53 protein-coding genes and 1 tRNA gene (1 of these 54 running past the window's edge) are annotated in these 57,671 nt (G+C 55.4%); 45 read left to right on the top strand and 9 right to left on the bottom strand.

Going from position 1 to position 57,671, the window contains the following annotated elements:
* Positions 1 to 1,001, bottom strand: partial view of a permease gene (locus HGAS_RS06975; protein ID WP_019127102.1) — the 5' portion only. The gene continues 13 nt to the left of window position 1, outside the view; 1,001 of the gene's 1,014 nt are visible here — the first part of the coding sequence; it begins with the start codon at positions 999 to 1,001; its stop codon lies beyond the left edge, outside the window.
* A 320-nt stretch (positions 1,002 to 1,321) separates the two neighbouring features.
* Here HGAS_RS06975 and ileS point away from each other — a divergent pair, with 320 nt between their 5' ends.
* Positions 1,322 to 4,597, top strand: coding sequence for an isoleucine--tRNA ligase (ileS, locus tag HGAS_RS06970; RefSeq protein ID WP_019127101.1), 3,276 nt, complete (start codon positions 1,322 to 1,324; stop codon positions 4,595 to 4,597).
* Positions 4,598 to 4,712: 115 nt separating this feature from the next.
* Here the strand turns inward: ileS and HGAS_RS06965 are convergent, their stop codons facing one another.
* Positions 4,713 to 4,961 (bottom strand): hypothetical protein, encoded by a 249-nt coding sequence (locus HGAS_RS06965; RefSeq protein WP_019127100.1) that lies wholly within the window; start codon positions 4,959 to 4,961, stop codon positions 4,713 to 4,715.
* Between the two features lie 153 nt (positions 4,962 to 5,114).
* Here HGAS_RS06965 and HGAS_RS08555 point away from each other — a divergent pair, with 153 nt between their 5' ends.
* From HGAS_RS08555 to HGAS_RS06940, 5 genes are read left to right on the top strand one after another with little or no spacing between them, the layout of a single operon-like run.
* On the top strand, positions 5,115 to 6,119 hold the full coding sequence (locus HGAS_RS08555; RefSeq protein ID WP_019127099.1) for a LacI family DNA-binding transcriptional regulator: 1,005 nt from the start codon (positions 5,115 to 5,117) through the stop codon (positions 6,117 to 6,119).
* Positions 6,120 to 6,146: 27 nt separating this feature from the next.
* On the top strand, positions 6,147 to 7,472 hold the full coding sequence (locus HGAS_RS06955) for an ABC transporter substrate-binding protein (RefSeq protein WP_019127098.1): 1,326 nt from the start codon (positions 6,147 to 6,149) through the stop codon (positions 7,470 to 7,472).
* 3 nt (positions 7,473 to 7,475) lie between these two features.
* Entirely contained in the window at positions 7,476 to 8,369 is an 894-nt protein-coding gene (locus HGAS_RS06950; protein ID WP_233993737.1) for a carbohydrate ABC transporter permease, read from the top strand.
* Positions 8,366 to 9,253, top strand: a complete 888-nt coding sequence (locus HGAS_RS06945) for a carbohydrate ABC transporter permease (RefSeq protein ID WP_019127096.1) — start codon at positions 8,366 to 8,368, stop codon at positions 9,251 to 9,253. Before HGAS_RS06950 ends, HGAS_RS06945 begins: the two co-directional genes overlap by 4 nt.
* An 8-nt stretch (positions 9,254 to 9,261) precedes the next feature.
* Entirely contained in the window at positions 9,262 to 10,749 is a 1,488-nt protein-coding gene (locus tag HGAS_RS06940; protein ID WP_019127095.1) for an arylsulfatase, read from the top strand.
* Positions 10,750 to 10,794: 45 nt separating this feature from the next.
* On the opposite strand, the gene HGAS_RS06935 is transcribed toward HGAS_RS06940, so the two are convergent.
* The gene (locus tag HGAS_RS06935; protein WP_019127094.1) at positions 10,795 to 11,358 is read right to left on the bottom strand and encodes a hypothetical protein; all 564 of its coding nucleotides are present in this window, start codon (positions 11,356 to 11,358) and stop codon (positions 10,795 to 10,797) included.
* Positions 11,359 to 11,651: 293 nt separating this feature from the next.
* Here HGAS_RS06935 and HGAS_RS06930 point away from each other — a divergent pair, with 293 nt between their 5' ends.
* The 37 genes from HGAS_RS06930 (at position 11,652) to aspA (ending at position 49,210) form a co-directional block, all read left to right on the top strand.
* Positions 11,652 to 13,352: a bifunctional folylpolyglutamate synthase/dihydrofolate synthase gene (locus tag HGAS_RS06930; RefSeq protein WP_019127093.1), complete on the top strand. Its 1,701-nt coding sequence runs from the start codon at positions 11,652 to 11,654 to the stop codon at positions 13,350 to 13,352.
* A gap of 91 nt (positions 13,353 to 13,443) precedes the next feature.
* The gene (locus tag HGAS_RS08550) at positions 13,444 to 14,349 is read left to right on the top strand and encodes a dihydroxyacetone kinase subunit DhaK (protein WP_081581516.1); all 906 of its coding nucleotides are present in this window, start codon (positions 13,444 to 13,446) and stop codon (positions 14,347 to 14,349) included.
* Complete coding sequence (gene dhaL, locus HGAS_RS06920; protein ID WP_019127091.1) at positions 14,349 to 14,990, top strand: dihydroxyacetone kinase subunit DhaL; 642 nt, start codon at positions 14,349 to 14,351, stop codon at positions 14,988 to 14,990. The genes HGAS_RS08550 and dhaL overlap by 1 nt, the downstream gene beginning before the upstream one ends.
* Before the next feature lie 9 nt (positions 14,991 to 14,999).
* Positions 15,000 to 15,752 (top strand): dihydroxyacetone kinase phosphoryl donor subunit DhaM, encoded by a 753-nt coding sequence (gene dhaM, locus HGAS_RS06915; RefSeq protein WP_019127090.1) that lies wholly within the window; start codon positions 15,000 to 15,002, stop codon positions 15,750 to 15,752.
* A 45-nt stretch (positions 15,753 to 15,797) separates the two neighbouring features.
* Positions 15,798 to 19,334 carry a chromosome segregation protein SMC gene (gene smc, locus HGAS_RS06910; RefSeq protein WP_019127089.1) on the top strand — a complete coding sequence of 1,179 codons (3,537 nt, stop codon included), beginning with the start codon at positions 15,798 to 15,800 and terminating at the stop codon, positions 19,332 to 19,334.
* A 56-nt stretch (positions 19,335 to 19,390) separates the two neighbouring features.
* Positions 19,391 to 19,747 (top strand): hypothetical protein, encoded by a 357-nt coding sequence (locus HGAS_RS06905; protein WP_019127088.1) that lies wholly within the window; start codon positions 19,391 to 19,393, stop codon positions 19,745 to 19,747.
* A gap of 28 nt (positions 19,748 to 19,775) precedes the next feature.
* Entirely contained in the window at positions 19,776 to 21,047 is a 1,272-nt protein-coding gene (gene ftsY, locus HGAS_RS06900; RefSeq protein WP_019127087.1) for a signal recognition particle-docking protein FtsY, read from the top strand.
* Between the two features lie 58 nt (positions 21,048 to 21,105).
* Positions 21,106 to 22,710 (top strand): signal recognition particle protein, encoded by a 1,605-nt coding sequence (gene ffh, locus HGAS_RS06895; RefSeq protein ID WP_019127086.1) that lies wholly within the window; start codon positions 21,106 to 21,108, stop codon positions 22,708 to 22,710.
* Positions 22,710 to 23,816, top strand: coding sequence for an amidohydrolase family protein (locus HGAS_RS08545; RefSeq protein ID WP_019127085.1), 1,107 nt, complete (start codon positions 22,710 to 22,712; stop codon positions 23,814 to 23,816). Before ffh ends, HGAS_RS08545 begins: the two co-directional genes overlap by 1 nt.
* 201 nt (positions 23,817 to 24,017) lie before the next feature.
* Positions 24,018 to 24,503, top strand: a complete 486-nt coding sequence (rpsP, locus tag HGAS_RS06885; protein ID WP_019127084.1) for a 30S ribosomal protein S16 — start codon at positions 24,018 to 24,020, stop codon at positions 24,501 to 24,503.
* A 2-nt stretch (positions 24,504 to 24,505) separates the two neighbouring features.
* Entirely contained in the window at positions 24,506 to 24,745 is a 240-nt protein-coding gene (locus tag HGAS_RS06880) for an RNA-binding protein (protein WP_019127083.1), read from the top strand.
* 75 nt (positions 24,746 to 24,820) lie between these two features.
* On the top strand, positions 24,821 to 25,327 hold the full coding sequence (gene rimM, locus HGAS_RS06875) for a ribosome maturation factor RimM (RefSeq protein WP_019127082.1): 507 nt from the start codon (positions 24,821 to 24,823) through the stop codon (positions 25,325 to 25,327).
* A gap of 14 nt (positions 25,328 to 25,341) precedes the next feature.
* Positions 25,342 to 26,667 carry a tRNA (guanosine(37)-N1)-methyltransferase TrmD gene (gene trmD / locus HGAS_RS06870; protein WP_019127081.1) on the top strand — a complete coding sequence of 442 codons (1,326 nt, stop codon included), beginning with the start codon at positions 25,342 to 25,344 and terminating at the stop codon, positions 26,665 to 26,667.
* 198 nt (positions 26,668 to 26,865) lie between these two features.
* On the top strand, positions 26,866 to 27,222 hold the full coding sequence (gene rplS, locus HGAS_RS06865) for a 50S ribosomal protein L19 (protein WP_019127080.1): 357 nt from the start codon (positions 26,866 to 26,868) through the stop codon (positions 27,220 to 27,222).
* A 130-nt stretch (positions 27,223 to 27,352) separates the two neighbouring features.
* Positions 27,353 to 28,069 carry a signal peptidase I gene (gene lepB, locus HGAS_RS06860; protein WP_019127079.1) on the top strand — a complete coding sequence of 239 codons (717 nt, stop codon included), beginning with the start codon at positions 27,353 to 27,355 and terminating at the stop codon, positions 28,067 to 28,069.
* On the top strand, positions 28,066 to 28,791 hold the full coding sequence (locus HGAS_RS06855) for a ribonuclease HII (RefSeq protein WP_019127078.1): 726 nt from the start codon (positions 28,066 to 28,068) through the stop codon (positions 28,789 to 28,791). Before lepB ends, HGAS_RS06855 begins: the two co-directional genes overlap by 4 nt.
* A gap of 48 nt (positions 28,792 to 28,839) precedes the next feature.
* Positions 28,840 to 29,139, top strand: coding sequence for a DUF2469 domain-containing protein (locus tag HGAS_RS06850; RefSeq protein WP_009748064.1), 300 nt, complete (start codon positions 28,840 to 28,842; stop codon positions 29,137 to 29,139).
* A 194-nt stretch (positions 29,140 to 29,333) separates the two neighbouring features.
* Positions 29,334 to 29,735 (top strand): YraN family protein, encoded by a 402-nt coding sequence (locus HGAS_RS06845; protein ID WP_019127077.1) that lies wholly within the window; start codon positions 29,334 to 29,336, stop codon positions 29,733 to 29,735.
* A complete protein-coding gene (locus HGAS_RS06840; protein ID WP_019127076.1) occupies positions 29,714 to 31,297 on the top strand; it encodes a YifB family Mg chelatase-like AAA ATPase in 1,584 nt (527 codons plus the stop codon). Before HGAS_RS06845 ends, HGAS_RS06840 begins: the two co-directional genes overlap by 22 nt.
* Positions 31,284 to 32,441 (top strand): DNA-processing protein DprA, encoded by a 1,158-nt coding sequence (dprA, locus tag HGAS_RS06835; RefSeq protein ID WP_019127075.1) that lies wholly within the window; start codon positions 31,284 to 31,286, stop codon positions 32,439 to 32,441. The genes HGAS_RS06840 and dprA overlap by 14 nt, the downstream gene beginning before the upstream one ends.
* 10 nt (positions 32,442 to 32,451) lie before the next feature.
* Positions 32,452 to 33,363, top strand: coding sequence for a tyrosine recombinase XerC (locus tag HGAS_RS06830; protein ID WP_026066704.1), 912 nt, complete (start codon positions 32,452 to 32,454; stop codon positions 33,361 to 33,363).
* A gap of 894 nt (positions 33,364 to 34,257) precedes the next feature.
* Positions 34,258 to 35,094, top strand: a complete 837-nt coding sequence (rpsB, locus tag HGAS_RS06820; RefSeq protein WP_009748071.1) for a 30S ribosomal protein S2 — start codon at positions 34,258 to 34,260, stop codon at positions 35,092 to 35,094.
* Positions 35,095 to 35,114: 20 nt separating this feature from the next.
* The gene (tsf, locus tag HGAS_RS06815) at positions 35,115 to 35,942 is read left to right on the top strand and encodes a translation elongation factor Ts (RefSeq protein WP_009748072.1); all 828 of its coding nucleotides are present in this window, start codon (positions 35,115 to 35,117) and stop codon (positions 35,940 to 35,942) included.
* A gap of 80 nt (positions 35,943 to 36,022) precedes the next feature.
* Positions 36,023 to 36,742, top strand: a complete 720-nt coding sequence (gene pyrH, locus HGAS_RS06810; RefSeq protein WP_009748073.1) for a UMP kinase — start codon at positions 36,023 to 36,025, stop codon at positions 36,740 to 36,742.
* A gap of 13 nt (positions 36,743 to 36,755) precedes the next feature.
* Positions 36,756 to 37,313, top strand: coding sequence for a ribosome recycling factor (gene frr, locus HGAS_RS06805; RefSeq protein WP_009748074.1), 558 nt, complete (start codon positions 36,756 to 36,758; stop codon positions 37,311 to 37,313).
* Positions 37,313 to 38,209, top strand: coding sequence for a phosphatidate cytidylyltransferase (locus HGAS_RS06800; RefSeq protein WP_019127072.1), 897 nt, complete (start codon positions 37,313 to 37,315; stop codon positions 38,207 to 38,209). The genes frr and HGAS_RS06800 overlap by 1 nt, the downstream gene beginning before the upstream one ends.
* Before the next feature lie 71 nt (positions 38,210 to 38,280).
* Positions 38,281 to 39,519: a 23S rRNA (adenine(2503)-C(2))-methyltransferase RlmN gene (gene rlmN / locus HGAS_RS06795; RefSeq protein WP_019127071.1), complete on the top strand. Its 1,239-nt coding sequence runs from the start codon at positions 38,281 to 38,283 to the stop codon at positions 39,517 to 39,519.
* On the top strand, positions 39,519 to 40,070 hold the full coding sequence (locus HGAS_RS06790) for a DivIVA domain-containing protein (RefSeq protein WP_019127070.1): 552 nt from the start codon (positions 39,519 to 39,521) through the stop codon (positions 40,068 to 40,070). The genes rlmN and HGAS_RS06790 overlap by 1 nt, the downstream gene beginning before the upstream one ends.
* A 3-nt stretch (positions 40,071 to 40,073) precedes the next feature.
* Entirely contained in the window at positions 40,074 to 41,267 is a 1,194-nt protein-coding gene (dxr, locus tag HGAS_RS06785) for a 1-deoxy-D-xylulose-5-phosphate reductoisomerase (protein WP_019127069.1), read from the top strand.
* Positions 41,268 to 41,288: 21 nt separating this feature from the next.
* Positions 41,289 to 42,518, top strand: a complete 1,230-nt coding sequence (locus tag HGAS_RS06780) for a M50 family metallopeptidase (protein ID WP_019127068.1) — start codon at positions 41,289 to 41,291, stop codon at positions 42,516 to 42,518.
* 112 nt (positions 42,519 to 42,630) lie between these two features.
* Positions 42,631 to 43,767: a flavodoxin-dependent (E)-4-hydroxy-3-methylbut-2-enyl-diphosphate synthase gene (gene ispG / locus HGAS_RS06775; protein ID WP_019127067.1), complete on the top strand. Its 1,137-nt coding sequence runs from the start codon at positions 42,631 to 42,633 to the stop codon at positions 43,765 to 43,767.
* Positions 43,768 to 43,846: 79 nt separating this feature from the next.
* Positions 43,847 to 44,356 (top strand): hypothetical protein, encoded by a 510-nt coding sequence (locus HGAS_RS06770; RefSeq protein WP_009748081.1) that lies wholly within the window; start codon positions 43,847 to 43,849, stop codon positions 44,354 to 44,356.
* Positions 44,357 to 44,422: 66 nt separating this feature from the next.
* The gene (locus HGAS_RS06765) at positions 44,423 to 46,234 is read left to right on the top strand and encodes a proline--tRNA ligase (RefSeq protein WP_019127066.1); all 1,812 of its coding nucleotides are present in this window, start codon (positions 44,423 to 44,425) and stop codon (positions 46,232 to 46,234) included.
* Positions 46,235 to 46,726, top strand: a complete 492-nt coding sequence (def, locus tag HGAS_RS06760) for a peptide deformylase (protein ID WP_009748083.1) — start codon at positions 46,235 to 46,237, stop codon at positions 46,724 to 46,726. It abuts the gene before it with no gap.
* 148 nt (positions 46,727 to 46,874) lie between these two features.
* Positions 46,875 to 47,375: a DUF3145 domain-containing protein gene (locus tag HGAS_RS06755; protein ID WP_009748084.1), complete on the top strand. Its 501-nt coding sequence runs from the start codon at positions 46,875 to 46,877 to the stop codon at positions 47,373 to 47,375.
* A 6-nt stretch (positions 47,376 to 47,381) separates the two neighbouring features.
* The gene (locus tag HGAS_RS06750; protein ID WP_019127065.1) at positions 47,382 to 47,732 is read left to right on the top strand and encodes an acyl carrier protein; all 351 of its coding nucleotides are present in this window, start codon (positions 47,382 to 47,384) and stop codon (positions 47,730 to 47,732) included.
* Between the two features lie 65 nt (positions 47,733 to 47,797).
* Positions 47,798 to 49,210 (top strand): aspartate ammonia-lyase, encoded by a 1,413-nt coding sequence (gene aspA, locus HGAS_RS06745; protein WP_019127064.1) that lies wholly within the window; start codon positions 47,798 to 47,800, stop codon positions 49,208 to 49,210.
* Positions 49,211 to 49,286: 76 nt separating this feature from the next.
* Here aspA and HGAS_RS08540 read toward each other — a convergent pair whose 3' ends face one another.
* From HGAS_RS08540 to aceE, 6 genes are all read right to left on the bottom strand, one after another.
* Entirely contained in the window at positions 49,287 to 49,571 is a 285-nt protein-coding gene (locus HGAS_RS08540) for a hypothetical protein (protein ID WP_019127063.1), read from the bottom strand.
* Between the two features lie 8 nt (positions 49,572 to 49,579).
* Positions 49,580 to 50,362, bottom strand: a complete 783-nt coding sequence (locus HGAS_RS06735; protein ID WP_019127062.1) for a hypothetical protein — start codon at positions 50,360 to 50,362, stop codon at positions 49,580 to 49,582.
* Positions 50,359 to 51,282, bottom strand: a complete 924-nt coding sequence (locus HGAS_RS06730) for a hypothetical protein (protein ID WP_019127061.1) — start codon at positions 51,280 to 51,282, stop codon at positions 50,359 to 50,361. The genes HGAS_RS06735 and HGAS_RS06730 overlap by 4 nt, the downstream gene beginning before the upstream one ends.
* A gap of 46 nt (positions 51,283 to 51,328) precedes the next feature.
* Positions 51,329 to 51,628, bottom strand: a complete 300-nt coding sequence (locus HGAS_RS06725) for a hypothetical protein (RefSeq protein WP_019127060.1) — start codon at positions 51,626 to 51,628, stop codon at positions 51,329 to 51,331.
* 822 nt (positions 51,629 to 52,450) lie between these two features.
* A complete protein-coding gene (locus HGAS_RS06720; RefSeq protein ID WP_019127059.1) occupies positions 52,451 to 53,356 on the bottom strand; it encodes a hypothetical protein in 906 nt (301 codons plus the stop codon).
* Positions 53,357 to 53,829: 473 nt separating this feature from the next.
* Positions 53,830 to 56,562: a pyruvate dehydrogenase (acetyl-transferring), homodimeric type gene (aceE, locus tag HGAS_RS06715; protein WP_019127058.1), complete on the bottom strand. Its 2,733-nt coding sequence runs from the start codon at positions 56,560 to 56,562 to the stop codon at positions 53,830 to 53,832.
* Positions 56,563 to 56,841: 279 nt separating this feature from the next.
* Between aceE and HGAS_RS06710 the strand changes: the two genes are divergently transcribed.
* Together HGAS_RS06710 and HGAS_RS06705 are read left to right on the top strand one after the other, a co-directional pair.
* A complete protein-coding gene (locus tag HGAS_RS06710) occupies positions 56,842 to 57,240 on the top strand; it encodes a DUF3052 domain-containing protein (RefSeq protein ID WP_009748093.1) in 399 nt (132 codons plus the stop codon).
* Positions 57,241 to 57,382: 142 nt separating this feature from the next.
* Positions 57,383 to 57,456, top strand: a tRNA-Val gene (locus HGAS_RS06705).
* Positions 57,457 to 57,671 lie beyond the last annotated feature (215 nt).

Below are 57,671 nucleotides of genomic sequence, written 5' to 3'. Positions count from 1 at the left end.
CCCAAACCCCACCAGGTCAAGACAAAACCTGCCAGTGCAACAACAGCGGTGATGGTTGCGCAGATGCGAAGAGTAAATCGCGTCGAGAAAACCGCTGACAACATGAAGACGTTCTTCACATCAAGCATGGGGCCCATGAGCATGAAGGTCATGAGCGCTCCTGGGGGAAGCAGACTTGTCATGCTCCGCGCGACGATCGCATCTGATGATGAACACTGAGAAAGAATGAAAGCCATCAGCATCGCTACGGCAATGGAGACATATGAGGAAGTATGTCCCGTCATAAACCCAGCAGGGAGAAGCCCCTGGATGAAGCTGGAAAGCGCGGCACCAATGAGCATATAGGGCACGACGCGTAGGAAGGCCGAGGCCGACGCGGAAGAAAATGAAGAAAAGCGTCCTCGCGTAGTCTGTGCTGCGTGAACGCCGCATCCATCCGAACAATCACAGGAGTCATCCGACTCGCTCTGGCGCAAAACGGTTTTTAGGGATGGCATACGGATGCTGAGCAAAGTAGCAATTAACGTGGTGCAGATGACGGCTGCCGCCACGCGGAGCGATACCGCTTTCAGTGACGGGCCAAAGGCGTACCACGTTGAAAACAAGACAAGCGGGTTGATGGATGGCGCCGCAAAAAGAATGATGAAAACAGTGCGCGGAGGAACGCCTCTGCGCAGCAGGGTGCGTACAAGAGGAACGGTTGAACAATCGCAGACGGGAAGAAGCGCGGAATAGAAGAAAGCAACGACACAACCCGCAACGCGGCCTCGTGGGAAGAGGCGTGCAAGTTGGCGAGGAGAAAGAAAAACCTCGATCGCAGCGGCAATGAGGGAGCTGATCGCCAAGAAAGGTAAGGACTGAAGAGTAATCCCCGAAAAGATTGCAATCATGCGGGAAATGGGAATACCTGCAGCAGTCAATGCCTCTTGGAAGCGGTAGGCGCACACCAAAGCAAGGCATACGAGTGCTGTGACAGCCGTCGAGGGACGGGAAATGTCCATGTGCCTTCTTCCTTGTTGCGTGGTAGGGCATGCACCCTTAACTCTATCGCGATGCTGATCTCATTTTTGTGCTTGAGGCGAGATAGAAGTGCCTTGGGAGCGTGCTTTGCGTAAACTAGGACAGGCGTTGATCCGGCTACATCAGTAGGAATCACCGGGGAGCATTCGGAAGAACGGGCGAAAGCCTTAGTAGAACCGAACGGGTAAGCCCGTAACAGCTGTTAATGAGCGGCTACGCAGCGCGTAGCAAGCGGGGTGGTACCGCGGGAATCGGCAACGCTGATCCTCGTCCCTGTGGACCTGCGACACAAGGACGAAACATGACGAAGCACGGCTTCTACCCGCGCCATCGCGATGAGCAAGTGGATCCAAGCCCGTCCTTCCCTCAGATGGAAGGACAGACCCTGGCTTTCTGGGCCGCTGATGACACCTTCCGTAAATCCATTACTCGCCGTCCCGCCGGTAAGGGCGGTCAGAACGAATTCGTGTTCTACGACGGCCCGCCTTTTGCAAACGGCCTCCCGCACTACGGTCACCTGCTGACCGGCTACATCAAGGACGTTGTCGGTCGTTACCAGACCATGCTCGGACACCACGTTGAGCGCCGTTTCGGTTGGGATACCCACGGTCTGCCCGCAGAGCTTGAAGCACAGCGTCAGCTGGGAATCGAAGACGTCACCGAGATTACGCGTCCCGGTGGAATCGGTATCGAGGCCTTCAACGCGGCCTGCCGCTCCTCCGTGCTTCGCTACACAAAGGAATGGGAAGAGTACGTTACTCGTCAGGCCCGTTGGGTCGATTTCGATAACGACTACAAGACCTTGGATATGTCCTACACGGAATCGGTCTTGTGGGCATTCAAGCAGCTCTACGACAAGGGCCTTGCCTATCAGGGCTACCGCGTTCTGCCCTACTGCTGGCACGATCGCACTCCTTTGAGCAACCACGAGCTCAAGATGGACGACGATGTGTATCAGGATCGTACTGATAACACTGTCACCGTCGGCCTGCGCCTGGAAAAGAAACTGCGCGAAGACTCTGAGCGTCCCGAACTGGCGTTGATCTGGACGACTACGCCGTGGACCCTTCCCTCGAACGAGGCGATCGCTGTTGGCCCGCAGATCGACTACGTCCTGGTTCAGGTTGCTGCTGATCATGCGGGCAACTTGGCAGGGGAGCGAGTGCTGATTGCAGCAGACCTGGTTTCCGCTTACGCCAAGGAACTGGGCGAGGACCCGCAGGTTGTGGCCTCGTACAAGGGTTCGGAGCTGGTGGGGCTTCACTACCACCCGATCTACGATTTCTTTGATACTCCGGAAAACCGTGCAGAAGGCGCAGCGCCCGGCCCCAACGGTTGGTCGATCATCGCTGCCGACTACGTGACGACGACGGATGGTACCGGCCTCGTTCACCAGGCTCCCGCATTCGGTGAAGACGATATGTGGACCTGCATGGAATACGGAATCGGTGTGGTCTTGCCTGTCGATGAAGGCGGCGTTTTGACTTCTGAGGTCCCTGACTACAAGGGCTTGCAGATCTTCGATGCAAACCGCTATGTGGTTGCCGACCTGCGCGAGCAGGGCGGACCGATCGCGCGTCGCGCGCCCGAAATTCGCGCCGTGTTGGTTCGCGAAAAGTCCTACGTGCACTCTTACCCGCACTGCTGGCGCTGCCGCAAGCCCCTCATGTACAAGGCCGTCTCCTCGTGGTTCGTGCGCGTGACCGAGATCCGTGACCGTATGGTTGAACTCAACCAAGAGATCACCTGGACTCCCGCGCACATCAAGGATGGCATCTTCGGCAAGTGGCTGGAGGGAGCTCGCGACTGGTCGATTTCGCGTAACCGCTTCTGGGGTGCGCCGATCCCCGTGTGGGTATCGGACGATCCGCAATACCCGCGTACCGATGTTTACGGCTCGGTTGCAGAGCTGGAAGCTGATTTCGGCGTGAAGGTCACGGACTTCCACCGTCCCTTCATTGATCAGCTCACCCGCCCGAACCCGGACGACCCGACAGGTAAGTCGACGATGCGCCGTATTTCCGACGTCTTCGACTGCTGGTTTGAGTCCGGCTCGATGCCCTTCGCGCAGGTTCACTACCCCTTCGAGAACCAGGAGTGGTTCGAAAACCACTACCCGGGCGACTTCATCGTCGAGTACATCGGTCAGACGCGTGGCTGGTTCTACACGCTGCACGTCCTTGCGACCGCACTCTTTGATCGCCCGGCGTTCCGCTCCTGTGTCTCCCACGGTATTGTTCTGGGCGACGACGGTCTGAAGATGAGTAAGTCCTTGCGTAACTACCCGGACGTGGCCGAGGTCTTCAACAAGTATGGTTCCGATGCCATGCGTTGGTTCCTCATGTCCAGCCCGGTCGTGCGTGGCGGAAACCTCATGGTTAAGGAAGAGTCGATCCGCGATACGGTTCGCCAGGTGCTCCTGCCCATTTGGAACACCTACTACTTCTTTACCCTGTACGCCGGTGCGTGCAACGGGGGAGCGGGCTACGAGGCCAAGCGCCTTGACCTATCGGATCAGGCAGTTGTCGATGCTCTGCCTCAGATGGATCGCTACCTGCTCGCTCACACGCGCTCCTTGGCTGAGGACGTTCGAGGCGCATTGGACGCCTATGACGTTGCCGGTGCCTGTGACGCGATCCGTGACTACCTGGATGTGCTGACGAACTGGTACGTGCGTACTCAGCGCCAGCGTTTCTGGGACGAAGACGGTGCTGCATTCGATGCCCTCTACACCGCTTTGGTGACCCTCATGGAGCTGGCAGCCCCCTTGCTGCCGCTGCTTTCAGAGGAGATCTGGCGCGGCCTGACGGGTGGGGAATCCGTGCACTTGGTGGACTTCCCCGTGATTTCCGAGGCCGTGGCTGACTCTGCGCTTGTCGAGGCCATGGACGAGGTTCGTTCCGTAGTCTCCGCTGCTCACGCCCTGCGTAAGACCCGCCAGCTGCGCGTGCGTCAGCCTTTGGCTTCCTTGCAGGTTGTCTCTGAGCACCACAAGGAGCTGGAGCCCTTCGCGGATCTCATCGCTTCCGAGGTCAACGTCAAGTCTGTGGTGTTCGCTTCTCCGGAGACATCGGGCCTGAGCGTTCGCACCGAGCTTTCGCTCAACCCGCGTGCCTTCGATCCGGCTTTCCGTAAGCTCACCAGCCAGCTGTTCAAGGCTCAGAAGTCCGGTGAGTGGGAGGTTGTGGACGGTGAGTGCCGTTTCGCTTCTGTTGAGCTGGATGGGAAGCCGCTGGTGCTCACGGGCGACATGTTCTCCGTGTCTACCTCCGTGGACGCGGCCGAGGGCCAGGTCGCGGACGTGCTGCCGTCGGGTACCTTCGTGGTTCTCGATACGGAGCTGACCCCTGAGCTCGAGGCCGAGGGCTATGCCCGCGACGTCGTGCGCGCGGTTCAGGATGAGCGTAAGAACGCCGGCCTGCACATTGCAGACCGCATCGACCTGACGCTGACGGTTCCCGCTGATCACGTGAGTGATGTCGAGACTTGGAAGGACATGATTGCCTCCGAGACTCTGGCATTGTCCGTGTCGGTTGAGGCCGGCGACAAGCTGGCTGTGAGCGTCTCCAAGCACTGAGTCTGAGTGCTATAAAGCAGCGGGGTGGGCCACACAGATGTGTGGCCAACCCCTTTGTACTGTGATCGTGAGTGGTGCTCAGCGCCAATCGATAGTGCGCCTCATTACAGGTGCGTTATTGAACCGCGTCGACAGCTTCTTTTGCGGTCTTTAGGCCAACGCCGGTGCGATCTCTGTAGGCCTTGACGGCCTCGAGCTTGCGTCCATCTAGCACCAGTGCGCGTTCGGATGGACTCAGTGCTAGATCGATGGCTTCTCCGGAGGCTTTTAAGAGTCGTTCGAGATGTGCGACTCGCTCCTTCAAGCGCTCATTTTCTTCGCGCAGCTCTTCGAACTTGCGTGCATCCCCAATCCATATACCCATGAGTGCCCTCCTTTGGGCTTTGCCTTTGAGATATGAGGAATTCTATCAATCTGTATCCATGCAGAAAAGGCCTCACTGTGTGCCAAGTAACAGATTTATAACGTTTTATGAAAACGTTTTAACTCCCCTTGTGTCGCACGCTACAGTATCGACATGGCCTCACGGGTCCGACTTGTCGACGTTGCACGAAACGCTGGAGTTTCACCGACTACCGCTTCACTCATCCTCAGCGGTAGTCGCGCAGACGCGTTCACTTCCGCAACCCAGAAGAAGGTTCACGAGGCCGCTCGAAGCCTTGGCTACACTCGTTCAATCCTTGGCTCCTCCCTGAAATCCGGTGCCACGCGCACGATTTGCTTCTTCTACACCCCTCCCATGGACCGCTTCGTCGAGCGATTCCAACTACATGCGAGTGCGCGCCTCGAAGAAGAAAACCTCCACCTAGTGTCGATCCCAGTTCGCATCGGCGAAGAACAACAGATCGTCAACGCCCTGTCGTGCGGTCTCTACGACACTGCCTGCCTCGCCTGCAATCCCGCCAGCGCCAAAGTCCTCATGGATCTCCTCCCAACCCCGCCAATCCCCACCATGATCTTTGGTACCCTCGCGCCAAACCCCTCCTACATCGGGGTGACCATTGACGAAACCTCGGGGATTACGCAGGCTCTCAGTGGCCTCGTCGAGGGAGGAGCGAAGAAGATCGCCTACCTCACCCAGCGCCGTAGCGCCGACGAACTTGAAAACGAACCGCGCTGGCACGCATACACCAAATTCCTCAGCGATTCACACCTGGGCACCCCTGAAATTTTGGCGTACACAGAGGGGAGCATCCCCTCCGCTTTCCAGTGCGCCACCACGATTTTCACCGGTCGAGATCCCCTTCCCGATGCGGTGTATTGCGATTCTGATCGAGTTGCCATTGGCGCAGTCCTTGCAGCAACTCAATGCGGAATCGCGATCCCCGATGACCTCCAAATCATCGGCACAGGCGCCTCCGTCGATGGCGGCGACCTTCACCCCGCGCTGTCCACAATCGGCCTCGACAACCAAGACCTGGATAGTGCGGTGACCTTACTGTCCACACTCAGCGGTGAAGAACCGGAGTCGACAACGCTGACCCTTCGGTGGCACTACATGCCCCGAGGGACAACGCACTAAACGAGAAAGAACATAAGGAGCGCAACGATGCGACACAGCTCTTCTAAGCGGCTCAGCCGCACTCTGTCGGTATGCGCGGCTTTTGCCATGGCCGCTTCTCTTGCCGCGTGCTCAACTCCCGGTGGAGTTGGACAACAGTCCTCTGGTTCCTCGAGCGAATCCTCGCAGTCGCTGGGAATCCAGGGCGATCGCACTGGTAAGGAAATCCTGATCTACATGTCGGCTGGCCGCGATTACAAGGCCTACACCGACACCTTCGCGGCTTTCGAGAAGGAGCACAACGTCAAGATCAACGTCCAGTACTACCAGTGGGGCGACCTGCAGCAAAAGCTCACCGCTGACTTCCTATCCGGCCAGACCCCTGACCTCGTCGAAGAAAACGGCGGCTGGTGGTCCACTCGCTGGGGCGCAGACGGCAATATCATGTCCCTCGATCCCTTCCTCCAGAAGGAATCCGGATTCCTCGATGACTTCGTCGAATCTGGCCTTGCAAACCGTCAAGCCGACGGCAAGACCTACGGCATTCCTCTCCACGTGACCATGGGCGGCCTCGTCTTCGGTAACAAGGAAATGATGGACAAGGCAGGCGTGACCATGCCTAAGACTTGGGCTGAACTGCGTGAAGCCTCCAAGAAGATCCAGGAATCCGGCGTTGAGTATGGTCTGGCACTCAACAACGACGCCTCCTACACCGTCCCCTTCCTCATGCAGGCTGGAGTCACCTTCACCAAGGACGGTAACGAGCCCATGACTCCCGCAGCCAAGGCAACCGAAGCCATGCAGTTCCAGCACGACCTGATCTACAAGGACAAGCTGGCCCCGGTTCCTGTCGCCTCGAATGACTACGCTGCACCGCGTAAGGTCTTCACCTCCAAGCGAGCAGGCTTCATTCTCACCGGCCCCTGGGATATCTCAGCAGTGCGCAAGGAAGACCCGAACTTCCCGCTGACCGTTGGTGAACCCCTCAAGGGCGATGTCCAGAAGACCTACCTGGCTGGCTCGGGCATGATGATCCCCTCGAAGTCACAGAACGCAGAGCTCGCATGGCAGCTCATCAAGGACATGACCAGCCTCAAGGTCCAAGAAGCCGTCACCGCTGAGACCGGAATGGCAATGTCGCGTAAGTCCTGGGCGAACTCTGACGTTGTCAAGAACGATCCGATTCTCTCGGTCGTCGCTAAGTCGCGTGAATTTGCCGCGACCCCCGACAAGGCATTCTGGGGTAACGAAAACGCCGCGAAGATCTCGGACGCCCGCAAGGTGATGTACGAAGAGATCATCCTCAATGGAAAGGACCCGGCTGCTCAGGTCCAGACCTACGAGACCACAGTTGCGGGACTCCTGAAGCAGTAACTCATGTCCGTCTCGTCTCGGAGCCGGGGGCGTCGGGGAGGGATGCGCGCACGCCAAGCGCGTACCGCGTATCTCTTCCTGACCCCCGCGGTCATCTACTTCGTTCTCTTCATGTTCTGGCCGCTGATCCAGGAATTTCAGCTATCCTTTACGCGCGGCTTTACAACGCTGCGCCCCGTGGGATGGAAGAACTATTCCTCGATCATTCGTGACCCCGAAGTCCAACACGCCTTCGGAATCACCCTGATCTACGCGGCCTCGGCACTGATTTTGGGCGCGTGCGTGGGCTTGCTCCTTGCTCTCATCCTCAACCAGAAATTCCGTGGGCGCACTCTTGCGCGCACGATGATCCTGACCCCATATATGACCTCGGTGGCCATCGTTGGCTTGATGTGGCGCAATATCTTGGACCCGACGACGGGTATCTTGAACTCGGTGCTCTCAAGCCTGCACCTTCCCACCCAGCAGTGGCTCACCACCGCGCCGCTGGCAACACTCGTTGGGATTACCGTGTGGCAAGAAGCCGGCTACTTCATGCTTCTTTTCCTGGCTGGCTTGCAGGGCATCGATCCTCAGATTTACGAGGCCGCGCGCCTCGATGGTGCATCCCCTTGGAAGCGTTTCTGGTCCTTGACCCTTCCACTCCTTGCCCCGACGACACTCTTTGTCGGTCTGGTCGGAATGATTTCAACCCTCCAGCAATTTGGCCTACCGTACTTGGTGACCAATGGTGGGCCCGGAAACGCCACGAGCTTGTACGTCTACCAGGTCTACCGTGAGACCTTCCAGAGTGGAAACTTGGGCTATGCGTCTGCCATGAGCTTCGCCTTCTTGGCAGTCATTATGGTTTTGTCCCTGATCCAGATTCGGACGGGACGAAGGAAAGAGGCACTATGATGTGCGTACCTACCCCGCCCCCGGCCTCGGCAGTCATCAAAAAGAAGAAGAGCATCGCTGACGAAGAGCTCTTCCCGGGTGCGCGCCTGGTTTCGCTGATCTTCATCTGGATTGCTGCTGCTATCGCTGTTGCCCCGCTGCTGTACATGATCTCTTTGGCTTTCCAATCCGACGCTGAAGTTTCCGGTGGATCTGCGGTCCTCATCCCTGCGAAATGGCAGTGGGAGAACATTGGGAGGCTCTTTGCGGCGGCACCCTTTGGCCGTTTCCTCTTCAACTCGATCCTGGTCGCCGGGTTGATCACTTGCTCGCACATCCTTTTCGCTCCGCTGGTTGGATACGTTTTTGCGAAGTTTGATTTCCCGGGCAAACAGGTCTTCTTCATTGCGATCTTGTCGACCATGATGATCCCGCTCTTCGTGCGTATGATCCCGCTCTACGTGTGGTTCTCGCAGATCGGATGGCTTGATACCTATCAGGGTCTGGTCATGCCATTCCTTATGAGTGCTTTCTCGATCTTCCTCATGCGCCAGTTCATTGCGGGCGTGCCCGACTCTTTGATCGAGGCGGCCCGCGTGGACGGGGCCAATGAGCTAAGGATCTACCGTTCGATTGTTCTCCCGCAGTGCAAACCCGCACTGACGGTCCTGGGATTGTTCACCTTCGTTTTCCAGATGAATGAATTCCTGTGGCCCTTGATTGCGACCAGCTCGCTGGAGATGCGAACAATTACTATTGGACTATCAATCTTTAAGAGTGAATCTTTCACCGCTTGGAACCTGACGGCAATGGGATCTCTCATGCTGTTTATCCCCGTGTGCTTGCTCTTCGTCCTCACGCAGAAGCACATTGTTCAGGGCATCGCGATGACGGGTATCAAGTAGGAGTTACCGTGAGTGAGAACCATCCGAATATCGTCCTCATTGCCGTTGATCAATGGAGGGGGGATTGCCTGTCGATTCTTGGACATCCCGACGTGCGCACCCCCTATCTTGATCAGCTAGCTGGGGGAGGAGCGCAGATGACGCAGGCCTATGCGGCTTGCCCCACCTGTGTTCCTTCTCGGATGGGACTCATGACCGGAACCGCACCGACGACGCACCGTCGAATCGGCTATCAGGACGGAATTACCTTCGATATGCCGGTTACGCTCCCCGGAGCACTTCGCGATGCCGGGTACCAAACCCAAGCAATCGGCAAAATGCACTACTGGCCAGAGCGCGGTCGTATTGGTTTTGATGATGTCATTTTGCACGATGGCTATCTTCACTACTCGCGTCACCGCGAGCGCGATTCGCGGATGTACGACGACTACCTGACGTGGTTGCGTGAACAAGAGGGCGCGGGTGCCGCGGAGGACTACATCGATAATGGCCTCGAATGTAATTCGATGGTTGCGCGTCCTTGGGATAAGGCGGAAAAACTGCACCCCACGAACTGGGTTGTCACCGAGGCAACGCAGTGGCTGTATCGGCGTGACCCCACCTGCCCATTCTTCCTTTACCTGTCCTTCCATCGTCCTCATGCCCCGCTTGACCCGCCGCAGTGGGCTTTCGACAGTTATGACCAGGAAGAGCTCACTCTTCCGGGCGAGGACAATTGGTCGGATGAATTGATGAGTGAAGAGAGACGGGATTGGGACCCGACCGCACTCGCTGCCCACTATCGTGAGAGGGACGTGCGGCTCGCGCGCGCCGGCTACTACGGGCACATGACGCACATTGATTCCCAGATTTCCAGGTTTATCCAGACGCTAGGGGAGTTCGGACTGGCTGAAAATACGGTGGTTGCTTTTGTCTCCGACCACGGGGATATGATGGGCGATCACGGACTGTGGCGAAAAGGTTACCCTTACGAGGCTTCCTCACACGTTCCCTTCATCTTGTATGGTGCTGGGATCGCTCCCGGTACGCGCGTGGATAGCGTGGTTGAGATCCGCGACGTAATGCCAACCCTGCTGGACGTTGCGGGAGTTGAGATCCCCGAGGAAGTTGAGGGGCGCTCTGTCCTTCCCTTGATTGCCGAGGCCGACGATGAAGTTCCGTGGAGAGAGTACCTTCACGGCGAGCATTACTTGTTTGAGCAATCGATACAGTGGATTCGTTTCGATTCTTACAAGTATGTGTGGTTCTCTACTTGGGGAATCGAACAGCTCTTCAACCTCGATGAAGACCCCGAAGAATTGGTTGACCTGTGCAAACTTTCCGCTGATGCGCGAAGCAGCGAAGTCAGCGATGCGCTTCTTCGTGGGAGAAACTACCTGATCGCAGAGCTTGAGGGACGCGAAGAAGGATATGTGGCTGACGGGCGCTTAGTTCCCGGACGCGAATCCGTGAAGGTCCTGACGCATTCCTATCCGCTTCGCGAAGAAGCACGTTAGGTCTGGAGCAAGGTTCGTCTCGATCATGAACCTTCTCGTGAAGGGTCAGTGGGATGAAGCCGGGTCGGGAGTGATGCTTGGATCTCCGTCGACAAAGTATTTGTAGGTGTCGTGGGGATTAACAACGTTACAGGTGACCTCATAGGTGCTCTCAGAGGTTGCTCCCTTAGCGGTACCCGTGAGGGAAGCAGTATACGTATATTTCAAGTCTCCACTCTCGGTTTTGCCCTGGTTCCTCACGGAGCGCGTCTTGATGATGCTGATAGCATCCATCTTTCCGGACTCGTCTACCGCTTTATAACAAGCCTTTCGGTTTTCCGTAGTGATCTCAATAGTGATCCCCTCGTCGAGGTAAGACGAAGTAGCAGTCGGTGAACTTGATGCGGATGACGATGGATCAGACGTGGTGCTCGATGAACCACTGCCGGCAAGCGCTCGCATCAAGAAGAAACCGCAGATGATGGCTAAGACGATAGCAACAGCAATCCATACTCCAGCACTGCCTCTTTTCTTAGGCGTCTGTGGAGCCTGGGGTGCTTGGTACTGTCCTGCGGGGACAGGAAAGCCTTGAGGAGCGGGAGAAGCGGAGTTTGGAGTGAATTGAGACATGGTGTCCTTATCGATCTGCTCTGTTAATTGCCAACCTTGTCGAAGTTTATGTTTTAAATCATCGTCTGTAAAAAGTTCCTCTTTCGAATGTGTCCGGAAGCGCCTTAGTTAGCGCGGCGAATTCTTGCGTGTGGGAGGGACGAATGAAATGTGAACGCCAGTAGCGAACCGCGGTCTGAGCGCGCAGCGCCTGTGCGGCCTCGTCGATAGAATAGGCGCAGCTTACTCAGCTTCAAACGAAGCCCAACGCGACCACTCACCGACCACGCGAAAGGGCTAACCAAGGAGGACTCATGGCGGGCGAATCATTCTTCACGCACGATCCAAACGAGGAAACACGCGCAGCGCGTGCGGAAGACGATACCCAGCTTCACGGCACGATTCCCGCAGATCTCATTCCCTACCTTGAAGAAGCCGATCGCGTTGATGACGAAGACTTAGTCGGTGACGATCAGCAAGAAGAAGTGAGCGAACGTGATCTTGCTCTGGAGGCCTTGGCTCTGAACTCCATGCTTTTGGGGCCAGATCCCTCCATTGTTGCTGAGCTCGAAGGCGACTACTCGCAGTGGGGTGAAGACTGGGAGGAAGAGCTGGCTGAACGCCGTGCAGAAGATGCGCACCGCGAGGCCCTTGACGATGCCGCGCACACAGCAGCAGTCCTCGAGCGAGTTGAAGAAATCTACCAACAGATCATCGCTCGTGTTCCTGAGCACCAGGTTCAGCCGACCCTTGACCGCGTGACCGAAACCCTGGACATCTTGGGTGATCCTCAAAATAGCTACCCCAGCGTTCACATCACCGGAACGAATGGGAAGACCTCTACGACTCGCATGATCGATGCGCTCCTGGGTGCTTTTGGTGTGCGTACTGGTCGTTTTACTTCGCCGCATCTGGTTGATGTTCGTGAGCGCATCACAATCGAAGGTGACTCAATTTCTCCCGATGAATTCGTTCGTACGTGGGAGGATATTGCACCCTACATCGAGATGGTCGACCGTGCCCACGCCGAAACTGATGGGACGAAACTGTCTTTCTTCGAGGTCTTTACCGTCATGGCCTTCGCGGCATTCGCTGATCACCCCGTCGATGCTGCCGTCGTCGAAGTCGGTATGGGTGGCCGCTGGGATGCAACGAATGTGATCGATGCCGGTGTTGGTGTCATCATGCCCATCGCCATCGATCACGAAAAGTGGTTGGGTTCGACAATTCGTGAAATTGCGGAAGAAAAAGCAGGGATTATCAAGCCTGGACAGATCGTGATTGTTGCTAAGCAACAAGAAGAAGCACTTCGAGTCATTGAAGAGCGCGCCGCCCAGGTCGATGCGATTGTTCGCCTTGAAGGTAGGGACTATGAAGTCCTGGATCGTCAGCTGGGAGTCGGTGGGCAGATGATTACCGTACGCACACCCGCCGCGCTCTACGAGGATGTATTTGTCCCTCTCTTTGGTGATTACCAGGCAAGCAATGCGGCAGCTGCCATCGCAGCAGTTGAAGCCTTTATGGGAGGTCGTGCGCTGGACGCGAAGGTGGTCGAGGCTGGAATGCTAAGCGCTACATCGCCGGGGCGCCTTCAGGTCGTGCGCCACTCGCCGACGATTATCGTCGATGCTGCGCACAACCCCGCGGGCGCGCACACTCTGGGTGAATCCATTTCCGAGGCCTTTGACTTCGAGCGAGTCGTTGGCGTGTACTCGGCAATGGGGGATAAGGATATCGAGGGAGTTCTCGGTGAGGTCGAACCCTATCTGGATTCCATCGTTATCACGCAGATGCCGGGGACTCGCGCCAAGCCTGCAGAAGAAATTGCACAGATCGCACGCGAAGTTTTTGGCTCCGACCGCGTGGATGTTCAAGAAGACATCCTCGAAGCAATTGCGACCGCAGTGAACCTTGGTGAATCTGGAGATGAAAGTGCACCTGCGACGGGTGTTGTCGTCTTTGGCTCGGTTTTGTTGGCCGGTGAGGTTTTGCGCTTAATGGATATTCGCCCCTGAATACCTGAGTTGCCTACTTGGGTACCCTAGTATTTTCAGGATGTACGCGGGTATTATGAAGCGAAGGACCTGATCAAAGGGGTGGATACGGTTGACTGAATCGCAAGTTGTGATCACCGTCCGCTCAGATTCGCGCCCTGCCCTCGCGTTCATTTCCGGTGGCGGTGGCGGACACGAGCCTCTTGACTCCGGGTTTGTTGCTCCTGGAATGCTTCACGCCTGCGTGACGGGGCCTCGTTTTACATCACCCTCAGCACCTGACATTGCCCAGTTGATGGAAGAAGTTACCGCCGAACTGCGCGTGAACACGATTGTCGCATTGGTGAAGAACTATACCGGCGATGTATTGAATTTTGAGTTGGCCGCGGAGCTAGCGGCAGCTTCCGGGCTTGAATGCATAATGATTCGCGTCTGCGACGATTGTGCGACTCGAGAGGTGTCTCAAGGCGCTCGCGGAATTGCGGGGACCGTGCTCTACGAGAAAATTCTGGGCGCTGCAGCCTGGCTGGGACAAGCCAGTGAAGAACTCGTCTCTTATGCCAATCAAATCGGCGAATCCATTGTCAGCTACGGCGTCGCCTTCCGTGCTCCCTCAGATGAGCAAGGAATTCCCGTTTACGATATCCCCGCGGGACAGGCCGAGCTGGGAGTGGGGATCCACGGCGAGAGGGGAGTAGATCGTCGTACCTTCTCACAGCGCCGCGAAGTGATTGAGCACTGCGTCGATGAAGTTTTTTCCCAACTCGCCCCTGGAGATGATCCTTTGATCGTTCTGGTCAACGATCTTGGACAGGCAGACCCCAATGACACTGAAAGCGCGCTTCTGAGCGTCAATGAACGCGCAGAAAACTTAAGCATGAGTATTGCGCGTACCAAAGTTGGACGATTCGTCACCAGTGCGGACATGGACGGGCTGTCAATCACACTTATGCGCGCAAATCCCGCTATCCTTAGCCTTTACGATGCTCCGACACTTGCCCCCTCATGGAGTGAATAATGACCACCATCAACACACAATGGCTCGAGCAATGGATGGACCTTTGTGCCACCGCTTTGCTTCGAGATGAAGAACGACTGACCGAACTTGACCGACAGATCGGTGACGGTGACCACGGCATCAATATCACGCGTGGCTTCTCTGAGGTTCGCCGCCTCATCGAAGAACAAACTCCTGCCTCCCTCTGCGAAGGGCTCACCCTGGTCGCAAAGACCTTGCTTGTTCACGTTGGCGGGGCCTCGGGTCCCCTGTATGGAACCGGCTTCCTTCGCGGAGGCCGCGCCATTGCAGAGCACCCCGATCTTGGCGCTAGCGAAACAATCGCGCTCCTGTACGAGGCCATCGCGGAAGGTATTGCCCACCGAGGGAATGCCGAGGCCGGGGATAAGACCATGCTCGACGCGTGGCTTCCCGCCGCTCATGCCGCTCGCGATGCGTGTGAGAAAGGCGCCTCTGTTGATGAGGTTCTCTCAAGCGCTGCCCAAGCTGCGCAGCGCGGCGCTACCCTCACCGAAGGAATGAAGGCTCTGAAGGGGCGCGCATCCTACCTGGGTGAACGTTCCGTTGGGCATCTAGACCCGGGTGCCGTTTCATCCGCAATCATCATCATGCAGGCAGCGCGCGCTGCCGCTGAAGAATAGGACACCCCAATGGCGCGTGTTTCTTTTGTGATCATTTCTCACAGCCATGAACTGGCAAAGGGAGTCGTTGACCTCGCGACGCAGATGGCCCCCGATGTCCACTTTGAGATCGCAGCTGGAGATGACACAGGTGCTTTGGGTACATCCATGCACAAAGTAGAAAACGCGCTCGACCGCGCTTTGGCGCAGGTTCACAAACCAGGTGATGAAGAATGCTGCAGGGGCGTTCTTTTGATGTGTGACCTTGGCTCGGCAACCATGGTGGCCCAGACAGTTCTTGAACTCCGGGGCAATCCAAAAGACTGCATGTGCATCAATGCGCCTCTTGTCGAGGGCACAATTGCTGCAGCTGTCGCTGCACGGGGAGGATTGGGTCTTCGCCAAGTTGCTGCAGCTGCCTATCAGAGCGTCATCGATATGGCGGGTAGAGCGCGCAGTGAACTTGAGCAGATTACTAGCGTGAGCCTTGACGCGAATTCGAATGTTCTTTCATCCCTTGATGCATCGAAGAAGTTTCGCGAAGCCGATATGGTTGTCACTGATCCTGCAGGCTTACATGCACGTCCGGCCGCTCTTCTTGTCCGTGCACTCGCATCCTTGGACGTCCAGGTGTGGATCAACGATGTCGATGCCTCGTCGGTCCTCGAAATTATGTCCCTGGGAGTGCGCCATGGTGAGCACGTCCACGTTCGCGCTCAGGGACCTGATTGCGACAAAGCGTTGGAACTCGCCCGCGATATGCTCGAGGGCGGCACGCATTGAGCAATAATCCGCTGAAAATCTTCAGGAAGCTTTAGGCTGGGTCTCGTGCACCTGAAAACCCTGTCCCTGAGAGGATTCAAATCCTTCGCCAGCGCAACGACTCTTCGCCTTGAACCGGGGATTACCTGTGTCGTCGGTCCGAATGGTTCCGGCAAATCTAATGTCGTTGACGCTCTTGCCTGGGTGATGGGGGAGCAGGGAGCAAAAACTCTTCGCGGTGCCAATATGGCGGACGTGATCTTCGCCGGCACATCTGGCCGGGCCGCATTAGGACGCGCTCAAGTTGACCTCACCATTGACAATTCAGATGGCCTTCTCCCCATTGACTATTCCGAAGTCACTATTTCGCGCACGCTTTTTCGCGGAGGTGGAAGCGAATACGCCATTAATGGAACTTCCGCTAGGCTCTTAGATATTCAAGAGCTCCTGTCGGATACCGGCATGGGTCGGCAGATGCACGTCATTGTCGGCCAAGGCCAACTGGATACAATTTTGTCCTCGACTCCTGAGGAACGGCGCGGCTTTATTGAAGAAGCAGCAGGCGTGCTCAAGCACCGCAGGCGGAAAGAGCGCGCGCTTCGAAAGCTCTCAGATATGGATCAGAACCTGGTTCGTGTTCTTGATCTAACCAGCGAAATTGAACGTCAATTACGTCCGCTTGCCCGTCAGGCAAAGATTGCTCGGCGTGCGTCGATCATTCAAGCGCGGGTACGTGATGCGAAGGCACGATTGCTTGCTGATGATTTGGTTATTGCTCGCGACAAGCTTCGTCGAGGTTCCGAGGACGCGGGCACACAGCATGAACGCTTGACCTCCCTTCAAGAAGAAGAGGCACGTGCACAAGCGCGTATCCGTGAATTGGAAGCAGAGGAAGCCGAGCGTCATCCGCATGCCGCGCAGGCGATGGAAGAATGGCAAGCTCTCACCGCAATCGCTGAACGCCTCAACGCAACAATGACGATTGCTCGCGAACGAGTATTGACGCATTCTCAGCCAGAGTTGGCACCGCAAAGCGAAGACCCAGCTTCTTTGGATGAGCGTGCGCAGGCAGCAAGCCACGAGGATGCGCAGATCCTTCAACGCGTGCAAAGCGCTTCAGAACGCGTCGATCAGGCACTAAGGCAACGTGGTGAGGCTGAAAAACGTGATGACGAGGCCCAGCGTGCCCTTGCGCAGGCAAATCGTCTGCTTGCCGATTATCGCGAGGCAAGCGCGCGACTGAGTGCTGGGGTGGCCTCGGCTGCATCACGTCTTGATGCCGCGCAATCGGAAGCACAACGTGCGGCGCATCAACTGGATGCGGCGCGAGAGCGCCAAGCTCAAGCTGCGCGCGAGGCCGAAGCCTATTCGGAAAACGATCCCCAAAACGATTCAACTGCCTCGAAAGCCCTGAATATCGCGCAAGCAAAGCGAGAGGAAGCACGCGAAAAGGTCGATGAACTTCTGGCGCGAGAGCGCGATGCTCGGGCAGAACGAGCTCGCTGGGAGGCACGCCGCGACGCGCTCGCCCAAACGCTTACTCCCAGTGACGGCACCGCCTCGTATCTGAATGCTCCCGGTGCAAAGGGTGATCTACCCAGCGCACTCCACATCCGTGCGGGTTATGAAAACGCAATTGCGCAATTGCTTTCTCCTTTTGCCGATGCCCTGGTCATCGATACCCCAGAACATGCCTGGCAGACCGCTGCCGATGCACGTCAAAAAGCTCAGGGCCGCGTGCGTCTTCTTGTCGACGACGCATCGAATTCTCAAAAAACGCCGAAACTTGATGGCCTTGCAGGTGCATGGGCAAAGGATCTCGTCACTTCGACAGCATTCGATGGGCTTGTCGATGCTCTTCTCGCGGGTTCATGGGTGTGTGAGACTCTGGAGGAAGCTCGTCAAGCTTTGACGCACCCAGAAATCGAACGCGTTGCAACGACTCAGGGAGATGTTCTCTCGCGTACCTCGATGTTGGTTGCGGGCGACGAAAGCGCCTCACCACTTGCCCTTCGCGCGCAATATGAGGAAGCAGCGGCAGCCGCAAGCGCAGCTATGGAGGAAGAGCGCCGAGTACAAGAAGAATTAACACGTGCCAACGCTGCACTTGACCTAGCAGTTCGCGGCGCGAATCAAGCCCTGAAGACCCTTCGTGAAGAGGACGCGCGTCAAGCAAAGATTGCCCAGGAAGCCGCGCGCGTTCACAGTGCTCTTCGAGCTGCCCGTGCTGAGACGACTCGCGCCGAGGAAACCCTCAAGCGTGCGCAAGAACAGCTGGAACAGGCACGCGAATCTCATGAAAATGCTCAGCAGCGCCTGAAAAATGCAGCCCTCGAGGCGCCCGATGTTGATCTCGAGGCCGCCAGCCGTCACGCAGAAGAGTGTGCGGCAGCCGCACGTGCAGCCCGTGACGAAGAAACCCAGGCCCGGTTGGCTTTACGGGCTGCAGAAGAAGAGTCCCGAGGCGCCGCGTCCAGAGCGCGAAATCTTCGCCAAGCCGCCGCGCGAAGTCGTGAAGAACGCATTGCTTATCAGCGGAGGGAAGAACGCCGTCGGCGTGAACTCTCGCGAGCTCAAAGAGTCTTGGAGGAAGCGCAGAAGGGTTATGCTCGCGCTCAGAGTGCGGTTGCCTCCGCAAAGGCTCGCCGTGATGCGATTGAAGAATCGCGAAAGGCCGATTCAGAGAAACTTACTGCCGTACGCCGGGAACTTGATGACGTGCGTTCGCAAATTTCGCAGCTTACTTTAGCCTCGCAGCAGGCTGAGATTTTGCGTGCCGAATTGCGCATGCGGGTGGAACAACTCGAGACACGTGCCATGGAGGAGCTCTCTTTAGAAGGCGATGAACTGATTGAGCACTACGGTCCGCACAATCTTGTTCCTGTTTTGAGCGAAGAATCCGCAGAATCAGATGTCGAGGCGGAAGACGATGCTGAAATCCCTGCTCGTCCTTATGTTCGTGAAGAGCAAGTTCGCACCCTTGATCAAGCACTGAAAGAGCTTGAAAAACTTGGACGTGTGAACCCGCTGGCCTTGGAAGAACATGCAGCGCTTGCCAAACGCCATGAGTTCTTGGTTGCCCAGGTACAGGACCTGAAGAAATCCAAGTCAGATCTGCTGACGATCATCGAAGACGTCGATCGCTTGGTCCAGGAGGCATTTGAAGAGGCATGGGCGGATACCGCGCGCCACTTTGAACATGTTTTTGGCGTTCTTTTCCCCGGGGGAGAGGGGCGTCTGGTTTTGACCGATCCTGATTCCATGCTTGATACAGGGATCGAGATTGAGGCTCGACCTGCTGGGAAGAAAGTCAAGCGACTTTCTTTGCTTTCGGGCGGAGAGCGATCCTTGGCGGCTTTGGCATTCTTGGTTGCAATCTTTAAAGCTCGTCCTTCTCCCTTCTACGTGATGGATGAGGTCGAAGCTGCTTTGGATGACATCAATTTGTCGCGTCTGCTGGAAATATTTAAAGAACTTCGCGCGACTTCGCAGCTGATTGTCATCACTCACCAAAAACGCACGATGGAGATTGCGGATGCACTCTATGGCGTGACGATGAGAGATGGCGTGACGCGTGTAGTTTCTCAACGCCTCAATGATTGAAACGAAAAAACCGTGTCCACTTGGCACAGCCGCGTGTGGGATGGGAAAGTTAAGGCATGATTGAAGGAATTGCGGTCTACATCGTCACGATGATCGTCATGCTTGCCATCGCCTCGGCCGTCATTTTAGGTTTTGCATTGCACCGGCGAAGTGCTGATCAGTGGAGAGACCATCTTCGGAATCAGTCCGGACAGGAAATCCCCGCCCAGATCCCGCAAATTAGCGTTCGTGAAGAGAACATGAACGCTGTCCTTGAGTCCTCGAAGGGCTCTCGCGGGTACATGGTGGCAGATGGCCTTCCAGGTTTCGAAGCCGTTGAAGCAATGACTGAGCGCATTGAAGATATCGCCACCAGGCGTGGGGCACACGCGAAGCCCGCCCCAACTGAGGCCGATACCTCGAAAGATGCATAAGAGAAGCGCACTAAGGGAAGATTGACCTATGCAGGCTGTCATGGACTTTATTCATAATCCCGTGGCCCCCATCATTTTGGCGGGGATCATTGTTGTTCTTGTCGCGGTTGTTTCGTTTGTCGTGCGTTCGCTCAAGTCGTCACGCACGCAAAGTGAAGTGCCCTCATCGACCTCCGTTGTCCCCGAGGCTTCGCTTCCGCAAGCTCAGGAAAGTGAAGTCGAAGGAGCCCAGCGTTCCCGAGATGGTCCTGCAGCGCAAACTGCTGACCACGCTGCCCCTTCTGCCGGGCAAGTCTCTACGTCGGAGGAAACCCCGGCCTCGGAAATTGAAGAGGAACGCACGGAAAGCGCCTCTATTGAGATCCCCGAATCCATTCCTTCACGAATGGGACGTCTTCGTGCGCGCTTGGCACGCTCGGGAGCTTTGGGCAAATCCCTTCTTTCTTTGCTGTCGCGCGGCGATCTATCAGCTGCGGATTGGGAAGAGATGGAAGATTCTCTTCTTGTCGCAGATTTGGGCTTGGAAGCAACCGATGAATTGATGGAAGCCCTTCACACGCGAGTGAAGGTTGAGAACACTACAGATCCGCAGGTTGTGCGTGCACTTTTGCGCGAAGAACTGCTCAAGCTCGTTGATCCCGATATGGATCGCTCCGTGAACCTAGCAGTTCGAGATGTTGACGGCGTTCAGGTCCCTGCAACGATCTTGATGGTGGGCGTTAACGGAACTGGTAAGACGACGACCACTGGAAAGATGGCACGCATTTTCCGCGCCGAAGGACATGAGGTTCTGCTGGGGGCGGCGGATACTTTCCGCGCAGCTGCCGCTGAACAGCTTGAGACCTGGGGAAGTCGCGTTGGCGTTGATGTCGTCCGTTCTGATCGCGAAGGTGCCGACCCGGCGTCCGTTGCATTTGAATCGGTTGAAGAAGGCATTCGACGGGGCTGTGATGTCGTCATGGTCGATACCGCGGGCCGACTCCAGACGAAGTCTGCGCTCATGGACGAGCTGGGTAAGGTCAAGCGCGTGATGGAGAAGCGCGCACCAGTCAGTGAAGTCCTTCTGGTTCTGGACGCGACGACCGGTCAAAACGGTCTTCGACAGGCCGAAGTTTTCGCTGAGGTCGCTGGCGTCACAGGTATTGTCCTGTCCAAGCTGGATGGCTCTGCTAAGGGCGGAATCGTTGTTTCAGTCCAGCGAACATTGGGTGTTCCCGTCAAGTTTGTGGGACTTGGAGAGGGGCCGGACGACCTTGCCCCCTTCGATCCCGATTCCTTTGTTGATGCAATCGTGGGCTAGAACCCACTACCCTTGACATTTAGTTATTTAGAAATTGTGCTCGTGAGGAGTAGTCACAGTGGCTTTCTCGGATCTTTCTGATCGTTTGACCGCGTCCTTTAAGAGGCTCCGTTCGCGCGGAGTTTTGACGGAATCTGATGTCGATCAGACTATTAGCGAGATTCGTCGTGCCCTGATCGATGCTGACGTTGCCCTTCCTGTCGTTCGCCAGTTCACCACTCAGGTTCGCGAGAAGGCATATGGAGCGGCTCGTTCCCGCGCGCTCAACCCCGGCCAGCAGGTTGTCCGCATTGTTCACGATGAACTTGTTGAGATCCTGGGTGGCGAAACCCGAGAGCTGCATTTTGCTCAGCGAGGCCCGACAGTTTTCATGCTCGCAGGTCTGCAGGGTGCAGGTAAGACGACTTTGGCCGGAAAGCTTGGTAAGTGGCTGCGCGAAGAGGGAAAGAGCGTTCTGCTTGTCGCCTCTGACCTTCAGCGTCCCAATGCCGTCGGCCAGCTTCAAATTGTCGGTGAGCGCGCGGGCGTTCAGGTGTGGGCACCCGAACCGGGTAACGGTGTTGGCGATCCGGTTCAAGTGGCTCGTTCCGGTTTGGATTATGCGATCACTCATGGCATCGATGTTGTGATTGTCGATACCGCGGGCCGTTTGGGTGTCGATCAAGAGATGATGGATCAGGCGATCGCTATTCGCCAGGCCGTCAATCCGCACGAAGTCATGTTCGTCCTTGACGCCATGATCGGTCAGGATGCGGTCAATACCGCAACCGCATTCCGTGACGGTGTTGGCTTCACCGGTGTCGTGCTCTCCAAGCTTGATGGTGATTCCCGAGGCGGTGCCGCGCTTTCCGTGCGAGGCGTGACGGGTGCTCCAATCCTCTTCGCCTCGACGGGTGAAGGTTTGGACGACTTCGAGCGTTTCCATGCCGACCGTATGGCGTCTCGAATCCTCGATATGGGCGATATCATGACGCTCATCGAGCAAGCCGAAAAGCGCTTGGATGCTGAAGAAGCTGAGAAGATGGCCAAGAAGGCCATGTCTGGTGAGCTCACGCTGGATGATTTCCTCAGCCAGCTTCAGCAGGTCCGCAAGCTCGGGTCGATGAAGAAGGTTCTGGGGATGATCCCCGGAATGGCTCAGATGCGTGATCAGCTTGAGAACTTCGATGAGCGCGAGGTTAACCGCGTCGAAGCGATTGTCCGTTCAATGACTCCCGCAGAGCGCGCCGATGTCTCGATTCTGAATGGCTCTCGTCGCTCGCGCATCGCCCGTGGTTCAGGCGTGACGGTCGCTGAGGTCAATAACCTAGTCAAGCGTTTTGAAGCCGCAAAGACCATGATGGGGCAGATGGGACAGATGGGTCCGGGAGGAATGCCCGGATTCGGTTCGATGCCCGGCAGCGGTGGTAAGGCGAAGCAAAAGGCACAGGCTCGTAAGGACCGTGCCCAGCGCGCACGCGTTGCGAAGAAGGCGCGAAGTGGTAACCCGGCGAAGCGCCGTCAGCAGGAATTGGAGGCGATGCTTCCTCGCGAACAGCGTCCTTCAGCCCCGGCGGGCTCCGCCTTTGGCGTCCCAGAAACACCCACGCAGGCTCCCAATGTGCCGCGCCCGACCTTGGATGATCTTCCCGAAGACATCCGACGCATGCTCGGCCGAGGCTGATGTATTTCGACGGGCATCTTTTTACTGATTCAGGATGGGTCAGTGGTCAGTGGAATTTAACTCCAGTAATCTCGCCCGTCGATGAGATCCCTGCCTATTCGCAAGTTCTGAGTGGGTGGGCTGCGCCCGCTTTCGCAGATGTTCACTGTCACATCGGTGTTGGCGCAGCTGCAGCGTCTCTTGGCCGCGCTCAACAACGTGAACAACTTGATGCCATGCTTCGCGCCGGTGTCACTCTTCTGCGCGATTGTGGATCTCCCGTTGACACTTCGTGGGTAAATGACGAGCCCCGCTATCCGACTCTCATCCGGTGTGGTCGTCACATCGCTCGGCCAATGAGGTATATCCGAGGTCTTGCGCGTGAGCTCAGTGATGTTCGTGAGCTGCCAGATATCGCGCGTGAAGAGTGTGCGCGCGGTGACGGGTGGGTGAAGATCGTTGGCGATTGGATCGACCGTAGCGGGGGAGCAGAAGCTGACCTTGAGCCCCTGTGGCCTCGCGAAATCCTTATCGAGGCTGTCGCCGGGGTCCACGAGGCCGGAGGGCGTGTGGCGGTCCATGCCTTTTCCTCGCGCGTCATCGATGACCTCATTGAAGCAGGCGTTGACGATATCGAACATGCCAGTGGCATGGATAAAGATCAGATCCGCGAAGCGAAAAAACGTGGGATCGCGGTATCTGTCACCATGCTCCAGCGCGAATTGTTCAAGGAATTTTCTGAGCAGGCGGCACGCAAATATCCGCGGTATTCAGCAACAATGAATACGCTGTGGCAACGCAGATACGAGCAGGCTCAAGAGCTCTTCGACTCTGGAATTACGGTCTTACCCGCAAGTGATACGGGCGGCTACCAACAACCCGGAAGTATCCTCGCGGAACTGCGTGCCTGGGGCGAACTTGGGTTAAGGCCTCGCGAAATTCTTCAAAGGGCGACGCTGGAAACGCGCCGCTATTTGGGGGTTGACGAAGGGCTCGTTGGAGGAAACGCTGATCTTGTCGGATACTCAGCTTGTCCCGACGACATTGATGCGCTTCTTGCACCCCTTTGGCTGTGTCGAGGCGGAGAGCTTGTCGCGCTTTCTTCTGTGTCTTCCCCTGAGCGGTGACCAAGACCACCGTGATTTGGCTGAGTCCGGCGCCGATTGGCTTGGAAAGACCAGCTAAAACTGGCATAATTAATCGCTGTACTCGACGTGCGAAGAGCCCTCTCATCTGAGTTCGTCGCGTCCCGGGATAATCATCGTCTGTGTTTCCCTACCTGACGTATGTCTATTCCACACCGATTTGAAACAGGAGTGACCACAACAGTGGCAGTTCGCATTCGTTTGAAGCGCATGGGCAAGATCCATGCACCCGTTTACCGTGTCGTTGTCGTTGACTCGCGCAAGAAGCGTGACGGACGCGTCATCGAAGAGGTCGGTCTGTACGATCCGACCCCGAACCCCTCGACCATCGAGATCAAGTCTGACCGCGTTCAGTACTGGCTCGGCGTTGGCGCACAGCCTTCGGATCAGGTTCGTAACCTGCTGGTCCTGACCGGTGACATCGCTCGCTTCAATGGCAAGGCAGACGCAGTGTCCCGCGTGCAGTACGCAGATGCCGATAAGGCAGCCGCTGCTGCTCAGGCCATCAAGGACGCCGAAGCCGCTGCTGAGAAGCGCAAGGCAGACGCCTCTGCCAAGAAGGCTGAGGAAGAAGCTGCTCGCAAGGCTGAAGAAGAAGCCGCACAGGCCGCTGCCGCTGAAGAAGCAGCAGAAGAGCCCAAGGCTGAAGAAGCTGGCGAGGAAGCCTGATCATGCTCGCTGATGCACTCGAACACCTGGTCAGCGGAATCGTTGATCACCCCGAAGACGTGCGGGTTTCTTCTCGCAATATGCGTCGCGGGCAGATGCTTGAGGTTCGCGTGAACCCTGAGGATCTGGGGCGTGTCATCGGCCGCGGAGGTCGTACGGCCCGTGCGCTGCGCACGGTAATGAACGCGCTTTCTCCCCGGGGAAACGTTCGCGTTGATGTCGTTGACACCGACCGCGAGTGACAACTTAGTGATCTCAAACGGGGACCTGGCTTAAACAGGTCCCCGTTTGGCATACCCCCGAAAAGGATTCATCCCATGCTCATGACGGCAGCACAGATCGGACCCGCACACGGACTGCGTGGGGAAGTCATTGTGGATATTCGAAGCGACGATCCGCAGCTTTTTACCCCTGGAGAAAGCTTCTCGACCTCGAATGCGGATTTTCCCATGCTCACGCTATCTTCAATTCGTCAGCAAAAAGATCGTGTGATCGCTCTTTTCGATGAGGTTTCAAGCCGCGAGGACGCCGAAGCATTGCGCGGTGCTCGTCTGCTTGTCGATGAGAGGGAAGAAGAAGACGCGTGGTACCCGCACCAGCTCAAGGGCCTGCGCGCAGTTGATCCTCAGGGAAATGAACTGGGCGTGGTTCAAGGGCTCCAAATGGGGGCCGCTCAGGATCTCCTATTAGTAAAGACTTCCGCAGGCACTGTCATGGTTCCCTTCGTCCATCAACTTGTTCCCACTGTTGATATCCCAAACGGTACTGTGACGATCGAGCCGCTCCCCGGGCTTTTTGACGATCAAGCCATTGAGGCCCGCTGAGGAAAAGGAAGCCTATGCGTATCGATCTGCTGAGTATTTTCCCGCAGTACTTTGCTGCGCTTGACCTCTCTCTTATGGGGAAGGCGCGTCAAAGCGGCCAGTTGGACATTCACGTCCACGACCTGCGTTCGTGGACTCATGATCGTCACCGAACGGTTGATGACACCCCGTACGGTGGGGGTGCGGGTATGGTCATGAGGCCTGATGTCTGGGGAGAGGCGCTGGACACCGTCATCGGAGCAGAGCCTGAAAAGTGCGTTTTAGCAATCCCCACACCTTCGGGAATCCCTTTTAACCAGAAAAAAGCTGAGGAACTTTCGCATTTCGATCGAATCATCGTTGCGTGTGGACGCTACGAAGGCATTGATCAGCGCGTTGCTGATCACTACCGTGACCGTGGCATCGTGGTTGAAGAATTCTCCATCGGGGATTACGTCCTCAATGGTGGGGAAGTGGCAGCCTTGGTCTTGGTTGAAGCTGTTGGCCGCTTGATCGATGGAGTGATTGGGAACCCCGACTCTCTGGTTGAAGAATCCCACAGCGGTATTGGCCTCTTGGAATACCCGGTTTACACAAAGCCGCAAGAATGGCGCGAGCACCAGGTTCCCGATGTATTGATGTCCGGTGACCACGCAAAGATCGATCGTTGGCGTCTAGATCGTAGCCTTGAACGAACAGCGCATCGACGCCCGGATATCGTTGCCCGTATAGCGCGCTCTTCGGCTGATCAACTGAGTAACCGGGACAGGGAAGTACTGGCGGAAAACGGTGTGCTGATGCGCGAGGGTCGCGTTGCTCCCGTTGAGATTCGCGCCGCGCGCCCCGACGAGGCCGAGCGCATCAGTGAGCTCGCCAGCCTCACTTTCCCCATGGCACCCCCGGACTTTATTTCTGAGGAAGATGTCCAGGCTTTTATTTCTGATGGATTGAATCCTCAGGTTATTGAGGAATATCTTGCTGATCCGAATGCGCGCTGTTTCCTTGCAGAAAGTGAGGGTCAGCTCCTTGCCTACACTTTGATTTTCCTGAATAGTCCGAAGGAAATGCCGCGTGGAAATGGCAAGTATCCATTGGATGATCACGCTGCCTATCTTTCGAAGTGCTATGCGTGCGAAGAAGTCCACGGGACTGGTATTGCTGGAGCGATTTTGGAGCACACGATTCGCATTGCCAGAGAAGAAGGCGCGAGCCAAATCGTTTTAGGAACACACATCTATAACGAGCGCGCACAGCGTTTCTATCGCAAGCACGGTTTTAAAAAGGCAGGAAGGCGTCGTTTCCGTTTGAGTGCCAATACCGAGGCCAACGACGTTGTCATGATTCGCCCCGCGCAAAGTTAGCGAAATCACCGCTGCGTGCGCAAAGTTCTGGGTATTCGGGGTGTTCTTTAGTACCTGAGCTGTGGCAAAATTGTACGGTCTGTGTGTGGCGTAACCTGCCGCGGGGGGCCGCCGGATCATGCAGATACACGAAGAAACGCAGGCTTGACCTGCCGAAAAGACGTGACTGACCTGCGGCAGAAGCGTCAAGGAGTGAACATGCAAAAGCTGGACGCCGTCGATGCAGCATCGCTGCGCGAAGACATCCCTGCTTTCCGTGCAGGCGATACCGTTAAGGTTCACGTGAAGGTTATCGAAGGTAACCGCTCGCGTATCCAGGTTTTCCAGGGCGTTGTTATCGCACGCCGTGGCCACGGTGTTTCCGAAACTTTCACCGTCCGCAAGGTTTCCTTCGGTGTCGGTGTTGAGCGTACCTTCCCCCTGCACGCACCCACGATCGACAAGATCGAGGTCGTGACCAAGGGCGACGTGCGCCGCGCAAAGCTCTACTACCTGCGTGAGCGCCACGGTAAGGCCGCAAAGATCAAGGAGCACCGCTCCGGATCTGCCGAGTGACACTCGCTCGCGATATAAGCCCGGTATCCTTAAGGATGCCGGGCTTTCGCATACGTGTGAGAATTTACGGTAGACATAGGAAAGGGATCTGTTTATGAGTCGATCAGGCGCACGTGGGAGAACCGTCCGAATGCCGGTCGCTCACGGCCCTTCGATTAAGGACATTGAGCGCGAAGAACGTCGGGCACGGAAGAACCCCTTCAATTGGTTGCGTGAGCTTGCCGTCATCGTCGTCTGTGCCCTGGTGATCTCCTCGCTTCTACGCGCTTTCCTTGTACAGGTCTTTTGGATCCCTTCTGCATCGATGCGTAATACTCTGGTTGAAAAAGACCGCATCGCTGTATCTCGCGTTTCCCACTTCACCGGGGATATCAAGCGTGGAGATGTTGTCGTTTTTGATGACACTTTGGGATGGCTTGCCAAGAACGAAACAAATACCTCTTCGCCTTTGCGAAAAGCAGCTGAATTTACCGGATTGCTTCCAGCTGGTGGGGAACAAACCTTAGTGAAGCGAGTTATCGGCCTGGGCGGCGATCACGTGACTTGCTGTACGGCAGATGGAAAGCTTCAGGTCAACGGCGTCACGATCACCGAGCCCTACATCGCCAACAACGGTGCGGCCTCGTCAATAACGTTTGACGTCACTGTTCCTGAAGGCTCTCTGTGGGTTATGGGAGACAACCGTTCAAATTCTGCGGATTCTCGTTATCACATGGGGAACGGGCAAACCCCATACGTGCCCGAAAGTGCAGTAGTCGGGCGTGCTTTCGCAGTGATCTGGCCGAGCAACCGCCTGAGCTGGTTGGGGGATCGCTCGGTTTTCGCTGACGTTCCCGATGCCAAATGAACGCATCCAAGCAGACTTCCTCGAGCCGCGGAAATGCACCGAAGCGCTCGTCCAAAATTACTCCCACTCGTGAGTGGGAAGAGGAGCTCCAAGCTAGTTTAGGCGTGGTCGCCGGCATGGACGAGGTTGGACGCGGGTCTCTTGCCGGTCCGGTATGCGTTGGGTTGGCTTTCGCTCCTCCTGCCGGGATTCCAGTTCTCCCGGGGCTCGCTGATTCAAAGATGCTTAGTCTTCGCGCGCGCGAGGCCTTATACGAGCCTGTTTTTCAGTGGAGTCCCTGCATTGAAATTGGTCAGGCAAGCAATGATGAGATCGATCGTTATGGAATTATCGCCGCGCTTCGACTTGCCGGACGGCGTGCTTTAAAGGCCGCATCCGATCGAGGTTTTCATGCAGATCTTGTCATTTTGGACGGATGCCACGATTGGCTCAGCGATTCTCCGGACCTTTTTGACGATCTTGATGGTCCACTTTATCCCACTGTTTCTACGCCAAAGGTTCTTACTCGTGTTAAGGCAGATGCATCGTGTGCGACGGTGTCTGCTGCTTCAGTTGCGGCGAAAGTTTTTCGCGACCGCTTGATGGAAGAATACGAGGACCCCGGATATGGATGGGCGTCGAACAAAGGCTATTCCTCGGCCGCACATATCGATGCTTTGAAGCGTTTGGGCCCCTCGGAGCTTCACCGGCGCTCATGGCGGCTTCCGGGTGTCGAAGGCTGAATTACTCGGTCGCGCTCTAAGATACTTGGAGCAACACAGGAGGCGATCATGGCTGGCGATATCGAATCGTATGAAAACAACCTCGAACTTGAACTGTTTCGCGAATATCGCGATGTCATTGGTTTGTTCAAGTACGTCGTCGAAACTGAACGTCGCTTCTACCTGTGTAACCACGTCGATGTGCAGGCCCGTCCCGTTGGCGGGGATATCTTTTTTGAATTGACCCTGACCGATGCATGGGTCTGGGATATTTACCGTTCCTCACGATTCGTACACTCAGTGCGAGTTGTCACCTACAAGGATGTCAACGTCGAGGAACTCAACAAGCCAGAGCTACCTCTCGCATAAGTTCGTGTTGCTAATCGAAAGCACGTATCGGGTAATCCGATGCGTGCTTCTTTATCTGTTTGTGCATCTCGTTGTTTCGGCAGGCGTATTGTCCACAGGGCTGACACCTCATCGGTGTTTTCCACAGATTTTGGTGTGACTGCTTTCCTGGACCCCCTGTTTTGTCATCCTTCCTTCAATGGGAAGGAGCTGTGGTGGACTACAGAAAATACCTCGGTCAAGCGGGGGAAGAATATGCGTGTCGTTTCATTGAAGAACAAGGATTAGAAGTTCTTGAACGCAATTGGCGCGACTCAAATCGCGGAGAACTCGACATTCTTGCTCGCGAAGGAAATACCGCAGTCGTTGTCGAGGTGCGCACTCGCGTTGGTATTGGTTACGGAAGCGCGCTCGAATCAATTGATACTCGGAAGGTACTCAAACTGCGTCGCCTTGCGGCCCAGTGGGCTCGCCAGCGCAGGCTCTTCTCAAAACTGCGTATCGACATTATTGCGTTGACGGTGCCTAGAGCCTGCGGACAAGAACTGCGAGAAGGCGGAACTGTAGACTTCTTGCGGTATCCCCCGAAGATTGAATGGCTCAGGGGGATCGCGTGACTTCTTCACTTGCACGCACCCGCGCAATTGCTCTGGTGGGCTTAGACGGAAATATTGTCGACGTTGAAACGCATGTCGGCCGCGGGTTGGTGAATTTCACCCTGGTAGGACTTCCGGATGCATCCTTAAGAGAAGCGCGCGATCGCGTTCGCTCAGCGCTCCAGGCCTGTGAGTTGGAAGTTCTCGACCGACACGTTACGGTCGGACTTTCTCCCGCCGGGCTTCCAAAATCGGGCTCGGGATTTGATTTCTCCATTGCCGCCTCGATACTTCTGGCAACGTCGAAGATCCAAAGCGCAGGAGTTGCAGGTGAAGTCTTCATTGGCGAACTTGCGTTGGACGGTAGTCTGCATACTCTTTCGGGAATTCTGCCCGCGGTAATTTCGGCGCGACGATCAGGTATTACCCGAGTATTCGTTCCTCTTGAGGCACGCAGCGAAGCCCTTCTTGTTCCAGGGATAGAAGTGTGCGCATTCGCGCACCTCGCGGACTTTGTCCAGGCATTCGGTGGGCAGGCAAAACGAGCACGAGTACTTGGGGTAGTCGCTCAAGAATCGGTGCCTAAAAACGCTGAGGAAGAAAGAACGCGAAGTGGGGGAGCAGGAGACTTCTCTGAAGTACGCGGACATAACTCGGCAATCGAGGCTGTCGCCATCGCGGCCTCGGGCGGCCATCATCTGATGATGATCGGGGAACCCGGAAGCGGGAAGACAATGATGGCTTCCAGACTTCCTTCAATCCTTCCAGAACTCGGCCAAAGTGATGCCTTAACCGCTAGCGCTATTCATTCGATTGCCGGGGACTTGAGTAGTGGGCAATTGCTTACAGAACCTCCATTTCAAGCTCCACATCACTCGATGTCGATCCCCGCAATGGTTGGTGGAGGCAGCGGCGTGATCCGCCCAGGTGCCGCCTCATTGGCACATGCAGGAATTCTGTTTCTTGATGAAGCGACAGAATTTGCGCCGGCAGTTCTGGATTCTCTACGTCAACCGCTGGAGTCAGGTTGGGTGCGTATCCAGCGTTCAGGCCATACGGCACGTTACCCGGCTTCTTTCCAATTGGTGATGGCGACAAATCCCTGTCCGTGTGGGCACCTGGGTGGACGGATTCGTTCGTGTTCCTGCTCTTCCATCCAAAGGAGGCGTTACCTGGCACGTCTTTCAGGACCTCTGATTGATCGCATCGACATCACGTTGTCGATGCGTGTTCCCAGTCAGGCGGATCTTGCTTGTGCATCTCACTTCACTTCGCATGCACTCAAAGACAAGGTCTGCGAAGCGCGTGAACGAGCTGCCCATCGACTTAAAGGTACTGAGTGGCGTCTGAATCGGGATGTTGCGGGCTCGTGGATTCGATCGCTTCACCCGCCTTCGGATCAGATCCTAAGCATGATCGATCACTCAGTTGATCAAGGTCGGCTCTCAATGAGGGGAGCGGATCGCTTACTGCGACTCATGTGGACGTGCGCAGATTATTCGGGAAAAAACTCGATTGGACTGGATGAGTTCTCTGCTGCTCTCCAGCTCAGGCAAGGAGGGGAGAACTATGGCATCGGATGAGACACCCGAACTACTCGACGAAATCTGGTGGAATAGCGTGAGTGAACCATCGGATGCGCACCTTGATCTTTTACGACTGCGTTTGGGAGACGAAGAAGCAAAATCTTGGATTTTGGCCTCGACGCTGGTAATCCCTCAGTGTTTGAGAAGTGAGGAAGAAGTATTTCGTTCCTGCTGGAAGCGTTGGCGACCGCGCGCTTTGGCTGCGAATCCACACGTTGAATTGGAAATCTTGAATAAAATCGGTGGGCGTCTTGTTCTTCCGAGCGATCCTGAGTGGCCAGGTGGCTTTGAAAAACTAGGGGAGGGGCGACCTCGGTTGCTCTGGGTCATCGGAGAAATGCCGAAGTCACCCGCTATCGGAATCGTTGGCGCTCGAGCCTCATCGCACTATGGAAACGAAGTAGCAAGTGAACTGGCTTCAGAGCTGTCTCATCGCGGTTATTGCACAATCTCGGGTGGGGCAATAGGAATAGATACGGCGGTGCACCAGGGGAGCGTTAATGTTCGTGGCCAGACCTGTGCCTACATGGCTGGCGGATTGGGAAACCTCTACCCAGCTAGCAATAGCGATCTTTTTCGTGCGATTTTGAGGAGTGGAGGGGCCTTAGTATCAGAAGTCCCCTGCACTTTCCGGCCCGCAAAATGGCGCTTCTTAGGAAGGAACCGCCTGATAGCCGCAGCTGCCGCTGGGGTTGTTGTCGTCGAGGCCTCGCCGCGCTCGGGTGCGCTGGCAACTGCGCGTTGGGCACTAGAGATGGGGACCCCTGTTGGCGGAGTTCCCGGCTCGGTTTATTCAGAGGCTTCACGCGGCGTCCACGAACTGTTACGTAACGGAGGAATACTCGTTCGTGATTGGGCAGATATTATCGACATGATTGGGGAGAAGCTTCCTGAAGAAAACCAAATGCCACTATTTGGGGACCCAACAGCCCCCGATGAGGGGATTGATGCGCTTCAGCCGCTGATGCGCAGAGTATTTGAGGCACTTCCGCAGAGGCGTTCAATGACAATTGAAAGAGCGGCGGTTGCCGCTGGTCTGGATGAAGAGAGCGTGAAGATAGCGCTTGCCCGACTTCAATTAGAAGGTTATGTTGCAAACGATGAGCGCGGTTGGCACCGAAGTAAATCCCCGCATCGCTAAACTGCACGGTATGGAAGAGAGACTGTTGGAAGCGTGGGAGATCTACCTGCGCGCTAATGCTGCAGTTTCTCCGCATACCCTGCGTGCCTATATCGGAGACTTACACTCATTTCTCGAAGATACCGATACTGAAGAGCTCACAGTAGAAAACGTCAATGACGTCGTTACCCTGCGCGCAATTCGCATGTGGCTTGCGGATGAACTTCGCAAGGGAAACTCACGCTCAACTGTGTCACGGAAGACTGCCTCGATACGCTCATTCACGGCGTGGGCACACCGTCGGGGTTATCTCGCAACCGATCCTGGGCTGCTTGTGACCAGCGCTCGCGGTGATCAGAAGCTTCCTCAGGTCCAAACAGTTTCTGACACCGAACGCCTCCTTGCATGTGCAGCGCTCCAAGCCAGTGATGACCCCTCACCAGCAACAGTACGAGATTGGGCAATTCTGGAAACTATTTACGCGACTGGAATGCGTGTGAGCGAAGTCTGCTCCTTGGATACGACTTCGGTTGATCAACAGGGAATGACCCTTCGTGTGATCGGTAAAGGAAACAAGGAACGCGTTGTTCCCTTTACTCGAACTTGTCTCAATGCTCTTCAGCGTTGGCTCAATGGGCCAAGACAAGAATTGGCCCAGCCCGAAGCAGGGAAGGCGCTCTTTGTTGGTGACAAAGGCAAACGTATCGATCCGCGCGTAATCCGAGGAATGCTCCATCGGATGTGTGCGCGCGCGGGGGTTCGAGATATTGCACCTCACGCCCTTCGGCATACCGCGGCAACGCATATTTTGGGTGGGGGAGCCGATCTTCGGGCAGTACAAGAAATGCTTGGGCATTCCTCGCTTCAAACGACGCAGAGATATACGCATGTTGACGCCCAGCGTCTAAGTGCGATCTATCGACAAGCGCACCCGCGTGCCTAGTGTGTTCAAAGGGTTTTAAGTCTGGGGTGCCCAGTGAGCATTCGCAATGGGTTGATATATCGAGTGCGCGAGATTTTTGCTCCCCAATGAATCTGTGCCTCTCGAATAGATGTGCTTGTCCATTCACTCCCTAAAGGAGCAACTGAGGCAATTTGCTCTCCACGCGTCACGCTTTGGCCGGTGTGCAGCGTGGTAACCACCGGTTCAAAAGTCGAATGGATCCCGCCGCAGTCAATTGAAAGAACCTTTCGGCCAGCGAGCTCGGCGCTGTAGATCACCCTGCCGTCGCATGGTGATTCGATCATTCCTTGGGGGTTATGGAGGTTGAGCCATACTCCTCGAGATCCGCTCAGCCAGGGTCTATCCGGTGGATTAAAAGCTTTAACCAGGGTGAAGCCGCCTCTAAAAGGCTGGTGCCACTGCGAAGCGGAATGGGGCGGAGTGACACCGTATGCCGGTAAGCCTAGAAATGCGCAGGCAACGAGTGTTGCCACTCCTATGTGTGTCAGTTTTTTTCGAAGATCAGGAAATATCGCCATAGACCACAATCTCTTTAAAAGACATCTGTATGCATGAGCATGCTTGAATCTGTGGAAAACACGGAGAGGGCGTATACCCTGTGGATAAAAAGTGAGCAATCACAAGCTGAATTTCGTCATTGCGCACCTTCTGAAGGCCGAATCTCCTTCACGAATACGGTAGGATTGAACAGCATTCGCTATGCGGATGACTTCGCGTGCCATTTTCCGAGCACCTCACGGTAGTGAAAGTGCCGGGGCAGTTGCGTCACGGTCCAATGGGTCGCAACGTCATGGCACCAGGGCCGAAAGGCACATTAACCGAGAAAACCGGGGGAAACCCCATGATCCCGCTCAGCGGGGAAAGGACGATGCAATGGCAATCGTCACCATGCGCCAGCTTCTGGAATCTGGCGTTCACTTCGGGCACCAGACCCGTCGTTGGAACCCGAAGATGAAGCGCTTCATCCTCACCGAACGTAACGGCATCTACATCATCGACCTCGAGCAGACCATTGCCGATATCGATATCGCCTTCGACTTCGTCAAGGAAACCGTTGCACACGGCGGAACCATCCTCTTCGTTGGCACCAAGAAGCAGGCACAGGAAGCTGTCGCCGAGCAGGCACAGCGCGTTGGCATGCCCTATGTGAACCACCGCTGGCTCGGTGGTATGCTCACCAACTTCTCCACCGTTTCCAAGCGCCTCCAGCGCCTGAAGGAACTTGAGCAGATCGACTTCGACGATGTGGCATCTTCGGGCCGCACCAAGAAGGAACTGCTCATGATGCGCCGCGAGAAGGACAAGCTCGCTCGCACCCTCGGTGGTATCCGCGATATGGCCAAGGTTCCCTCCGCAGTGTGGATCGTTGACCCCAAGAAGGAACACCTCGCTGTTTCTGAAGCTCGCAAGCTCAACATCCCGATCGTTGCCATCCTGGACACCAATGCTGATCCGGACGAGGTCGACTACCGCATTCCCGGTAACGACGACGCAATTCGCGCAGTTGCACTGCTGACCCGCGTGATTGCAGACGCAGTTGCTGAAGGCCTGCTTGCACGCAGCGCCGGCCGTAAGAATGCTTCTGAGGATTCCTCCGCAGTCGAGCCTCTGGCTGAGTGGGAGCGCGAACTCCTCGAAGGTGAAGTTGCAGCTGACGAGTCCGCAGCAGCAGCCGTTGCCGAAGAGTCCGAAAAGCCTGCACAGGACTGAGCTGAGAAAGGAATTCAGTAATGGCTAATTTCACTGCCGCTGATGTGAAGGCTCTGCGCGAGAAGACCGGCGCAGGCATGATGGACGTCAAGAAGGCGCTCCAGGAAGCCGATGGCGATGCCGAGAAGGCTCTCGAGATCATTCGCCTCAAGGGTCTGAAGTCTCTGTCCAAGCGTGAAGGTCGTCAGGCCTCTGCAGGTCTGCTTGCCGCTTCGGTTCAAGATGGCGTGGGCGTTATGGTTGAGGTCAACTCCGAGACCGACTTCGTCGCAAAGAACCAGAAGTTCATTGACTTCGCCAAGTCGGTGCTCGAAGCCGCAGTTGCTTCCGGTGCATCTGATGTTGACTCACTGCTCGCAGCCCCCATGGGCGACTCCACCGTTAAGGATCAGCTTGATGCTATGGCCGCTGTCATCGGCGAAAAGCTTGAGATCCGCCGCGTGATCCGCGTTGAGGGCGAGAACGTTGATCTCTACCTGCACCAGACCAGCCCTGACCTGCCTCCGCAGGTTGGTGTCTTCGTCGTCACCGACGCAGCAGGTGCAGGCGTTGCCCACGATATCGCGATGCACGTCGCCGCTTACATGCCCGCCTACCTCGATCGCGACTCGGTTCCTGCCGATGTCCTTGACAAGGAGCGCGCAACCCTCGAGAAGATCACCCTTGAGGAAGGCAAGCCCGAGCACATCGTTCCGAAGATCGTTCAGGGACGCCTCGAAGCGTTCTACAAGGACAACTGCTTGGTCGATCAGGCATTTGCCCGCGATCCTTCAAAGTCCGTCGGACAGGTCCTGCGCGAGGCTGGTGCAAAGGTCACCCAGTTCGTGCGCGTCCACGTCGGCGCCTGATTTCGTGTGATGGCCCCGCTTCTGGCGGGGCCATCGCCCTATCTCTTTCGACTCAGCACATATTCAAAGGAGAAGAATCCATGCCAGCTGCTCGTCGCGTCCTGCTCAAACTCTCAGGTGAGGCTTTCGGCGGAGGTTCCGTCGGCCTCGATCCCACGGTCGTCCGGTCAATTGCAGAACAGATCGCAGATGCCGTTCACGCAGGGATCCAGGTTGCAGTCGTTGTTGGTGGAGGTAACTTTTTCCGTGGTGCTGAGCTCTCTCGGCAGGGGCTTGACCGCTCCCGCGCCGACTACATGGGAATGCTCGGAACCGTCATGAATGCACTGGCGCTTCAAGACTTTATTGAACAATCCGGTGTTCCCGCGCGTGTCCAGAGCGCTATTGCGATGCAGCAGGTTGCAGAACCTTACATTCCTCTGCGCGCAATCCGTCACTTGGAGAAAGGCCGTGTCGTTCTTTTCGGTGCCGGCGCGGGCCTTCCGTATTTCTCCACCGATACCGTCTCCGCGCAGCGAGCCTTGGAAACTCATTGCGATGAACTGCTTGTCGCAAAGAATGGTGTGGACGGCGTCTATGATGATGATCCCCGTATCAACCCCGATGCGAAGAAACTTGACTTCGTCACCTACCAAGATGCCTTGAGCCGAGGTCTGAAGGTTGTTGATGCAGCAGCGTTTGCTCTTGGGCAGGAAAACGGTCTCACAATGCGCGTCTTTGGTATGTCCGAAGCTGGTAACGTTACTGCAGCGCTACGAGGCGAAAAAATCGGTACGCTTGTGCTCAGCGAATCACACTGAAAGGAACACTTCCGTGATTGATGACATCCTGCTCGAAGCAGAAGACAAGATGGATAAGACGGTCGAGGCTGCCCGCCATGAGTTCGGAAATATCCGTACTGGCCGTGCAAATGCCGGCATGTTTGAACAGCTCTTGGTGGACTACTACGGTGCTCCTACGCCCATGCAGCAACTCGCTTCTTTCCAGATTCCCGAGGCCCGCACGGTTCTGATTTCTCCTTTCGACCGCACCGCGACTCAGGAAATCATTAAGACCCTGCGTGAGTCGGATCTGGGCGTCAACCCTACCGATGACGGCAACGTTGTCCGCGTGGTTTTGCCTGCACTGACTGAAGAGCGTCGTAAGGAATACGTGAAGCAGGCAAAGAACAAAGCCGAAGACGCTCGCGTTTCTGTTCGCTCTATCCGTCGTAAGGCCAAGGAAGCACTTGATCGCCTGAAGAAGGATGGCGATGCAGGTGAGGATGAGGTCGAACGCGCAGAAAAGGCCCTCGAATCCGCTACAAAGGCACGCGTTGAGCTGATCGACAAGCTCTTGGCTACGAAGGAAAGTGAACTTCTGACAATCTGATGTCGGCTTCATCCCATCAACCGCGTCCCTCAGTGTTTTCGCGCGTCTTCTCTCCGGAGCCGCGCGAAAACACTCAGCCGCTTGCACCCACCGGGCGAGCAGGAAGGAACCTTCCGGCAGCGGTTTCCTCTGCTGTCGTACTGATTGCCCTTCTTGTCGCTTCACTGCTTGTTGTTCAAGGTATTTTTGTTGCCTTTGTTTGCTGCATTGCACTCCTTGGTTTATGGGAGTTGGGTGGAGCCTTTGCTCGCGTGGGGACACGTCTTGCCATGGCGCCGCTGTATCTTGGCGCAATTGGGATGATGGTGTGCGCGTGGTTCTTGGGACCCGAGGCCGTCACAATGGCGCTGTACTTGACGGTTTTTGCAGTAGTTGCATGGAGACTGGTCGACGCACCGACTCCTTCCAGAATCACTGACATCATCGCGAGCGTTTTCAGCGCCGTCTACGTTCCTTTCTTGGCCTGCTTTGTTGTTCTTTTGCTGCGAGATTTTCGCTCGCCCGCGGTGATCGGTGTTTATGTCCTTGTCACCTGTTTCAATGACATTGGCGGATGGCTAGCGGGGATTATGTTTGGCAAACACCCCATGGCACCACGACTCTCTCCGAAGAAGTCATGGGAAGGCTTCATCGGTTCTTTGTTTTTCTGCATCCTCACTGGAATCGGCGGCTTTATGCTGCTGGGTGCAACATGGTGGTGGGGTGTCATTGCTGGCATCTGCGGCTGCGTATGTGCGACGATCGGGGACCTCACCGAGTCTTTGATTAAGCGTGAGGTTGGGCTCAAAGACATGTCAGCATTGATCCCAGGACACGGCGGCGTGCTTGATCGTGTCGATTCTCTGGTGATGACCGCCCCGGTTTTCTATGTGATCTTTATTTTCGCTTTGCGTTAAGTTCGCATCTGAATGAAAGCACATGAGGGTGCATGCGACTAGGCTATGCACGGGGAGAGGAGGAGCAACGAATGAGCACAACCAATCGAGCAAGACGAGAAGTTCGCCCGACCGACCAGTTACCTGAAGGTGCGACCTCGCCTGATGCGAAGCCTCGAGTTACTTTTACAGCGCGTCGGCGCGGTAAGGCTCCTCGCCACCTTGCAGATTTTGATCAGAAGGAACGCAAGGAGTTTGTGTCCGAGGCCGGACTTCCCTCCTTCCGCGCTGATCAGTTGTCGCGCCACTACTTTGAGCGTCATATCAGCGATCCTGCCTTGATGACGGACATGCCAAAGAGCGCCCACGATCTTATTGCATCGACTCTGCTTCCACCTCTTGTCCGTGAGATTGCTGTTCTGGAAGCTGACGGCGGGGAAACACTCAAGCACCTATGGGAACTTTATGATGGTGCCCGCGTCGAATCTGTTTTGATGCGCTACACCGACCGTACGACGCTCTGCATCTCTTCCCAAGCTGGATGCGGTATGGGCTGCCCTTTCTGCGCTACGGGTCAGATGGGACTCACCCGAAATCTTTCAACCGCAGAGATCATTGACCAAGTTCGCGCTGCCCACCAGGCCTGTGAAGAAGGGCTGGTTGGGGGCTCTCCAACACACCTGTCAAATGTGGTCTTTATGGGAATGGGGGAGCCTTTAGCGAACTACAAGGCAGTAGTCGCAGCTCTTCACCGCATCATCGATCCTGCGCCTGCCGGTTTTGGTATGTCTGCACGGAACGTAACGGTTTCAACGGTTGGTTTGGTTCCCGCAATTGATCGTCTCTCTCAAGAAGGTCTTCCGGTGACTCTTGCGGTCTCACTGCACACCCCGGATGATGACCTTCGTGATGAGCTCATCCCCATTAATTCCAGGTGGAAAGTAGGAGAGCTTCTAGACGCTGCGCGCAGGTACTTTGTGGCTACTGGTCGGCGAGTTTCTATCGAATATGCGCTGATTAAAGACATGAACGATCAAGTTTGGCGTGCCCAATTGCTGGCAGATGAGCTCAATAAGAGGGGCAGGGGATGGGCACACGTCAATCCCATTCCTTTGAATCCCACCCCTGGTTCGATCTGGACTGCATCCACCCGTCGGGCGCAGGATGCATTTGTGAAGACGCTGCGAGACAATGGAATCTCGACAACGATTCGAGACACACGTGGTTCCGATATCGACGGGGCTTGCGGTCAGCTCGCAACGGCTGTTAATAACCGTGAGCGTGCACGTCAGAGTGCACGTGAAAATAGTGCACACAAAGAGGAGAAGTGATGGGCGACGCTTTCCCGACTACGGGAATTTTCCGGCGCGGTTACGGTAAGGATGCCGTAGATGAGTTCTTCATCGATGCTCGTCATGCATATGAAGGAGGGCTTCCGGCTGAACAGTTCAGTGCTGAACAGGTTCGTCAAGCGTCCTTCCCAAGGCAACGCAATGGCTATGACACCCAAGCGGTGGATGCGGCAATGAGTCGACTTGAAGCTGCTTTTGTCCAGCGCGACCGTGCCGACCACATCGCTGTTAATGGTGAAGGCGCGTGGTACGAAAAGGTAGCCGACCGCGCGACGACACTGTATCCGCGTCTGCTCCGCCCCTATGGACAGCGTTTTTCACATCCCCGTTCGGGAATTGGCTACAACGCTGAACAGGTTGATGACCTTCTGGATCAGATTGCAGCTTTCTTTGATGATCGTGAGGATCTGGCTGCTGACGATGTTCGGCATACGCTTTTCAAGCCCGCACGCGGTAAGAAAGCCTATGCAATGGGTCCGGTCGATGCCTATCTTGGGCGCGCCGTAGAAATCCTTCTTTCAGTGAACTGACACATGAGTACACAGGTTGTTCTGCTTGGTTCTACGGGATCAATCGGCACACAGGCGCTTGAGGTTATTGACCAGCACCACGAAGAATTCGAGGTCGTCGCTCTCAGCGCCGGTGGTCGCTCTCTTGAGCTTTTGGCAGAGCAATGTGTCCGTTATCGACCTCGGGTCGTTGGAATCCATGATGGCGATGCTCACAGGCTTGAGTCTCTGATTGCTTCGGCTTTTGGTGTAATTCCAGAGATTTTGGTCGGACCGGATGCCTCAACACAGATTGCGGGTTCCTTCCCTCAGGCCGTCGTCCTCAACGGTATTACCGGCGGTGTTGGGCTTGGCCCCACCCTTGCGGCCCTCGAGGCCGGATCGACCCTTGCCTTGGCAAATAAAGAATCCCTGGTTGTTGGTGGGCCTCTAGTTCGGCGTGCAATGAAGCGCGATGGGCAAATCGTCCCCGTTGATTCAGAACACTCGGCCATTGCCCAATGTCTTGCCAGCGGAGTTCACGAAAAAGGTTTGACCGCGCAGCGCGTCACCGGCAAGAGCGAGCTTGCGCAATTGGTTCTCACGGCCTCGGGAGGGCCTTTTAGGGGAAAGAAACGCGCTGATCTAGCGGAAGTAACCCCGCAGCAGGCGCTGGCCCACCCGACATGGAATATGGGGCCCGTTGTCACCATTAACTCATCCACTCTGGTCAATAAAGGCCTAGAACTCATCGAGGCGCATCTTCTGTTCGATGTTCCCGCCTCGGATATTGTTCCAGTTGTTCATCCTCAGTCCATCGTTCACTCCATGGTGACCTGGAAGGACGGGGCGACGCTTGCACAAGCCTCGCCCCCCGATATGAAGCTTCCTATTGCATTGGGATTGACATGGCCCAAGCGACTTCCAGATATCGAAAAACCGGTGGATTTCCTTCAGCGACAAGAATGGACTTTTGAGCCGGTTGATTCGCAGACTTTCCCAGCGATAAATTTGGCACGTGCGGCTGTTAGTGAATCGCCGACCCATCCCGCTGTGTACAACGCTGCAAACGAAGTTTTCGTTGATGCATTTCTACGCGGACAGCTTGCGTATCTGTCAATCGTGGATCTTCTTGAGGAGGTTCTGGCCGAGCATCAAGGCATCGATGAGCCTACGCTGGACGATATTCTTGGCGCCCAAGAGTGGGCGAAGGCTTCTGCTCGTTCTCACATCATGTGAGAGGAAAGAAAAAGGATTTTCGTGGGAATTATCGGTGTTCTAGTCATCGTCGTGGGGTTGTTAATTTCTGTCGCACTTCACGAATGTGGCCATATGATTCCTGCAAAGAAATTTGGCGTTTACGTTCCTGAGTTTGCTGTTGGTTTTGGACCTCAGATTTTTGGCGTCAAAAAAGGGGAAACGACTTATTCTCTTCGAGCGATTCTTCTGGGTGGCTACGTTCGTTTGGTCGGGATGTTTGCACCGGCTCGTGATGGGGTGAAAACGACGAATCGACGCGGAAAGCCGACCCTTGCCCAGGAGGCTCGTGAGGCCAGCATGGAAGAAATTCCTGAAGGCTTCGGCTCTCGCGCATTTTATCTTCTTCATCCCGTACAGAAGATCATCGTCATGATCAGTGGTCCGCTGGTCAATCTGTTCCTTTCAATTCTCTTCCTATCGATTGCTCTGGTCGGAATTGGAATTCCCAAAGCTTCTTTGACGCTGAGTGAGGTTCCTCAGCAGTTGACTACTCAGGGAGCCACTGTCGATGCGCCGGCATACGCCGCAGGTATTCGAGCGGGGGATACGATCACAGGAGTCAACGGTAGCGCCGTGACCTCGTGGGAGCAGATGCGTCAAAGCATTGCAGGATCACAGGGCAGTATAGATATTGACTACCTGCGAAATGGCCAACTTTTTCATGTGAAAGTTGATCCGTTGCGATCGGGAGATAGCGTCAGCATTGGTGTCATTGCGGGGACTGAATATCAAGCCGCCAGCGTAGGAACTGTCGCCTCCGCCGTAGGGGAGACCTTTACCGGCACAGTGAGCGTTGTTACCCGCCTGCCAATTGCCCTGTGGGATGTTGGCCGTTCGATTTTCACGGGTGCACCCCGTGATTCGGGTGGCGTCATGTCGGTTGTCGGTATCGGCAGGATTGCTGCAGATGCAACGTCGTCTGATGTCACGGCAAGCAGCGGTGGCTGGATGCGATCGGCGGCGCTATTACTGTCGATTCTGGCTTCTCTCAACATGGCGCTCTTCGTGTTCAATCTTCTTCCTTTCCCGCCGCTCGATGGTGGACATATCGTTCCGGCAATCTACGAATGGATTCGGCGAGGCCTTGCTCGGGTACGTGGAAGAGAAGTGCCGCCACCGGTCGATACTGCGCGGCTTATGCCACTGACATACACGATGGGCACTATTTTGGTAGCGATGACGGTCCTGCTGATGATTGCAGATATCGTCGTGCCAATCAGCCTGCAATAGGCCGCTCACAGCACTGCGAGCTTTCATCGGTTTTCATCAGCCTCTGGCTGGCCCGGGTGCCAGCTGCATACAAGTGGGAGATAATGACAAGGTGACTGAAATTAACTTAGGGATGCCCAGCGTCCACGAAGCTCCTTTTCCGCGCCGCAAGACTCGTCAAATCATGGTGGGGGATGTGCCTGTTGGCGGGGGTGCTCCCGTTTCTGTTCAGTCGATGACCACAACGAAGACTCACGATATCGGCGCAACGCTGCAGCAGATTGCAGAGCTCACCGCAGCGGGTTGCGACATTGTTCGTGTCGCGTGCCCAACCGATAAGGATGCTGAGGCTCTGCCGATTATCGTCAAGCAATCGCGTATTCCCGTCATTGCTGATATTCACTTCAACCCGAAGTATGTTTTTGCAGCAATTGAGGCCGGTTGTGGTGCGGTTCGCGTGAACCCCGGAAATATTCGTAAGTTCGATGATCAGGTGAAGGAGATTTGCCGCGCTGCTTCCGATCATGGAACTTCGCTTCGCATTGGCGTGAATGCGGGTTCTTTGGATCCGCGTCTTCTCAAGAAGTATGGTCGTGCGACCCCCGAAGCCCTTGTCGAATCAGCAGTCTGGGAAGCGTCGCTCTTTGAAGAGAACGACTTCCACGATTTCAAGATTTCAGTCAAGCACCACGATGTTTTGACCATGATTCAGGCTTACCGTTTGCTCTCTGAAAAGGGCGATTGGCCACTTCACCTCGGTGTGACCGAGGCCGGGCCAGCTTTCCAGGGAACCATTAAGTCCTGCGCAGCTTTCGGTGTGCTTTTGGCTGATGGTATTGGTGATACGATCCGTGTCTCTCTTTCCGCACCTCCTGTCGAAGAGGTCAAGGTCGGCACGAAGCTCTTGGAATTCATGGGCCTGCGTGAAAAGACCCTCGAGATTGTTTCCTGTCCTTCCTGCGGGCGTGCGCAGGTTGATGTCTGGACGCTGGCAGAAAATGTCACTGAAGGCCTCAAGGATCTGACTGTTCCCCTTCGCGTTGCCGTCATGGGTTGCGTGGTGAACGGCCCAGGCGAGGCTCGTGAGGCTGACCTCGGTGTGGCCTCGGGCAATGGAAAGGGACAGATCTTCATCCGTGGAGAGGTCGTCGAAACCGTTCCCGAAGATGACATTGTCCCAACCCTCATTAAGCATGCGAACCTGCTTGCTGAAGAAATGGGACTTGAAGAAGGTGAAGGATCCGTCGAAGTTCTTCCGGTTATCCGATAAGGGCCACAATCGCGAAGAATTCACGTATCCTTCCGTATAAGAACATTGAGTGTAACAGCCTGATCAAAGGGGATTTGTTATGAAGATTCGTACCGTAGCTGCTCTGGGAATCCTGGGCTGTGCTGGCGCAATTTACGCGACGGGCTTTCCGCGCCGTATTGGGCTGACTCGTTCCGAGGCCTCGGTCTCCCTTCCCGGTGATCTTGAGCTTCCCAATGCTGACGTCGTCGTTGATCGTGCGGTAGAGATTGACGCACTGCCAACTCGCGTGTGGGAAGTCATCGACGCTGCTTTTGAAGAGGACGAGGACGGTCGCGTCCTGATCCGTCAGGAGGGCGATTGCCTGGTGATCCGCGTTCCCGCCCCGGGACGCAATCTGGAGTGGGAAGACGAAGTGGATGAGTACACCGGTACCTGCACTTTTGCTCTTCTTCCCGAGGCCAATGGACGTACCCGCCTTCACCTGCGTGAGCGCCACCAGGCTACGGAGTCGACTCCCGTCTGGCGCCTCTGGGCCGGCGTGTGTGCCGAGTCCTACTCGACCATGTCGATGCTGCGTGATTTGAAGGAAGCAGCAGAGGCTTTGTGAGCTGAACAATAGTCCACGGCGGGTGCAGGCTTCGTGCCTGTGCCCGCCGTGCTTTAGGATTGAGGTGTGTTAAGAACTCTTTCCTCTTTCTTCTTGCGCACTCTGCGCGAAGATCCGGCTGATGCCGAAGTTGTTTCCCATAAGCTCCTTGTCCGTGCGGGCTACATTCGTCGTACTGCCCCCGGTATCTACACGTGGCTTCCTCTTGGCCTGCGCCTGTTGCGCAAGGTAGAGGCAATTGTTCGTGAGGAGATGGACCGTATTGGCGCTCAGGAAGTTCACCTTCCTGCGCTTCTTCCCGCAGAGCCTTACAAGGCGACCGATCGCTGGGATGAATATGGTCCGACCCTGTTCAAGCTGCAAGACCGTAAGGGTGGGGACTACCTCTTGGCTCCTACCCACGAGGAGATGTTCACCCTCTTGGTGAAGGATCAGTACTCCTCGTACAAGGACCTGCCTCTGACGATCTACCAGATTCAGACGAAGTATCGTGATGAAGCTCGTCCGCGCGCGGGCCTGATTCGAGGCCGTGAGTTCGTCATGAAGGACGCATATTCCTTCGATATTGATGATGCTGGTCTGGATGTTGCCTACCAGAATGAGCGCGATGCCTACGAGCGCATCTTTAAGCGTCTGGGCTTGGAGTACGTGATTGTTTCCGCGATGTCGGGTGCCATGGGTGGCTCTCGTTCCGAGGAATTCCTTCACCCCAGCCCGATTGGCGAGGATACTTTCGTGCGTTCTCCGGGAGGCTACGCTGCCAACGCCGAGGCCGTGGTGACGCCTGCTCCCGAGCCGCTTCCTTTCGATGGCATTCCCGAATTCGAGATGCGCGAAACTCCCAATGCCCCGACTATCGAGGCCTTGGTTGAGCGCTCCAATGAGCTTTACCCCCGTGATGATCGCCCGTGGCAGGCTTCGGATACATTGAAGAGCTTCGTTGTCACGCTCACGCACCCTGACGGTGAGCGTGAGGTCGTTCTCCTGGGTGTACCCGGTGACCGCGATGTCGATATGAAGCGTCTCGAGGCTTCAGTTGCGCCAGCAGAAGTTGAAATGGCTGGTCCGGAAGATCTGGCAAAGCACCCCGAGCTGGTTCCCGGTTACATCGGTCCCATGGCTGCAGGACCGAATTCGCCTGCTCGCCACCTCGATGAGGATGGTAATCCTGTGGGTGGTATTCGCTTCTTGGTTGATCCTCGCGTGGTTGATGGAACCACGTGGATCGCTGGCGCAAATACTCCCGGAAAGCACGTGTACTGGCTGACGATGGGGCGTGATTTTACCGCCGACGGTACCATCGAGGCCGCCGAGGTTCGCGAGGGCGATCAGGCTCCAGATGGCTCTGGTCCGCTTCACTTGGAACGCGGTATCGAAGTTGGTCATATCTTCCAGCTGGGCCGCAAGTATGCAAAGTCCTTGGGCCTTACTGTTCTGGACCAAAACGGAAAGAGCCAGGTTGTCACCATGGGCTCTTACGGCATTGGTGTTTCGCGTGTTCTGGCGGCACTTGCTGAGTCCAATAGCGATGAGCGCGGTTTGGCATGGCCTGCAAATATTGCACCATTTGATGTCCACGTTCTTGCTACGGGTAAGACGGATGAGATTTTCGAGGCTGCGGAGTCGATCGCATCGGCATTGGATCGTGATGGCTTCGATGTTCTCTTCGATGATCGTCGCAAGGTGTCTGCTGGTGTGAAGTTTGCCGATGCAGAACTGGTTGGTCTTCCGATTGCAGTTGTTATTGGCCGCGGTTTGGCAGAGGGCAAGGTCGAGATTCGTCTCCGTGCAAGCGGTGAGTCTTTCGAGGTTCCGGTTGAATCTGCGGTTGAGCGTATCGAGCAGCTGCATCGTGAGCTGATGGGGGAGGGGAAGTAAATGGCTCTGCGTGAGATCCGTGTGATCGGTGATCCGGTCCTTCGAACCCCCTGCGATCCCATTACTGAAATCGATGCTTCTGTGAAGGCATTGGTCGAAGACTTGCTTGAGACCGTTGACATGGACGGGCGCGCAGGTCTTGCGGCCAACCAAATCGGTGTGGGGCTGCGTGCATTCTCGTACAACATTGATGGGGAGATCGGCTACGTTCTGAACCCGAAGATCGTTGAGCTCAGCAAAGACGAGTATCAGGACGGTGACGAAGGCTGTCTGTCTGTTCCTCAGCTCTGGTTCCCCACGGAGCGCGCGTGGTACGCCCGCTGCGAAGGTATTGACTTGGATGGCAAGCCGGTAGTCATCGAAGGTGAAGAGCTGATGGCTCGTTGTATTCAGCACGAGTGTGATCACCTTGATGGCATGCTCTATATCGACCGCCTGGATCGCAAGACGCGTAAACGCGCTCTGCGTGAAATTCGCGAGGCAAACTATTAAAAGACAGATGTCGAACTGATCTTTGCGCAACTGCGGCGGATCCCACGCGATCCGCCGCAGTTTTTGCGTTAGAATAGGCGTACACCGTTTGCTGTGGCATTGGATTGAGGGCGTAGGGGAAGACGATCCTCAAACACAGGAGGCCACAATGCGAGGGTCCTATACCCGCGGTGTACTTTTCGTACACTCAACGCCGCCCGCTCTATGTCCGCATATCGAGTGGGCTGTCGGTGCTGCCTTGGGAAGTGAAGTTCACCTTCAGTGGACCCCCCAAGAGGCTGCCCCGGGAATGCTCCGATGCGAATACTCCTGGGTGGGAAGCGCCGGTACGGGAGCTCGCTTGGCCTCGGCACTACGCGGATGGGAACACCTGCGCTACGAGGTCACCGAAGAAGCCAGCCCTTCTTGCGATGCAGGACGCTGGTCGCATACTCCGTCATTGGGTATTTTCCATGCGCAGATGGACAGCGTTGGCAATGTCGTCGTTCCCGAAGACCGCGTGCGTGCAGCTATCGAAAAGGCAAGTTCTTATGAAGAACTGCGTGAAGGACTCGATCTTGCTTTGGGCCAGGCTTGGGATGATGAGCTGGAGCCCTTCCGTCACGCAGGAGCAGGAGCGCCTGTTCGCTGGCTCAACCGCGTAGGCTAATCATCTATGGGTACTATCGGTGACCTTTTAGGAGATGCACTCGGGCAGGCCTTAGCCTCGAATTCTGATGCTGCACCCGTTGAGGCAATTGAAGGGGCGCGTGAGCAGGCGGCGGAGGAACGCGCTGAGCATGTGCGTCAGGTTGTGCAGGATGCGCTTGTTACAAACGCTTCAGTGGTTCCAGAGAATATCGATGATGCGTGTTTATTGAGCGCGCTTGATCTGGACACTTTATCTCTATATGCCGCTGTTTCGGCCCTCGAACATGAACTGGCAATCACTATCCCGGATGCCGCGGTATCCCAATGGGTGACCATCGGAGATATTGCGAGCAGTGTCGGTGAGCTGGCACAGTAGCGTCAAACTTCTGACCTAGAATGGCGTTATTGTCTGCGACCACACCAACTCAAGGAGAATCACAGGTGGCACGAATCGAAGAAGATCTGCTGGGTACGCGAGAAGTTCCTGATGAGGCATACTGGGGAATCCACACGCTTCGCGCCCTTGAGAACTACCAAATCAGTGGTCGGACAATCAACCAAGTTCCTGAGATGATCCGCGCAATCGTCCAGGTAAAAAAGGCCTGCGCGCTGGCGAATCGTGAACTCCATGTGATCAGCGCTAAGACCGCAGAGGCTATTGTTGCCGCTTGTGACGATATCTTGACTAATGGAACCTGCATGGATCAATTTCCGATTGATCAATTCCAGGGTGGTGCGGGTACCAGTGTCAATATGAATGCCAATGAGGTCATTGCGAATCGCGCACTGGAGATGCTTGGGCTTCCTCGCGGTGATTATGACGTGATCAATCCCAATGATCATGTGAATCATTCGCAGTCGACGAACGATGCCTATCCGACTGCATTCCGCTTGGCGCTTCACGGAAAGATCGATAGGCTCCGCAGGGCTGTAGAAGATCTTGCCGATGCTTTCGCAGCGAAGGGCGATGAATTCCGTGACGTGCTGACCATGGGCCGTACGCAGTTACAGGATGCGGTACCGATGACGCTCGGACAAGAAATGACAGCCTTTGCAGTCACCCTTCGTGAGGAAGATCCACGTCTTGAGGTGAATGCAGAGCTTCTCCTGGAAACGAACTTGGGTGCAACGGCAATCGGTACAGGCTTAAATACCCCTACTGGTTATCAGGACGTGGTTGTTCGTCACCTGCGTCGCATTACGGGCTCTCGAGTCAAGGCTGCAACCCACCTAGTTGAGGCGACTTCCGATACCGGTGCGTATGTGTCAATGCATGCAGCAATTAAGCGCACAGCCGTGAAATTGTCGAAGATTTGTAATGATCTTCGTTTGCTTGCTTCGGGACCGCGCGCTGGTTTGAATGAAATTAATCTTCCTGAGATGGCTGCTGGTTCGTCGATCATGCCTGCAAAGGTGAACCCGATTATTCCCGAGGTTGTCAACCAGGTGTGCTTTAAGGTCATCGGAAATGACCAAACTGTGACAATGGCTGCTGAAGCTGGGCAGCTTCAGTTGAATGTCATGGAGCCTGTTATTGCGCAAGCAACCTTTGAATCCATCGATCTTCTTGTGAATGCGTGCGACACTCTTCGTGAGCGCTGCGTCAATGGAATCACGGCAAATGCCGAGGTCTGCCGCTCTTATGTCGAAAACTCGATCGGGATCGTCACCTACTTCAATGATGTGATCGGGCACCACCTCGGCGATGTTGTGGGTAAGCGCGCTGCTGCAGAGGGGAAGACCGTTCGCGAAGTGATTGCCGAGATGGGATTGCTTTCGGATGAAGAGGTCGAGGCGATTCTTTCGCCGGAAAACCTTGCGAACCCTCATTATCGAGGCGCACAGGTCGATTGATCTTCTTGCTTAGTTTGGAATCGGGAGATTAGCTCTCTCGACCTAAACCAGGTGGGCTCCCAAATTAGTGGTTATTTCAGGATGAAAGAATCGCCGATTTGGCTATATCCTGATTGTCTGCTTCAACGCGGATAAATGCTTGGTTTACCTCTGTCACCGCATGCGATATCCCTGCAGCAGCGAATGCTATCTGATCGGCTAGATTGTTCATTTCACCAATCAATGAATCGAGTATTTCCTGGCTGCTGCCAGCAGCTGGGATTGAAGAGAGTCGTGTTTTTGTCGCACTTTCTCCGGCGTCATCAGCTTTTTTCGCCGCTTGCGCCACCTGCTCTGGACGCCAATCGATATCCTGAGACACCTTACCTCCTAGAGGTTGAAGTAATTCGCGAGCTCGCACCAGAGCATCGTTTGATAGTAGCCCTCGAGCCCAACTCGTGCCGGATCTGAACGTTGTTTACGAACCATGCAGGGCGGAGCGAGGTAGCTGGATGGCACACGTGAGGTTGCGATCTTGTAGCTTGCCGAAGGAGTTGATAGCGCTGCGATGCTGGAAATTGGCTCATAGCGGCTGGCAACGCGCTTCCATCGAGTCCACGCCGAATATTCCCAGTTATCTTCCTCAATTTCCCGGTGAAACCTTGGATTCATATATCGAGTCGTCCGATCTATGAGCAGTCCTTTGGCTTCTTCGATATCACCTCTACTGAGTGCGTCAACTGCCTGCGACTGAATGTATCTTGGAGCGTCGAAATCGTTCTCACGAGTGAAGATCGGTGAGTTTGCCAGTAAAACGTGGGGGGTTTCTTCTGTATCGATCAGATAGATATGACTTTCTTCTCCGACGGAGCGTAAAACTGTTGTCGAAACCGGGGCCTGAAAAATACAGAGTTGACGTATTACGTTGGGTGTGTAATGAGGTGAGAGTGAATATATAGTGATCGGATGAGTGCTCTTCTGGATAGGGGCAAACAGATTCAGTGCATCCTCGGTCAGGCAGCCTGCAGAAAAAACGGATTCAACGTGCTGTCCAGCCGCTTTTTCAGCTTCTAACCATACTCTTTCGCCATTCTCTGATGTGAGAGCCGCAGAGCGAAAGGCTTCTGTCAGGCAAGTCGGAATTGAAATTGTGGGGCGATCTTTTGTATTCATGAAATCACCTGCAAAGTCTCGAGCATCCGGGGAAGTTGATCAGCGATTGAATTAATTGAAGTCGTTGTTGCGGTTGCTGTCGCATAGAGGCGGACAGTTTTGTTACTAACTGCCTGAGTCCAGGTCCACTGGATCGCTGTGTAGGAGAGTCCTTCGTCAACGTAAAGGCCGGTAGTCATCAGTGTGTCATCACTTGGGATCGGAAAACGTGTCTGTTCGATAGTCATCCAGCCGGGAATAATTTCATCGAGGGGTGTCGGGCTTTTCCCCATTAAATCGATGGTCACGATGAAATTCGGTCGGAAGCCTGTCGTTTTTTCCGGAATTCCGACTGCAACAAAGAGAGCGTCATCTAAAGGGGAACGGGGGTGCGCGGAGGTCGCGTTAACTATTGGCGGAATCTGTGGAGTGAGTATCGCTTTCGGATTCGGGAGAGATAACGCCCTCCACGTGTCGGGGAGTTCCATGCTTGTTTTGATGGTCACGGTTTCACCTCCAAGGGCGTACGAGCAATAATTGGTTTGGTGAGGGGTCGGGGGGATGATCTTCCCGTTTTCGTCAATAAGCCCGTGGCGCTTGTGCCACTGCCACTGCGCGTCTAGGCAGCGAGGGACTGGGAGCGGAAGGAAATAGAGGACAGCAATGAGAAGAAAGAAGAAGAACCCGAAGACAGCAGTGATAAGAACGAGTGAGTCCGGTGCACCAGCGCTGTTTAGAAGTACACCTGTGCCGCCGAAAATTGCAGATAACGTCCATGCGAGGCGGCGTATGCTCGCTCCTCGTTTTGAATAGAAATCACTGGACATATCCCTCCAGAAAACAGCGATTTGCGCATCGCTGTATGTTTCTGAACACCAGATGAATAATCCGATGAGAAAGAGAATCAATCCTGGGATAACTGCACCAAGTTCACTGCTCATTGCTAACCGTGCTTTCGACCGATGCTTATATGTCGAGATTTTGGTATTACTTGCCTTTTTTGTGACCGTAAATCTTATCTGTTTCTAACGCATGGCGGTTCTGTTCTTCTGCTTCCTGGAAGGCTTGATTGGCCGCTGTTGTTGCTTGGGAGACTCCAGCGCATGCAAGTGTGAGCCCCATGATAAGCCCGTTAATTTCTTGAATAAGTTCGTCGAGATCTTCTTGGTGTTGAGTACCGGTAGAAATTGAGGCGAGCTTGCTATTTGAGAAGATCTCACCTGCAGCATCACGCTTTTTTGCGCACTCGGTTACCTGCTCTAGGTTCCATTCGATAAAGTCATACATTTAACGGCTCCTAGCGTTTAAGCGTGTGTGGCGTGAAGTTGAAGTAGGCCGCCAGTAAGCACCAGAGCAGTGTTTCGTAGCAGGGCTCTAGGGGAGCGTACTGTCTATTTACTACCTTTGATGGTAATGAGGTAGTAGCGGATAGATAGCTCTCAGGAACTATAGGTGTTTCAAAGCGATAAGTTGACGCTGGCGTGGAGAGTGCAGTAACGCTTGAAGTAGGAGCATAGGTCGTGGCTGTTCGCCTCCATCGTGTCCACGCTGTGTATTCCCACAGCCCGTTTTGTATATATGACGCGAAATTGCGGTACTTATCTTGAGCGGTGGAATCAACAAGGAGCCTTTGTACTTGCTCGAAATTTGCGTGGCTCATTGCGCGAATTGCTGCATCAAAAATATAGTTCGGGGCGTCATTGTCCCCTTCTCTGGTGCGTAAAGGGCTATTTGCTAGGACCACATGAGGAACTTCCTCGGTATCAATGAGATATACGTGAGTTGTGTCGCCAACGCTACGAAGGACTGTTGAGTGGTCCTTTGCTTGGAATACACATAACTTGCGTGTGGCATCAGGTGTATATGTGGGGGAGCACGAATAGAGGGAAATTGGTCCGGTGCATGCGGTAATTGGCGCGAGAAGCGCCTGCGCAGTGGGCGTTAGGGAGCTTCCCGTTGATACTTCCGATAAGTGGCGCCCGGCGCGTGTTTCCACATGTTGCCATTCTTCAAAACCATTACGGGGATTGATGGCCACACTGATGAAAGAGCGAGCGAAGGTTGTGGGGATGACGATCGCGGGGCGAATGGGATTTGGTGTGTTCGCGTTCATTGTGTGATTTCTAGGCTACTGATCATGTCTGGTAGGTCTTCGGCGATGTGGTTGAGGTGGGTTGTTGTAGAGGTCAGTGTGGCATAGACGCGGATATTATGTTCTGCAATTCTTTGTGTCCATGTCCATTGGATAGCGGTGTAGGACTGGTGGTTATCTATGTAGATTCCACTTGACATGGTTGCGTCTGGACTGTGGATGGGGAATGGTACTACCTCGATCGTCAGCCATCGTGGGATTACGTCTTCCAGGGGGATGGGGTTTTGGCCGGTCGGATCCATTGTGATGATGAGATTAGGCCGGAACCCTGTGGTTCTTTCGGGGGTGCCGACAGCGATGAAGAGTGAGTTTTTGGGGTCGTTGAGTGTCGTTGATGTATGGGGTAGATGAGGGATGAGAGGGGAATTGGGGTTATTGAGATCGAGTGCTCTCCATGTCTCGGATAGTTCCATACTGGTTTTAATAGTCAAGGTTTGCTGTCCAATGGGGTACGTCTGTGTGTTGGTCTGATGTGGTGTTGATGTGATAATTTTGCCGTTTTCGTCGATGAAACCGTGGCGTTTATGCCACTGCCATTGTTGGTCTACTATGTGCGGAATAGGAATCGGCAATAAAAAGACGATGCTGAGCATGTAGAAGAAAAGAATACTTCCAGCAATAACCGATTGGATGTGCTGTGGCAGAGCGATCTTTATAGAAAACGGCAAGAGAGCACCTGAAATCATACCGAGCATCAACAACGGAATGAAAATTTCGTTGACGCGCCGTGGCGCATTCGCTTTGTTGTATGCCCGCCAAAACTGGGCCAATGGGGTGTCCGTATATGTCTCTACGTACCAGGCGTACAGTCCCAAACAGCCAATAGGAAGACCTAAAACAGGATAAAAATTGATTGAATCCATAGTTTTCCCTAAGAGGACAGTGCGTAACTGTTGAAAAGTGTTGCGCTACCGTTGATACGTCTAGCGGCATAAGCGTCGTTCGCTGCGTTGGTGAGGTTATCAATCAAAGTTTGGAATAGGGTGTCGGCAGCGAACATTGCATCAACATTTGTCGTGAAATCCCATGAGATTGTCTCAATCCCGTTGTAGCTCGATTGAGGAACCCCAACACAGCGGTAGCGAGGGGGGTAATTACTGCAGATTCAGGTAACACTCTACTTACCTCCACATCGCCACTGACACGGTGCATCGCTGCTTCTACAACAGACATTACGCCGGAGACTGAAAGCCTGCAAGCAGTTTCAACTTTCAGACGCCTGCTTTTAAATATGTGTTGCACTAATAGAGCAATCAAAAGTGGGTGGTGAGGTTTCGAGAACCTCACCACCCACTGAGCTTTGCTTACGCTTGTTGTTACGCAAGCTTAGGAGTGTTTACTCTTCGCCGGCGTGATCTGCTCCGGAAATCGCGTAGTTGAAGAGCTGGTAGCGATCGATTGCCTGCTGGACAACCGAAGGATCAATCTGACCACGGTCAGCCAGGGCCTTCAGAACGCGAACCGTCATCGACTCGGCATCGATGTGGAACCAACGGCGAGCCGCGCGACGAGTATCAGAGAAGCCGAAGCCATCAGCACCCAAGACGTAGTAGTCACCGGGTACCCACTGACGAATCTGGTCGGGCAGAAGGCGGTCAAAGTCAGAAGACGCCACGAAGGGGCCTTCGGTTCCCTGCAGCTGGCTGGAAACGAAGGGGGTGCGCTGAGGCTCGTTCGGGTGGAGGAAGTTGAACTCTTCCACGTCCAGTGCCTCGCGACGAAGCTCAGTCCACGAGGTGACCGACCAAACTGCCGCATCGACACCCCAATCACGTGCAAGCAGCTCTCGTGCCTCGCGTGCCCACGGCACGCCGACACCGGATGCGAGCAGCTGAGCCTTCGGGCCTCCGAAGTTCGCGTGATCGTCAACCTTGTAGATGCCCTTAATAAGTCCGTTGACATCAAGGTTTTCGGGCTCTGCGGGCTGGTGAATGGGCTCGTTGTACACCGTCAGGTAGTACATGACGTTCGGATCGCGTCCACCTGCATCACCGTACATGCGCTCAAGACCGTCGGCCATGATGTACCGCAATTCGTAGGCATAAGCGGGATCGTATGTGACAAATGCATGGTTAGTGGATGCCAGAACGGGGGAGTTGCCATCCATGTGCTGCAGGCCTTCACCGGTGAGGGTTGTACGCCCAGCGGTTGCACCGATGACGAAGCCCTTTGAAAGCTGATCGCCGGCAGCCCAGAACTGATCGCCCGTGCGCTGGAACCCGAACATCGAATAGAAGATGTAGAAGGGAACCATCGGCAGGTTGTGAGTGGCATAAGCGGTACCAACCGCCTGGAACGCTGCCGCACTACCGGCCTCGGTAATACCGGTGTGCAGAACCTGACCTTGCTCGGACTCGCGGTAGGACAGCATCATATCTGCATCAACCGGAGTGTAGGCCTGACCCGTCGTGTTGAAGATCTTCGCCGAGGGGAAGATCGCATCCAGGCCGAAGGTACGCGCCTCATCAGGAATGATCGGAACGAAGTACTTGCCAACGTTCTTGTCCTTGATGAGGTCCTTGATCAGGCGCACCAAAGCCATGGTGGTCGCAACTTCGAGCTTGCCGGATCCCTTGGAGAGGGCCTCGAAAGGCTTCGAGGGAAGCTCAGGAAGCTTCGGCTGGTGATCGCGGCGTTCGGGAACCCAACCGCCCAGCTTCTCACGTAGTTCCTTCATGTACAGCAGAGCCGGGTGATCTGCCGGTGGCATGTAGTAAGGAGGCATGTAGGGATCGCGTTCCAGCTCTTCATCGGTGATGGGAAGCTGCAGGCGATCGCGCAGAAGCTTCGCGTCTTCCACGGTGAGCTTCTTCATCTGGTGCGTTGAGTTACGACCAGCGAAGTGGCTACCCAGCGCATAGCCCTTAATAGTGTGAGCCAAGATCACAGTCGGTTGACCGGTGTGCTCGGTTGCGGCCTTGTATGCGGCGTACACCTTTCGGTAGTCGTGGCCGCCGCGCTGCAATGCCCAGATCTGATCGTCGGTCCAGTTTTGAACCATTGCCTTGGTCCGAGGATCGCGGCCAAAGAAGTGCTCACGAATGTATGCGCCATCATTTGCGCCGAAGGTCTGGTAGTCGCCATCCAGAGTTTCGTTCATCAGGTGAACAAGCGCGTCATCCTTATCCGAGGCCAGGAGCTGGTCCCAACCGCGACCCCAGATGACCTTGATAACGTTCCAACCCGCACCCTTGAAGAAGGCTTCGAGTTCCTGGATGATCTTGCCATTGCCGCGAACCGGGCCATCAAGGCGCTGCAGGTTACAGTTCACGACGAAAGTCAGGTTGTCGAGTCCCTGCTGTGCGGCAAGCTGAAGCATGCCACGAGATTCGGGCTCGTCCATTTCGCCATCGCCCAAGAAGGCCCATGTGCGCTGCAGTGAGGTGTCTTTAATGCCACGCAGGTGCAGGTACTTATCAAACCAAGCCTGGTAGATCGCTTCTGCTGGCCCGAGGCCGAGGGAAACGGTCGGGAACTCCCAGAAGTTGGGGAGCTGGCGGGGGTGGGGGTAAGAGGGGAGTCCGTGAGGAGTGGAAACCTGCTGGCGGAATCCGTCCATCTCTTCTTCAGAGAGACGCCCTTCAATGAAAGCGCGCGCGTAGGGTCCGGGAGAGGCATGGCCTTGGAAGAAGACGTGGTCGCCGCCGCCCGGGTGATCCTTACCGCGGAAGAAGTGGTTGAGGCCTACCTCGTAAAGCGTTGAAACCGAGGCGTAGGAGGAGATGTGTCCACCGACCTTGATGCCCGGGCGCTGAGCCCTGGTCACCTGCACCGCTGCGTTCCAGCGGATCCAGCGGCGGTACTGGCGTTCCATGGCCTCGTCGCCGGGGAAGTAAGGTTCTTGATCGACAGGAATCGTGTTGACGTAGGGGGTCGTGTATTCCTGAGGAAGTTGGATTCCCTTGCGGCGTGCTTCATCGAGCATGTGCAGCAAGATGTAGCGTGCACGTGGGCCGCCCTTTTCTTCGATCAGGCCACTCAGTGACTCGACCCATTCTGAGGTTTCTGCGGGGTCATTGTCGGGTACCTGGCTGAGTAACCCGTTGACGACGGGGTGGTTCTCGCTCACTGGATCTCGAACTCCTCTGATTAACTTAGCGGAAGCGCCTGGTGGGGCACGCCCTCGTGCTTACAGGTCTATTTTGGTACTTGCGAGTGGAAAATGCGAGTGAAAATGGGACTTCAGGCCCATGATTCGCGCCTCATTTGTCAAGGCCAAAGATGGTGCTTTGCTGAGAAAATCACAGGAATCGAGAGAAACAAAAAATAATTGCGCTGCGTGCATTACGATTGAAGCCGTGAAAAGCGATGTAACACTGTCTGTGTCGTGGCTCGAAGGGGAACTCCGGTGAGTGTCAAGCTAGGGTTCACGAAGGGCCAGATTATTCAAGAGTTCTACGTTGACGATGATGCGGATCAAGCGCTGCGCCAACTCGCTGAAGAAGAGAGCGGTAATCAGCTTGTCGATCCCGACTACGAAGATGTCGTCGATGGAGCGATCGTATGGTGGCGCGCGGATGATGCCGAAGAGGAAGATCTGGCAGATCTGTTGGTCGATGCCATGTCAAACCTTGACGATGGCGGCCTGATCTGGGTCTTGATTCCCAAGCCTGGACGCCCCGGAACTGTCCCGGTTTCTGATGTTGAAGAGGCTGCTCACACTGCCGGGCTCCACGCGACTTCGGCAAGTGCGCTGGCTCCTGAATGGGCTGGTATTCGTCTAACCGCACGTTCGAGAAAGCACTGAGTTTTCACGCAATTTAGTCTTGCGTGACGGTGTTGCGCTGGCTGTTTTGCGGCGTGCGCAATGCATCTCACAGCGTCTGATTCCAAGTAATTGCTGCTTGTACTCTATGCTGTACTGGTGCGTTCATTACAGGACGCGCTTTGGGCCTTTAGCTCAGTTGGCTAGAGCATCTGGTTTACACCCAGAAGGTCATCGGTTCGAGCCCGGTAGGGCCCACAGAATTGGGGTCGGAAGCTTTAAGCTTCCGACCCCTCAGTGTTTGCTGTGAGCAGTGCATGCAACGCGTGTCAGTCCTCCTCGGTGCTTGATTCGCCTTTCTGCTGTGCCAGCTCGCGTTCGGCCTCCTCGAGGTTCTTGCGTACCACCGCAGTGAGCGGGTGATCGGTATCCAGCACCCGTAGGCAGTACGCTAACAACCGCTCAAACTGGCC

It is taken from the genome of Actinomyces sp. ph3 (assembly GCF_000308055.1).
Lineage (GTDB): Bacteria > Actinomycetota > Actinomycetes > Actinomycetales > Actinomycetaceae > Pauljensenia.
Note: the sequence above shows the minus strand (reverse complement) of the source record. Positions and strands in the feature narration are given on the sequence as shown.

Excerpts from the sequence above, each read along its gene's own strand:
- ileS (WP_019127101.1), top strand. The coding sequence starts at position 1,322 with ATGACGAAGCACGGCTTCTACCCGCGCCATCGCGATGAGCAAGTGGAT.
- HGAS_RS06965 (WP_019127100.1), bottom strand. The coding sequence starts at position 4,961 with ATGGGTATATGGATTGGGGATGCACGCAAGTTCGAAGAGCTGCGCGAA.
- HGAS_RS08555 (WP_019127099.1), top strand. The coding sequence starts at position 5,115 with ATGGCCTCACGGGTCCGACTTGTCGACGTTGCACGAAACGCTGGAGTT.
- HGAS_RS06955 (WP_019127098.1), top strand. The coding sequence starts at position 6,147 with ATGCGACACAGCTCTTCTAAGCGGCTCAGCCGCACTCTGTCGGTATGC.
- HGAS_RS06950 (WP_233993737.1), top strand. The coding sequence starts at position 7,476 with ATGTCCGTCTCGTCTCGGAGCCGGGGGCGTCGGGGAGGGATGCGCGCA.
- HGAS_RS06945 (WP_019127096.1), top strand. The coding sequence starts at position 8,366 with ATGATGTGCGTACCTACCCCGCCCCCGGCCTCGGCAGTCATCAAAAAG.
- HGAS_RS06935 (WP_019127094.1), bottom strand. The coding sequence starts at position 11,358 with ATGTCTCAATTCACTCCAAACTCCGCTTCTCCCGCTCCTCAAGGCTTT.
- HGAS_RS06930 (WP_019127093.1), top strand. The coding sequence starts at position 11,652 with ATGGCGGGCGAATCATTCTTCACGCACGATCCAAACGAGGAAACACGC.
- dhaL (WP_019127091.1), top strand. The coding sequence starts at position 14,349 with ATGACCACCATCAACACACAATGGCTCGAGCAATGGATGGACCTTTGT.
- dhaM (WP_019127090.1), top strand. The coding sequence starts at position 15,000 with ATGGCGCGTGTTTCTTTTGTGATCATTTCTCACAGCCATGAACTGGCA.
- HGAS_RS06905 (WP_019127088.1), top strand. The coding sequence starts at position 19,391 with ATGATTGAAGGAATTGCGGTCTACATCGTCACGATGATCGTCATGCTT.
- ftsY (WP_019127087.1), top strand. The coding sequence starts at position 19,776 with ATGCAGGCTGTCATGGACTTTATTCATAATCCCGTGGCCCCCATCATT.
- HGAS_RS08545 (WP_019127085.1), top strand. The coding sequence starts at position 22,710 with ATGTATTTCGACGGGCATCTTTTTACTGATTCAGGATGGGTCAGTGGT.
- HGAS_RS06880 (WP_019127083.1), top strand. The coding sequence starts at position 24,506 with ATGCTCGCTGATGCACTCGAACACCTGGTCAGCGGAATCGTTGATCAC.
- rimM (WP_019127082.1), top strand. The coding sequence starts at position 24,821 with ATGCTCATGACGGCAGCACAGATCGGACCCGCACACGGACTGCGTGGG.
- trmD (WP_019127081.1), top strand. The coding sequence starts at position 25,342 with ATGCGTATCGATCTGCTGAGTATTTTCCCGCAGTACTTTGCTGCGCTT.
- rplS (WP_019127080.1), top strand. The coding sequence starts at position 26,866 with ATGCAAAAGCTGGACGCCGTCGATGCAGCATCGCTGCGCGAAGACATC.
- lepB (WP_019127079.1), top strand. The coding sequence starts at position 27,353 with ATGCCGGTCGCTCACGGCCCTTCGATTAAGGACATTGAGCGCGAAGAA.
- HGAS_RS06855 (WP_019127078.1), top strand. The coding sequence starts at position 28,066 with ATGAACGCATCCAAGCAGACTTCCTCGAGCCGCGGAAATGCACCGAAG.
- HGAS_RS06850 (WP_009748064.1), top strand. The coding sequence starts at position 28,840 with ATGGCTGGCGATATCGAATCGTATGAAAACAACCTCGAACTTGAACTG.
- HGAS_RS06840 (WP_019127076.1), top strand. The coding sequence starts at position 29,714 with ATGGCTCAGGGGGATCGCGTGACTTCTTCACTTGCACGCACCCGCGCA.
- dprA (WP_019127075.1), top strand. The coding sequence starts at position 31,284 with ATGGCATCGGATGAGACACCCGAACTACTCGACGAAATCTGGTGGAAT.
- HGAS_RS06830 (WP_026066704.1), top strand. The coding sequence starts at position 32,452 with ATGGAAGAGAGACTGTTGGAAGCGTGGGAGATCTACCTGCGCGCTAAT.
- rpsB (WP_009748071.1), top strand. The coding sequence starts at position 34,258 with ATGGCAATCGTCACCATGCGCCAGCTTCTGGAATCTGGCGTTCACTTC.
- tsf (WP_009748072.1), top strand. The coding sequence starts at position 35,115 with ATGGCTAATTTCACTGCCGCTGATGTGAAGGCTCTGCGCGAGAAGACC.
- pyrH (WP_009748073.1), top strand. The coding sequence starts at position 36,023 with ATGCCAGCTGCTCGTCGCGTCCTGCTCAAACTCTCAGGTGAGGCTTTC.
- HGAS_RS06800 (WP_019127072.1), top strand. The coding sequence starts at position 37,313 with ATGTCGGCTTCATCCCATCAACCGCGTCCCTCAGTGTTTTCGCGCGTC.
- rlmN (WP_019127071.1), top strand. The coding sequence starts at position 38,281 with ATGAGCACAACCAATCGAGCAAGACGAGAAGTTCGCCCGACCGACCAG.
- HGAS_RS06790 (WP_019127070.1), top strand. The coding sequence starts at position 39,519 with ATGGGCGACGCTTTCCCGACTACGGGAATTTTCCGGCGCGGTTACGGT.
- dxr (WP_019127069.1), top strand. The coding sequence starts at position 40,074 with ATGAGTACACAGGTTGTTCTGCTTGGTTCTACGGGATCAATCGGCACA.
- ispG (WP_019127067.1), top strand. The coding sequence starts at position 42,631 with ATGCCCAGCGTCCACGAAGCTCCTTTTCCGCGCCGCAAGACTCGTCAA.
- HGAS_RS06770 (WP_009748081.1), top strand. The coding sequence starts at position 43,847 with ATGAAGATTCGTACCGTAGCTGCTCTGGGAATCCTGGGCTGTGCTGGC.
- def (WP_009748083.1), top strand. The coding sequence starts at position 46,235 with ATGGCTCTGCGTGAGATCCGTGTGATCGGTGATCCGGTCCTTCGAACC.
- HGAS_RS06755 (WP_009748084.1), top strand. The coding sequence starts at position 46,875 with ATGCGAGGGTCCTATACCCGCGGTGTACTTTTCGTACACTCAACGCCG.
- HGAS_RS06750 (WP_019127065.1), top strand. The coding sequence starts at position 47,382 with ATGGGTACTATCGGTGACCTTTTAGGAGATGCACTCGGGCAGGCCTTA.
- HGAS_RS06735 (WP_019127062.1), bottom strand. The coding sequence starts at position 50,362 with ATGAATACAAAAGATCGCCCCACAATTTCAATTCCGACTTGCCTGACA.
- HGAS_RS06730 (WP_019127061.1), bottom strand. The coding sequence starts at position 51,282 with ATGAGCAGTGAACTTGGTGCAGTTATCCCAGGATTGATTCTCTTTCTC.
- HGAS_RS06725 (WP_019127060.1), bottom strand. The coding sequence starts at position 51,628 with ATGTATGACTTTATCGAATGGAACCTAGAGCAGGTAACCGAGTGCGCA.
- HGAS_RS06720 (WP_019127059.1), bottom strand. The coding sequence starts at position 53,356 with ATGGATTCAATCAATTTTTATCCTGTTTTAGGTCTTCCTATTGGCTGT.